This is a genomic window from Spirosoma sp. SC4-14 (assembly GCF_037201965.1).
Classification (GTDB): Bacteria; Bacteroidota; Bacteroidia; order Cytophagales; family Spirosomataceae; genus Spirosoma.
On the sequence record NZ_CP147519.1, the window covers coordinates 1 to 57671 of the forward strand.

Below are 57671 nucleotides of genomic sequence, written 5' to 3' on the forward strand. Positions count from 1 at the left end.
TCCTACCGACCTTACCCTTTACGCTGTCGATTATGTTATTAAATTTCACTTTATACGGCTGTTGCAACCTCCTGCCATAAGTAATGACTCGTCAAAAAGAAGGAACTTTAATCCGTATGGTCAATACCTACTTCGAGCGTCTGAACGGGTTTTATATACTCCTAAATGTATAACCCCTACTTTACCAGCACTTCCCTCGCCATTGATTTTACATTTACCATATTCGATACGAGCTTGGTGAAGCTTACAATTGTGCCAACAAGTTTTTGTATTTAGGAGAACCTTGCAATAAGTACGCTTCATCTGTAGAGGTATACTATTTTCGCAGAACTAACTATCTATACAATAAATTTTGTTGTAAGAAAACTACTTATACCAAATAGCGGCCTCAAGAATAGCACAAGTCACCGATTTTACTAATCAGAGGTACTTGTTTCACTTAAGAAGTAATAGGAGTAATATTGCCTTGGCGGCTTTAAGCGTTATGCGGAGTGCGGTGTATGATTTGGAGATGAGGTTGTTTACAGCCTGTTTGGTCAGCCCCATTACTTGGGCAATTTCATCAAGGCTCAGCCCTTGGTAAAAACGAAGATGAATCACTTCTCGTTGCCGGTTCGTTAAGGTGGCAATTGCGGCTTGCACAGAGTAGGTTTCAGCCAGAAGCGTTTCCTGCTCAATGGATTGTTGTTCAATGGATGGATGAACCAGTAGGTCTAAAAAATTGCCTATATCTTCAGAACTTTCGAAGACATCGTGACGGGCGTTACGGATCAGTTGATTACGTAAGGCCCGGAAAAAATAAAATTTGACTTGTTCGACATCACTTAAATGTTCCCTGCGTCGCCATAGATCGATGAAAACGTCCTGAATAGCATCTTCGACTACTGCTTTTTGAGGAGTCAACCGATATCCATAATGGCTCAGCGCTTTAAAGTGACGATTGTACAACAACTCATAAGCTGCCTTATCGCCCGCTTTAAACGCCTTCCATAATTGCGCGTCCGACTGACCTGTAGTCAATGTTTTCTTGAATTTTTTCTATTTTATGTAAAGAAACAGAAAAACCTCGAATAAGACAATGGTCGACACTTACCTGGAGGATACATTAATACAACAGCAGGTCGGTGTTTATGGACAGCCTGGTTAACCACTTTATAAAAGCAATTGATAACCTGATATACTGACGAAGATAAGTGCCCTTAATTTGAGCGATCTTTTTAGCGTGAAGGGGGACTATTGACCAGTGATGATCAATATATAATGCCACTTTGCCAAATCCAGGAGCCGCTAGTCGGCTCTATTGCATTGATTGTTAGACGTTTGTTAGCCCTTGACCTTCAACTTGGGACGAAAGGAGTCAGCTCATCCAGACTTGGTTTACGATCGTTTTCGGGGTAGACTGGGTTTATGGCGTAAACCTAAAGCCTATGCTAATGAGGTCTGGCCCGCTTTCCCTCCATCAGGGATTACAAACGGGGCAATCCTCTGGGTCTGCTTGTGAGAGTGCATCGGATCGTCCTCGTACCTCTTTATACGTACATAATACACACCCATCGATTTCGCGATTAATTAGTTCTGTTTGCTGGCCACACTGGCGACAGGGTAGCCCTTTTTCGGCCCCCACTTTGCCCCAGCCAGGGGTGTGACAGGCCGGGCATAAACGCAATAACCGATCCGCCAGCCGGGTGGCCAGTTCACCAATTACTTCCATACGAGTGGGGTTAAACTGGGCCCGCATATCGGTTTCAACCCAAATAGCTCCTTGGCTGCAGTAGCTCCTGGACGCTTCGTAAGCAGTTTGAAGAGCCTGCGTTGATTGGATGCCTTTAAAAATGGGGCCATTGGTAGCCCTATCCGTCGGACGTAGAATGAGCCCATGGGAAGGAAACCAGGCTGCCTCGGCAAAAGCCAATAAGGCTTCCCAGCTGTCTACCTGCCCCATACGGTAGTTTGTCATTTCACTGACGAGCGAAAGATGCAGATGGAACCCCCGCTTTCGGTCAATAAAATAAAGGATCTCCTCATCACAGGCCAGGAAAGGCAGATACGGGTGCGGGCCAAAGCTACCCTCACTGGCCAGGACGTAGTCCACCTGGTGGCCAAACCCCTCCAGTGCCCACTCGCATTTGCGCCGGGCGCAATCCAGGGCGCTACCGGCCCGCTCGACCTCCCCGGTAAAGGTGCCCAATCGATCCGTGTCCAGTTCATATTCCTCAATACGGGCGGCCAGCCGGTCCCCAAACGGTGGGGCGATGGCCCGGGACTTGGCATGTTTCGTGGGCAGGATGATACGCCTGCCCGCATAAACGGACAGGCGTTGGGAGTCTGAGGCTGTCATCAGCATGTACAGGCTAAGCAATGGATTGGGCTAGGAGTGGAGTGGCATAACGGTAGGTGAAGTAGCTATTCAGCCGATATTTTGCCGCCCGGCGCCAGGCGGCTAACGAGTCATCGTCTACGTCCTATAGGCGTAAACGATGACTGCCGATAGTTTACGGCTCCTCCACGCATAGGTGAATAACCGACTCAAGACGAATTGTTTTTCCCGCTTCAATGCCTCGTAGCCAGGATGAAAGAAGGGCTTTGTCGGCTTTTAAAGCCCCGGCTCGTTGGAGCGAAGCCGCATGTTCTCGGCCCTGCCGCTCCTGGTGCGAAAAGTTTTTCAACTCATGGAAGTTAATTTTGTAGGTCAATAAGCCTGACAAGACTTCCCGGGCTTCCTCCTGGCTAAAGCTGCCCTCAATCAATTGCACACGAAAGGTATTTTCCATCGGTTGTTGATTCAATTAAAGGTTAATAATCGCGTGTATATCGATCGGTTCAGGTGTCGACTCAATCTGCCAACGAGCCTGGGCTAACTCGTTTTGAAGCTGCTTGATGCGGCTCTCCCGCTGTTTAATATCTTCCTCACTGTGCGAGCCCGCGATTTTTTGCTGGTGAAAGTTTAGTTTGACGGCTATCAGTTGGGCGAGCAGCTCGAGCGCTTCCGTTTTAGTAAAGCAGCCGTTCATCAGTTGTAGGTGCATGGGTGTAAGTTCGTTTAGATTATTGCCCCTGACCCATGGAAAAGGCCGGTTTTCCATGGAAAGCGTACAGGTTTTCGGTCTTGATCGTATCCAGATCGGCTTCAATGGCCTTGGCCAATAGGTCGACGATCTGCTGTTTGGTGACGGAATGGCCTTGGGTCGGTAGGAATCGACACCGCCAGTGGTCGGTACAAAATGTTTCCCGAAAGCCATCGGGCCACACTTTAATGCCCCGGTTGGTAATCAGGCTCAAGGGGAGATCGGCGGACTGAATTCCACTCACTCGGGCGGCCAGCTCCTGGGGGTTACTGCCTGACCAGTGGACAAACACATCGACACCGATTAATTCTTTTGGGGCGCTGGCTTTACGCCGGTAAGCTGGAAGTTGAAGGGGTGTTTCGTTCGAGTGGGATACGCCTTTAAGGGTAGCCGGTTTCTCACCAAGCCGGTCAATAACGGCCTGGGCAAACTCGCGGGTGCCGACTTGTTGGCTACTAACCCCTTCTTTATAGATATCGTAGGTATGGACGCCATCTTCAATGGTTTTGAGCCAGGCGTTGTGTACCCGCTCGGCGACGGCGAACTGGCCAATGTGGTTGAGCATCATGATGGCCCCCTGCAACAAACCCGAGGGGTTAGCCAGATTTTGGCCCGCCCGGCGGGGCGCTGACCCATGAATAGCCTCAAACATGGCAACCTCTTCGCCAATGTTGGCCGATCCAGCTAGACCCACCGATCCGGCAATCTGAGCCGCTACGTCCGACAAGATGTCCCCGTAGAGATTGGGCATCACGATCACATCGAAGGCTTGGGGTGTATCGGCCAGCTTGGCTGCGCCAATGTCGACAATCCAGTGTTCGTTCTGCAAGTCGGGATACTCGCTGGCGATCTCGTCGAATACCTGGTGAAACAAACCGTCGGTCTGCTTCATAATGTTATCCTTGGTAAAGCAACTCACTTTGTGGCGGCCGTAGTGGCGGGCATATTCAAAGGCATACCGCACAATTTTCTCGCAGCCCGGTCGACTGATCAGTTTGAGGCACTGCACCACTTCATCGGTCTGCTGGTGCTCGATACCCGCGTACAAATCTTCTTCATTTTCCCGGATGATGACCACATCCATAGCCGGATGTTTGGTTTTGACAAAGGGGAATAAACTGGTGCAGGGACGTACGTTGGCGTAGAGCCCCAACATTTTACGGGTGGTCACGTTGAGGCTCTTGTAGCCGCCCCCCTGGGGGGTGGTAATGGGTGCCTTAAGAAACACCTTGTTTCGGCGGATGCTGTCCCAGGCTTCGCTGGCGATGCCGGATGTGTTTCCGGCCAGGTATACCTGCTCACCAACCTGGATCTCTTCGATGGCCAGCTGAGCGCCCGCAGCCAGGATAATTTGTAACGTGGCGTCCATAATCTCAGGACCGATGCCATCTCCTTTGGCAACTGTTATGGGGGTCATAGGTAAACGACTTGTTGATTGATGCCGCAAAGGTGTAGGGTTTGTTCTATAAATAATAATTTATACTTTTGATACAATACATAAATCATTTTTATGAATCACACGCTGCATCAGTTACAGGTATTCCTCAAAATCGCCCAAACGCAAAGTATCACCAAAGCGGCCGACGCCTTGTATCTGACCCAGCCAGCGGTGTCGATTCAGCTCAAAAACTTTCAGGATCAGTTTGATATTCCACTCACGGCGATCATCGGCCGCAAGCTCTATTTGACCGATTTTGGGCGGGAGATTGCCCAGGCTGCGGAAAAAATAGTGAACCAGGTCGATGCCATTAATCATAAAACACTGGCTTACAAAGGGCTGCTGTATGGTAAACTCAGCCTCTCGGTGGTCTCGACGGGGAAATATGTGATGCCGTATTTTTTGTCGGGCTTTCTGGCGGCCCATGCCGGCATCGAGCTAAAAATGGACGTCACCAACAAGCAGCGGGTGTTGGAAAGTCTGGCTCAGAATGAGGTGGATTTTGCCTTAGTGTCGATCTTGCCGCAGCATTTGGCTGTTGACCGCATCGAATTAATGCCCAATAAATTGTATTTGGTAGGCGGGGCTGATTCAGGACAGCCGGTGACGGAGCAGGCCCCTTCCGTGTTGAAAACGTTACCTTTGATTTACCGGGAGGCCGGTTCGGGTACCCGGTACGTGATGGAAACATTTATTGCTGACCATCAGGTAATGGTTCGTAAAAAGCTGGAACTAACCTCGAATGAAGCGGTGAAGCAAGCCATCATGGCTGGCCTGGGCTATTCGATTATGCCCTTGATTGGGATACGGAATGAAGTACAGCACGGGGATCTGACGATTATCCCGGTCACGGGGCTTCCGCTACAAACCTCCTGGAACCTGATTTGGCTGAAAGACCGGCCTTTCTCGCCCGTTGCTCAGGCCTTTATGGACTACCTGACGACCCATAAAGAGCAGATTATTCGCGACCGATTTGCCGGTTACGAGCGGTATTAAGTGGATGTGTTGACCTGATTGGAATCGGACGTTTTCGTGTACAATTTTTCGCAATCTTTAATAATAATGTAGAGGGCTAAATTTCAGGACAATAGGTACGGAATTGTCAAATAAATGACCATTTGGCTGGACGGTTTTTGAGTAAGAGAGGAGTATCGTCTAGCTAGATCCGCAATTTTAATAACTGCTAACTAGGAGCCGTAGCAAACGTAGCCTTCATCTCGATGCCCTTTAACAAATCTCTTCATTTTAACCTGCCCATAGCGGGATATAACAATAGGAGAAGAGTCGTGTTGCTGCGCTGCTCCAAGGTACCCGGAATTTTCTCCAAACGGGTTTGAAATATCCAGAATTCTTGGATCACTAACTCGTTTAAAAAAATAGGAAAGCGGCCAACAGTCTTCTCTGAAAGGGCCTCAAAAGTCTTTCATCCTGCATTTTAACTATTACTCTTCCAGACATCATCTTCGGCACAAGTTTGGCGCATCTCTATCGAAGAAGAGAAACTACCAGGGTGGGTTCAAGACTATCTCGTTGTTAAGCTTTTGAAACTAATCATCACAATCATTATCTGTCTAGGATACATGGAAACTATAACATTGATTCCTGCGAATAGCCTCATCACGGCTACCCCGGAAGAAGGTCGCCAGTTAGCTATCAAAATAGCCCGGTTAATCATTAAAACGACTCAACCCGATGCCCAGATTCGGGAAAACCTGCGGGCTGTTTATGCCAATGATGCGATGATGTTACTAGCGGTTGGGCAAACTGTAGCTATCGAGTTTTCGACCATTGCGGCCGCTAACGACTACTGGCGTGTATCTCTCTAAAGAGAGGCCTATAAATGACGATCTCCCAAGCGAAATACAATTTTATTTTTAACTGGAAAAAACAATGGAAAAGCGTTTAAAAATTGGCCACATCGACCCTGAGTTCTATAAATTGCTTTCGGCCATAGATACGCACATCGCGAGTTCTGGCCCAACGGTATCCCAACTTGATTTGCTCAAAATCCGGGCATCTCAAGTTAATGGGTGCGCCTATTGTATTCAATCGCACACCAAAGATGCCCGGGCTCATGGCGAAACTGAAAAGCGCATCTACGCTCTGGATGCCTGGGAGGAAAGCCCTTATTTTTCGGATGAAGAACGGGCGTTACTGGCGCTAACTGAAGAAGTGACGATGATCCGCGAAAAACGGGTATCAGATAGGACTTATCAGCAGGCCATTGCTCTGTTTGGTGAAACACTAACGGCTCAACTCATCATGGCGATCATTAGTATAAACGCCTGGAATCGGATTGGTATAGCTACCCGTATGACGCCTGCCTGATAAAAAAATAGCTCAACCAAATTAAGAGATATGTCTTATGCCATAAACCTGGCTAACACTGATACGTGAAGCTGGTCATACTGAAGGGCTACGGAGCCGCTTGCATCACTGAAGAGCATCGTGGCTCTTCAGTGATGCAAGCGTTTTTTTTGATTATCAGCATATCACGGTTGCGGTCAAAAAGGTCAACTTCGACGATAGCTAAGAGCTTGTTATTTAGATTTTTATAGATGGGTGAAGCTTTGGTGAACCCCTTTCTGAGTAGATAAGCAGTATCCAGCCAGTACTAATAGGGAATTGGTTACAACGCTATGACATTGTAACTGTTCTACCTTCAAACAAAGTCTATCCGTTTATTTTGACTTTCATTCGTTCTGGCATTAATTGCCGGATTAGTCTAGAAAATACGAGTCTTCTGGGAACTTGTAGTAGGGGAAAATTGCCTTTAGGGGCATTTAGTCTATGTACTCCTTATACACGGGTTTAAGGCCAGCTAAATAAGCAATTGGCGTGAGGAAAAAGAAGACAACCTTTTGGAATATAAAGGGGAAATTGCTCAGCCTGAATACATTCGAAAACGAATTGGCCGTTAAGGCGATTTGGAGCATTCGAGAAATACCTTTCCGGTTATCCGCTTCGGCACTCGCTATTCCAATTACTGTTTCCAGAAGATACTCAGTGTTAAGAGCAGGGCGTACCCGACAATTGATGGTCGTTTGCTGAGTTGATCCGTTCCATAGTGCATGAGGCTGATTAGCCGCAATAGTTATTGCTTGGCCCGATATCAAGTGCTTATATTTTCCCTTCAGAAGAATAGTAAGCTCGCCCGATAATACATCAAAATCCACCGTTTGTTGTGGTAAACAATAAAGTACTGTGGGTTTGGGCTGTGGCTGAAATGTAGCATACATGCCCAGAAATTGACCGTCTGTGTTTTGGGCGGTATGCAGGAACATGATTTCCTGACCTGTTTTGGCATTGCGAATTATTTTATTCCGGTAGGCCATATTGCGATAGAGTATAGGGTAGATACGTACCAATTAACAAGGCTTATGCCAAGCCGGTCGCCAAACGAAAATGAAACAAGATAATCCGTTTGCTTCTGCCGAAACCCAGTCGTAAATCATAAGTGTAACCTCAATATTAGCTAGGAGGGCCTATTTAAGGTTTCGTTAAAGTGACATTGGAGCAATTGCCATCGCTTAGCTGTTAGATTTTTAGGATTGTAAACTTTCAGCACATCTAACATCCTCCAGTTGAGTCGTACTTCATTACGGATTTGTCTAACTACTCCAGATATACTGGATTAAGCAAGCTAACCTGAGGTTATAATCACATTCATCTGGCGGTTAAAAAGGTCGTTTCTGACTTTAAATGAGGGGATAATGATAATAGTTAGTTTTTAGCGGCCTTCGGCACAGGGTTTGGTAAAGGGTGTTTGAACCATAACTAATCAACTATATGCACACTCTTTCGTGTACGCCAAACAAGTCAACCGGCGCAGGCAATAGCCTTAAACGCAACCGATTTAACGTGGCTTTGCAGCTGACTGCGCTCACACTAAGCACACTGCCCGGAGCTCATGCTCAGGACGGGAATGCCGGTATCAAATCTACTACCAGAGCTACACCTATTCAGGTCGTTGATATGTTTCATACGGCTTTTGGTAAACATGACGGGCGGGCCGTTCATGCCAAGGGCTTCATTCTGGAGGGTAGTTTTACACCCGCACCCGAAGCTCGTAAGCTGACAAAAGCGGCCCATTTACAAAGCGGTTCGCTGCCGGTTCTCGTTCGATTCTCTGACTTTACGGGGATTCCCGATATTCCTGACACGGTAGGGGCCTCCCACCCACGGGGTATGGCCATCAAGTTTCAAATGCCCGAGAATCAATCGACCGATATCATCTTCCATAGTTTCAACGGCTTCCCTGTGTCCACAACGGATCAGTTTAAAGTCATGCTGGAAGCCATTGGGGCCAATCGAGAAGGAAATCCAGCCACGCTGAACCAGTTTCTGGCGACGCATCCTGTCGCGAAAACTTTTTTGACGACGCAAAAACCCTTCACCCCAAGCTGGGGAACGCTGGCCTACTTTGGCGTAAATTCATTTAAGTTTACCAACAAGGCTGGCCAATCGCAGTATGTTCGTTATCAGATCATTCCTGAAGCTGGTGAGCAGTTCCTGACGGCCCAGCAGGTTGCCGCTTTAGGCCCCAATTACCTACAGGAAGAAATTAAGGAGCGAGTGGCTAAGAAACCGGTTGTGTTTAAGCTGTATGCTCAGATTGCCCAGAAAGGCGATAAGATCAAAGATCCTTCAATTGCCTGGCCCGATAGCCGGAAGCGTGTTCTGCTCGGAACGGTGACAATCACTAAAGTGGCCGCGAATACGGTTGCGGAGGATAAAACGCTGTTTTTCAATCCCAACAACGTACCCGAAGGGATTAATATCGCCGACCCAATGCTGCTGGACCGGGCACGCGCGTATCCTATTTCGGTAGGTGGACGTCAGGGGGCGTTTGAAGTGCATTAACTGTCACCCCGTCAATCATTCTGTTGCCAGACGACTTAGAAAAGTCCGAATTCACAGTAAACTCTTTATGGATATGCGAACCGTATTGATTACCGGAGCAACCTCAGGTATTGGGTTGAGTATTGCCAACAAACTTCATGAAAACGGCTTTACCGTGTTTGGCACCAGTCGTTTTCCGGAACGGCATCAACACAAGGTTGCCTTTATGCTATTACCCTTGGACATAACGTCCGAAGAGTCGATAAAAAACTGTTTAGCTGCCTTATCGGCTAAAACGGTAGTGATCGACGTGTTGATAAATAACGCGGGAAATGACCTGAATGGAAGTGCCGAGGAAACCAGCTCGACATTAGCCCGCAAGCAGTTTGAGATTAATTTTTGGGGAACGGTCAATATGACAAAAGCCGTCTTGCCTTTGATGAGAGCCCAAAAAAGTGGTCAGATTATCACTATTGGCTCCCTGGCCGGACTGGTTGGAATTCCGTTTCAAAGCTTTTATGTGGCCTCGAAACATGCGCTGGAAGGTTTTTTAAGTCGTTAAGATTCGAGGTGAAACCGTTCAATATCCGTATTTCCGTGGTAGAGCCTGCTTTTTTCAAGACCAACCTGGTGCAGGGGTTCGCCTACGCTGAACCAACAATTGCCGATCGGGAAAACGCTTTATCGGCCTATTCGAGTTCGATAAAGAACGGCCCCTCGCCAGAGCCGGTAGCTGATGTTGTATTAAAAATACTTCGGACTACCAGGCCACAGTTCAGCTATCGGGTGGGCAGCGATGCTAAAACACTCCCTGTCATACAATTTCTGTCGTATCCCTTATATGAGTGGGGGGCGGCAAAAAGATTCAACATTTAAAAACACACAAGACGTATGAAAACCTTACTTATCTCCCTCCTCTTGGCCAGTGCCATGCTGGTTACGCTTACCGCCTGTAAAAATGACGATGACCCATCACCGGCACACACATTTGTACTCGTACACGGTGCCTGGCAGGCTCCTTATGCCTGGCAGTATGTCAAGAGCCAACTGGAGCAAAAAGGCCAGAAGGTTGTCGTTGTCGAATTACCGGGCCACGGTACTGACAAAACACCCCCGGCTACGGTAACAATGGATGCCTATCGGGACAAAGTTATTGCAGCCATCAATAATCAATCCGGGAATATCATATTGGTCGGTCACAGTATGGGTGGGGTGGTGGTGACCGCAACGGCCGAGAAGATCCCGGCCCGAATTGATAAGCTGGTCTACATTGGTGCGTTTCTTCCAGCCAGCGGACAGTCGCTGCTGGCGTTGGCCCTGACAGACAGCACGTCGCTGCTTGGCCCTGCCTTGGTCCCGTCGGCCGACAACCTGACGCTGGGTATCAAGTCGGAGAACCTGGTTCCGATCTTTATTCAGGATGGATCGGACGCGGTAAAAAAACTGGTTGTCGATAACTACCAGCCCGAACCCGCTATTCCCTTCACCAATCCCGTGACACTGACTGCTGCCAATTTTGGAAAAGTAGATAAGTACTACGTGCATACGGCGCTGGATCATGCCGTGGGCCTGCCGCTGCAAAAGCGCATGGTGACAGCGGCAGGTATAAAAAATACATACACCCTCAATAGTAGTCACTGTCCGTTTCTTTCGATGCCTGATCAGGTGACAACTGTACTCATGGACATTGCCAAATAGGCGTCAAAAATGACTGCAAACAATAGCGTATATAGTATACCGTCAGCAGTCGATGGACTACTAAATCTTTCACTAAACACATTTCTACGAACATGGAAGCAAGCAAAAATCGACCAATTCTATTTATTACGGGTGCCTTTGTCGGCAATAACTGTTGGGACGAATGGATCTCGTTCTTCTGCGCAAAAGGATATGCTTGTAGTGCACCGCCCTGGCCTTATAAGGATGCTTCGCCGGCTGAGCTCCGAAGCCGTCAGCCCGACCCGGATATTGCCTCCATCCGGCTGGCTCAGTTGACCGATCACTACGCTGAAATTGCCAATCGCTATACCGAAAAGCCCATCCTGATTGGCCACTCGATTGGCGGCCTGATGGTCCAGCTTTTACTACAACGAGATTTGGGGACCGCAGGCGTAGCCATTCATCCTGTTGCTCCACAAGGTCTCTTAACCTTTGAGCTATCTTTCTATAAATCGACCTGGCACCCGTTGGGCTTGTTTACCGATTCGGACGAAAGCTATCTAATGTCGTTTGAGGATTGGCAGTACATATTTACCAACGGGATGCCTTATGAGGCTCAGCGCGAAGCGTATGACAAATTTGTGGTGCCGGAATCAAAGAAAGTATCGAGGGATGGCCTAACCGAAGCGGCTCATATTGATTTCTCCAAATACCACCCACCGCTATTGATTACCTCCGGGAGCACCGACCACATCATTCCTGCTTCACTGAACCATACCAATTACATGAAGTACAAAGACAGCCGCTCCATTACCGATTACAAAGAATTTGAGGGGCGCAATCACTTTGTATTGGGCCAGCCAACGTGGCGTGAAGATGCCGAATACATCCTGAATTGGCTAGAGAGCACAACTGTTTAGTTCGGCGGGTTTGGTAGTCAGGCTACCAACAAAAGGCCTTTAACAAATAAAATCATGATGTCCTATACAACGTTAAACAAACAATTCATCAACGGCCAGTGGACAGATGGCTGTGCTAAAGAAACGAATGGATAACCTCAATCCATTTACGGAGGAGGTTATCCATTCGTTGCCGTCAGCCGCCACCAGTGATGTAGACACCGCTTTTCAGGTTGCCAAAAACGCGTCGGCTGCCTGGGCGTCCAGTAACCCCCTGTATCGCCGGGATTTGCTGCTCAAAGCCGCCCGGCTTATTTCCGAACGGCAGGATGAGTTCATCGACTGGCTAACCAAAGAAGCGGGAAGTACCTACATCAAAGGTGTTATTGAGGTACAACAGGCGCATGATATTCTGGTAGAAGCGGCCTCGTTTCCCACTCGGATGCACGGCCGGACAATGGCGTCGACCATTGATGGTAAAGAATCGTATGTGTACCGAAAGCCATTGGGTGTGGTAAGCCTGATAAGTCCCTGGAATTTTCCATTATACCTCTCCATGCGCACCATTGCACCTGCGCTGGCGGTTGGCAACACGATGGTCGTAAAGCCCTCGGTGGAGTCGTTGGTGACGGGTGGAACGATCATTGCCAAATTATTAGAAGAAGCGGGGTTCCCGGCCGGGGTGTTCAATGTAGTGGTAGGGAAATCAAATTTGATCGGCGACTATTTCACAGGTCATCTGTTTTCTAAATTTGTCTCGTTTACGGGCTCAACGCCAGTTGGGAAAGGTATTGGTCGAATTGCCGGCGAATCGGTTAAGAAGTTGGCACTCGAACTGGGTGGTAACAATGCGTTCATTGTGCTTAACGATGCCGATGTTGGTCAGGCTGTTGCGGGTGCCATCTTTGGGAAGTTTCTGCATCAGGGGCAGGTGTGCATGGCCACGAACCGAATTCTGGTTCATGAATCTATCTACGAAGAGTTCAAGACCAAATTTGTAGCCCATACCCAAACGTTACCTTATGGCGATCCGGCCGACAAACAGACGGTTATCGGACCAGTGATCGACAGAAAAGCGGTTAAGCGCATTCTGGGAATGATTGACGAGTCGGTTAAAATGGGGGCTGTCGTCGAAACAGGAAATCAGGTGGCAGGCAATGTCATACAACCCACGGTACTGTCGAACGTAACGGTTGATATGCCCATATTCCGGGATGAAATCTTCGGTCCTGCGGTAAGTATCATGCCGTTCAAAACCGATGAAGAAGCCATTGCACTGGCGAATGCCACCGAATATGGCCTAAGTGGTGCTGTGCATACGCGGGACATATACCGGGGTATGAAGCTGGCCCGGCAAGTCGAAACGGGTATGATCCACATCAACGACCAGTCAGACAATGACGAAGTACATGCGCCTTTTGGTGGCGAAAAGTCATCGGGTACAGGGCGCTTTGGCGGAGACTTCATGCTGGAAGAAATGACCACCGTTCAGTGGGTCAGTGTAGTGCACGAACCCCGGCAGTATCCCTTTTAACATTCACTGGAATGGCTTTATAACTAAATAGCTCATTATACAGAATGAATCCTTCCTCGGTCTATTCTATCAGCTGTAAATTGTAAGCTTATCTGAACACCGTCGCTTTGGTCGATTTGAAGGGTGCCCCGTAACTGTTTACTAAGTCCCCTGATCAAGCTCATACCCAGCGTTCGACTTCGGTTCGGGTTGAGATCGGCAGGTAAGCCAATGCCATTATCCCTGATCGTAAGCCGGTAGGTTTTGCTATCAGGCTTTAGTAACGTAATGGCGATAAAACCGTTCTGTCCTGAGGGGAAAGCGTGTTTTAATGAGTTGGTGACCGCTTCGTTTATAATCAGACCCAGCGGAACGGCCAGCGTTATGTCTAACCCAATAGGGGCTACTTCAATCTGCTTTTGGATAGTATCTTGACGGTCAAAGCTTGTGATCAGGTAGTCTACAATTTCTTCTATATACTCTGAGAGTTCAACGTTGGCGAGGTGATCGGATTGATACAACTTCTGGTGAATCAGGGCCATGGCATGCACCCGGTTCTGGCTTTCCCGGATGGCCGACTGGGCCGAATGGTCGGTCAGATACACGCCCTGAGAGTGAAGCAAGCTGTTGATGATCTGTAGGTTATTCTTAACCCGGTGGTGGATCTCTTTTAACATCCACTCTTTCTCCGCCAAAAGGCGATCCTTTTCGATGAGTACTTGCTTGAGAGAATCGTTTTTCAGGTTGATTTCCTGCTTTTGAGACTCAAGTAGCTGATGACTATGTTGTTTGAGTCGGAACCGATTGAAGCTAACGCCGAGCAGACTCACTAAAAGAATAGCACCAGCGATAAAGCCGTAACGGGTTGTTTGTGCCCGCTTCAATTCGCTTTGCTGGCGCTGTTCTTTTTCGGTCAATAACTGAATTTGCTGCTCTTTTTTTTGGGTTTCATACTGAATCTCCATTTCGTTGATCTGCCGGCTTTTAACAGCATTGGAAATGGAGTCATTTAACGCTTTGTACTGCTGATACTGAGCAATAGCGGCAACATAACGACCGGCCGCAGAATCCACTTTAAACGCCATTAAATGCACTTCCATGAGGATATTGGCGGGTACCTGACCCTGGGGAGCCGACAATAGTTTCCGGAGAAAGGGACTGGCTTTGGAAAACTGCTTCGTTGCCACATAAAATCGCCCGATGCCCATATTGGCAACTAGGGCTACCCAGGACGCGGTTTTTTTGCTCCACTCAATGCTTTCTAAATAATAGGCTTCTGCCCGTTTGTATTCCTTGAGGGCGGCATAACACTCCCCAAAACTTTCGGCCATTGTCATTTTGTCATCAACGACAAGGGGCAGATTTTTTCGGTCAATAGCTGTCAAAAATTGCAGTGCTTCCTGTGCTTTCCCCTGTTTGAGCAAAGCTCTGGCTAACTTTTTCGCCATAGCTGCATCGACAATCACCTGGCCTTTTTGCCTGCTGATGGCCAGCGAATTTCTATACGTCTCGATACTTTTATCAATCTGCCCTAACTCAAAATAAACATTCCCCAACCTGAAATAAGCCTCATCGAGCTGGCTCTTATTCCCGTTTGCCTCCAGGTTGCTGACCATTTTCAAGGCGTAAAAGAGCGCGGAGTGTAAATCTCCCCGATAAAAACCAATATTCGATAGCGCAAAGAACGTTTTGTAAATGCTTTTGTCGCCGATCGCTTTTTGAATCGTCAGGGTGCGCAGGTACCCCTGTTCGGACTCCTTTAACTTACCCTGTATACCATGCAACTCTCCTATGGCCGACCTTATGATAACTTCCTGTTGCCGGTCGCCGACCTGGTTCGTCAGGGCCAGTGCATGCCCATAGGCCGTTAAAATCTCCGTGTAATTCTCTTCTGTCTTTACTAAACCAGCACCCAGTCTGAACCAGGCCTTGCCTTCCTGACCTTTATTGCCAGTCTGCTGATAGACCTTGATCACCTGAGTGAAATAAGCTTTTCCTTGTGCCAGCTCGTTCTTTCTGAAGTAGTAGGTACCTAACAGATATAGACTTTCCTCTTTCCATTTTTGATCGCCAAGCCGATTGCTGAGGGTTAACGCCTGCTCAAAAAGCAGAAGGGTGCTGTCCAGATTGGCTTTGGTCTGAGTGGGCAGACCAAGCGTGTACTTACCTAATTCCAATAACAGTTTTACCTGGGTTGTGTCGCTCCGGTTTCGGTTTAGCTGATGGCGCACACTATCGAGTTGTGGAGCAGACAACTGAGCCTGAGCCGGTAGCGTAAACAGGCACCAGATACTCGGAATAAGAAGCTGTTTCCTCGTTATCATCAACGAATCTAGGATTGAGTGTGAATTATTGGTTGAAAAGAAACGTATGCCCGAAAACGGCTAATCGCTGCCGACCATTTCTTTCACTATTTTTTCTTCCGTAAACGTCAGGCTTATCTGTACACCGTCGCTCTGATTGATTTGTAAACGACCACCCAGTTGCTTACTCAACCCCCGAATCAGACTCATGCCTAACGTCCTGCTGCGGTTTGGGTTGATATAGGCGGGCAGGCCAATACCATTATCGCTAACCGTAAGCTGGTACGTTTGGCTGTCCAGTCTTTTCAGGTCAACACCAACAATACCCGTCTGATTGAATGGAAAGGCATGTTTCAGAGAATTGGTAACCACCTCGTTAATAATCAACCCGAGGGGTACAGCCAGCGTCACATCCAGATCAACGGGAGTCAGAGAAATTTGCTTACGAACGGTATCTTCTCGGTTGAACGATTGGATCAAGTAATCGACAATCTCTGTCACATAACCTACCATGGGAATAGCGGTGAGCTGATCGGACTGGTACAGCTTTTGATGAATCAGGGCCATCGCATGCACCCGGTTCTGACTTTCCCGGATGGCCGACTGGGCGGCCTGGTCGGTCAGATACACACCCTGAGAATGGAGCAGGCTGGTAATGATCTGAAGATTATTTTTTACCCGGTGGTGAATCTCTTTGAGCATCCATTCTTTCTCGGTCAATAGTTGTTGCTGACTGGCGAGGAGCGTTTCCAGCGTCTGGTTCTTCTGGTTGATCTCACGTTGTTTCGCTTCGAGGAGCTGGTTGCTTTTCTGCTTGATCCGGTAGCGGTTATAACTCAAACCCAGCAAACAAAGCAACAGAATCGAACAAATCAGGATTGTATTTCGGATGGTTCGGGCCTGGTCTAATTCAGTGGCCTGCAAGTGGCTTTGTTTCCTGAGCAGGCTAATGTTCTGTTGATTTTCCTTCGTCTCATACTGGATTTCCAACTGAGCAATCTGCTTCGCCTTGGTTTCGCTGAAGAGCGAATCATTCAATGTTTTATGAAGCCGGAAATGATGAATGGCGGACAAATACTTTCCCTGAGCTGAATCGACTTTAAAGAGCATGTAGTGAATGTCTTTCACCGTCGACAAGGCGTGTTTCTGGGGAATAAAAGCCAATGCTTTTTCCAGGAAGAGCCCCGCCTTTTTAATGTCCTGCTGCTCCAGATAAAACTGACCGACTTCTGCCTGAACTTTCTGCGACATCTCTGTATTCTGATGGGATTTTTCGTACCAGTCGATGGCTTCCAGATAGTAGCTCTCGGCCAGTGCAGACTGATGCAGGGATTGGTAGCAATTGGCCAGACTTTGCGCGATGCACCCTTTTTGAACTTTGTTGATCGGTGGTATTTCTCCGACTAATTTTTTCAGCAGGTGAATGGCTTCCAATGCTTTATGATGGGCTGTCAAATCGCGGGCAATAATGCTTGCAACATTATACATGGGCAGGTCGGCCTGTTTTTCCTGCCGCCATTTCTGGAGCGCTTTCTTGTACCAACTGATGGCCTGTTCCTGCTTCCCCAACTCCCAGTAGATCTGGGCCACATCACCATAAAACGTGGCCGCAAGCAAGGTGTCCCGAGTTCGGTTCATGCTCTCCAGACACTGAAACGAATAGCCCAGGGCTTTGCCGTAATTGCCCTTTAATCGGTTGATGTACGATAGCCAGCTGTAGGTATAATGGAGCTTGGGATAGCCAATAGCTTTGTAGCGGTTCAACACATTGACGAATTCACTATTGCCCAAATCCAGCTTTCCCTGATTGGTATGAAACGCGGCAATTTCACGAAGGATCAAAATTTCGGACTCGTAGTTTCCGATTGCCCTGTAGATTGAAGCCGCCTGCGTATAGCAAGCCACGACAACCGGAAAATTCTTGGTGGTAAACACGGAACAGGCACCAAATCGTGTCAGCGCTTCGGCCTGCCCATTCCTGTCATTTGTTCGGATACAGTCGGTGATAAGTTCATTAAAAAGCAATTTGCCCACCGTTGTATCCCTTAATTCCATGTGGGCAACCACCAGCATTGTCTCGGCCGCGTGTCGTTTGGCAGGCAAATGAAGCCTGGCACTTAAAGCTTTAGCCTGATCCAGATACCCTTTTGCGCTGTCTAAATCCAGTTTAACTTCACCGTACTTTAGCACATGAAACTTTCCTAACGCAATCAGAGCGTTAATGCGGTTGGTATCGTTTGGGTTACTGGCTAGCTGCTTCAGATATTGATTGACCATTTGTCGATTTATGTTCTGTCCCTGGCCCGACAGACTGGTCAACAGTAAGCCAACCGCTAACACATAGCTCCGAAAGCGACTCCGGAAAAAAAACAGAAGTGTAGCTCTATCAGACGAGACAACTTCAGGGAGCCTCATTGACAATTGCGGGCGATTGAACGTAGCGACTGGTTTCATGAACAATGACTATATAGAATAGTCTTTTACGTCTTCCTTTGCAATTTCAATCAAATCAGCCAGATTGTTACACATATAATGTGCTGATTATAGTGCGGTTAGCTGCTCTCTATCAACAATTTCCTCCGAGAACTCAAGTCGTACGTCAACCCCTTTACCGTCATGCTGACGGATTTCCAGACGTCCTCCAATCTGCTTACTCAACCCACGCATCAGACTCATACCCAGCGTTCGGCTTTTCTGCGGGTTAAAGTCAGCCGGAAGGCCCGTACCATCGTCGCTTATCACCAGCAGGTAGTGACTTTCCTGTGCGGTCAGCTCTACGCAGATGATCCCCCGATTACCAGCCACAAAGGCGTATTTGAGGGAGTTCGTCACCGCTTCATTCAAAATCAGGCCCAGTGGAACCGCTAGTGTAACGTCCAGTTCGAGAGGCATTACGTTGATTCGTTTGCTAATGGTATTCTCACGATCGAAGGACCTAATTAGATAGTCGACGATCTCAGCTACGTAACCAGTCATCGGAATAGCCGCCAGCCGATCCGACTGGTACAGTTTCTGGTGAATCAGGGCCATGGCATGCACCCGGTTCTGGCTTTCCCGAATGGCCGACTGGGCCGCTTCGTCTTTAAGAAAGACTCCCTGAGAATGAAGCAGACTGGTAATGATCTGGAGGTTATTTTTAACTCTATGGTGGATTTCTTTGAGCATCCATTCTTTCTCGGTCAGTAATTGTTGTTGTTCGGATAGCAGGGTCTCCAATGTGTGATTTTTTTGGTTTATCTCATGCTGTTTGATTTCCAGAAGCTGATTGCTTCGCTGTTTGAGCCGATACCGATTATAGCTTAGCGCTAACAGGCAAAGTAAGAGGGCTGACCCGCCCAGAATACCATTTCGAACGATTCGGGCCTGTTTTAGCTCCCCATCCTGCACTATTTTCTGTTTCTTCAGGAGTACTATATTTTGTTTGTTCTTTTGCGTCTCATACTGGACTTCTAACTGATTGAATTGATTGTTTTTCGTTTCGTTGAATATGGAATCGTTCAGCGATTTGTGCAGCCGAAAATGAGAAATGGCCGATTTGTAATCGCCTGTTGCCGAGTCGATTTTAAATAGTATAAAGTGAATATCCTTCAGTAGGGAAAGCGAATTTTTCTTTGTCGAATCAACCAATAAAGGCCTCACATAAAAATTGGCCTTTTTAAACTGGTTACGTTCCAGGTAAAACCGGCCAACTTCCATCTGGGCCTTTCGCGACATTTCAAAATCATGATTGGCCTTTATGTACCACCTCATAGCTTCCACGTAGTATTTTTCGGCCAGTTTATCATCCTTCAACGCATCATAGCTATAGGCGAAACTCTGTGCTACCGACCCTTTCTGGATGAAATTTATCGTTGGAATCTGAGTGACCAGATCGTTGATCAGTTTAAGCGCTTCCTTTGGCCTATGCTGTTCAATTAAATCCCGGACAATAATGTTGGCCGCACTGTACATGCCGTAATTTGGTAACCCTTCCTGCCGCCATTTAACCAGCGTTTTCCGGTACCATTCGTTGCTTTGACGATACCTGCCCAACTCAAAATACATCTGAGCCAGATTGCCGTAAAAACTGGCTGCCGATACCGTATCGCCCGTGTGGTTCATGCTCTCAATACATTGCAGCGAGTAAAAAAGGCTTTTATTGAAATCACCTTTCAGACGGCTAATGGTCGATAACCAGTTGTAGGTGTAATGAAGTTTTGGATAGCCGATGGCTTTGTAGCGTCTTAGGATCGTCTGGAACTCCCGCTCAGCCAAATCCAACTGTCCCAGATTCGTATGCAAGCCCGCCATTTCGTGCATGATCAGCAGTTCCTGTTTCTGGTTATGAAGCGACCGGTAGATGGCGATGGCCTGGTTGTAATTATCAAAAATCTCGGGATACTTCTTGGTAGTAAAGGAAATACAGTAGCCCAGGCGAAAACGGGCGTTGGCTTCGGATGCCCGATCACCCGTTCGTCGGCAATCAGCGATCAACCGGTCAAATAGCGCATATGCTTGTTGGCTGTTGGCTGCCTCCAGATAATTAGCCACTCGTACCGCGTCTATTTCATGCTGCCACGTCAACTGGTGCAACGAATCGCTTAGGTGCTTGGCTCGGTTCAGGTAGGACAGACTGCTGTCCAGATCCTCAGGCACATTGCCCGGTTTAAAAAGCTGATACTTGCCCAGCTCGAACAGGATTCTTATTCGGTTGGTATCTGCCTTGCTTTGGGCTAACTGAACCAGCAGTTGATTCGCCATCTTCCGGTTTATGTTTTGTCCCTGGGTGGGTAGAGCACCCAAAAGCAAACCAAAAAACAGGCAAACGTTTACCCGTATAAACGGAGATACCCAATAAATAAACAGGAGTGATCGTGCTGAGCCAATCGACCTTACTAATGATTGACTAAACGAGAAAAAGATTACTGACTCTATCATGATCAATTGGCTTCAATGCACTTGGCGTGTGAGCAGTTACTTATGACCGCCGACGTCTATAAACGCTTACTATTCACTCTACAAAAATGGCTCCGAATTGGGATGCCTTTAGTCGGACCAAAAAGACCTGCTTACCTGTTTCCCCAGGATCGCGAACTCTAAAAAAATTGGAGTTATAGGGTAAATGCGCGTATTCTTTTGGAGTTTCCCCAGACTAATTTAAGTCTACAGGTCAGACTTTTATGAGATATATCACGCTCTAGGCCTTTCGTTGGCTGTTTTCTACCACGTAGAATCAATGGCGGTTTCGTGGCACAGGAGTTGACCCGCTTTATGCAGGAATCGTCCTGTATTTCAACCCAATCCAATCTCCATGAAACGGCTTGTTATCTTCTTTCGCTGGCTCATTGGGCCGTCTATGACTATCCTAATTGAGGTGCTTCACGTTCGTTTGCTCAACGTATGGATTCGAACATCGCCCCCTGCTTTTATTCACCCCAACTGCACCTGGAAATTGGCCGATGGGCATGTCTGCCCCGGTAATCATCAGGGGCGGGATTTTTCGGACACTACCAGCGGCAAATTAACAGCGCCTACCCGGAATGGCACGAAGTTGTCAGTGAAGTCATTGGTTCTCAAATTGGTGGCATCGTAATCGGCAACTACCAGTTTCAGCGAGAAAAGAATGGGTTTTGGTATAGCGCTCCATTTACCCATTTCTACCGGATTCAAAGTGGACAAATCGTTAGTGCGTATTACTATATGGGCGAGGTGAATACGCACCTGATTTGGTTCCGGTGTACGACCGGTTTCCCTACTTACGTTGCTTTACATTCGCTTAACTGACGCTTAGCCTTCTACATAGAAACTTCGTTTTTGATCAACCATTCTCTTTTTTGGCGTTTATGGATTCGATAACAAACAATTTCCTTGCCGACATGGGTCATCCGACACCTACGGTCGAGCTGACCGAGTATGGCGACTTTACCTGCGCCCACTGCCGCCGGAGTCGACCTTTACTCGCTTCTATACTAACTGCGTTCGATGGTCGGGTTCGGTATACCTATCGCCACTTCCCCAACGAGCGATGCGAGGCCTCCGTAATGGCTGCGGTTGCCGCTGAAGCTGCGCGTCGGCAGGGGCAATTCTGGTCCATGTATGAGGCCTTGTTTGCCCAACCGACTATTACTCGTTCCACAGTCTCTATTCTTGCTATTCATCTTGGATTGCACTACCATCAGTTTCTGGCCGATTTAGATGGTGAAGAACTGCATCATCGAATTGAAGCAGACCGATGCGAAGGACAGCAGCTCGGCGTCATGACAACGCCTACGTTTTTCGTTGGTGGACAACGGTTTTACGGAAAGCTAACACAGTCCCGTTTAGCGCCAATTGTTCACGCTCAGGTAAGTCAGTACGCTCAACCCGTGCTTTCTAAAGTGGATATTGCCAACGGCATGATCTACTGGGGACGGGGTGAATGAATCCGTAAAAAATTGACAATAGTTTACGGTGAATCCTTCAATCAGGATCAGTATGGGAAGCTTTAGGCTCAACGGAAAGTGTTTTGCGAATGCCCAGTTTATCCATCCGGTATTCAAGCGTTGTTGGTTTCAGGTTGAGTAGTTCAGCCGCCCCATTACTGCCCCGGATGCGACCATTGGTGCGCTTGAGCACCGCCAGAATATAGTCACGTTCCGTCTGCTGCTGAATCTGTTTTATGTCATTCAGGTCTTTTGGAGGAGAGCTAGTCGATTGACTGGAATCACGACTGTCATTCTCCGGGGGTAAGGTAGGTCTACTGAATAGAAATAGATTACTTACTAAAGGCCGACCTAATTCGAGGGGTGTCTGCCCATCATTAAGAATTACGGCCTGCTCCATGACGTTTTCCAGTTCCCGAATGTTGCCCGGCCAGGCGTAGTTGACCAGTTCAGCGAGTACCTGAGGATTGATCCCGCGAAAGGGTTTCCCCATTTTCCGGGCTGATTTCTGGGCGAAAAAGTGAGCCAGTAACGGAATATCCCCTGCTCGTTCGCGTAGAGCCGGTAAGGTGATGGGAAAGGTGGCGAGCCGAAAATAAAGATCCATCCGGAAGCGCCCTTCGGCTACTTCTTTTTCCAGATTACGGTTTGTTGCAGCAATGATCCGCACATCAGTTTTAATAGGCGTTTTGCCACCGATTCGTTCTATTTCCTTTTCCTGCAAAACCCGTAAAAGCTTGGCCTGTAGCTCCAGGGGCAACTCCCCAATCTCATCCAGGAAAATAGTACCCTCCTGGGCCAGTTCAAACTTGCCAATCCGTTTCTCGAAAGCTCCAGTAAAAGCCCCTTTCTCATGACCGAACAGTTCCGATTCGATGAGTGTGGCGGGGAGCGCGGCACAGTTGATTTTGACCAGGATCTTGCTCTTTCGGGGGGATAGATTGTGAATAGCTCTGGTAATTAGCTCTTTGCCGGTTCCACTCTCGCCCAGGATCAACACCGTTGTATCGGTATATGCAACCTGATTGACCTGCTCAAAAACCCGTAGTAACGACTGGCTACGACCAATGATTTCTTCAAAATTGGCCGACGTTTTAACCTCCTCCTGAAGGTAGTTCTTTTCGCGCTGGAGCTGTTCGCTGAGCCGGGCTACCTCCTCAAAAGCCAGCACACGCTCCAGCATGAGAACGATTGGCTGTTCTAACCGTTCCAGTAGTGTCAGGTGCGACGCACGATATACATCGGTTTTTCTGCTCAGAAATAGAATCACAAACGAGTCGTTGCCACTCATCCGCAGCGGCATGACTAGCCCTGACTGGAGTCGGAATGATTTAGCGAGCACCTGCCCATAGCGGTGGGTTTGACAAAAATCGTCGAAGACTTCTTTATTATAGCAGACAGGTTCCCGAAAGCGCATCCCGCTTTGCATCGCCAGCAGTTGGTCCGCGCTATAGCCCGTCATCGGTTGCAGATCGTTCAGGGTAAGGGTTTTATATTCGTCAAATCCGATCTGGTAGAAGTTATAACTCTGATTGACACCGTTCTTCTCATACTGAATCGTCAGAAAGTCGAATGGGACGTTAGGCTGCAGTAATCTGGCCGCGTTCAGTAGTTTCTGTTCCCAACTTTCCGATGCTGATAAAGCATCGGTGAGGCCAATTTGCAACGCTTTTTCCTCCCTTAGTCTCATCTCAACACTGTGCGCGTGACGGTACCGGCTGATTTCCAGCGTTGTCAATATATCTTTTTCCCGAAAAGGCTTCACAATGTAGCCACTGGGCTGCGTAGCTTTTACCTGTTCCAGTACGCTTTTGTTGTCATTAGCCGAGATGTATATAAAGGGAATGCCCATGTCTTCCAGCTGTTTGGCTAAGTCGATGCCCGTTTCTTTTCCTTTCAGATAAATGTCGAGCAAGACCATATCAGGCCTATGCTGCGCAATAAGTGTCAGGGCTTCGGCCACCGAATCGGCTACTCCCAAAACAGGATAACCGGCAACGTGCAGAATCAACTCCAGGTCATTGGCGATAATGTATTCATCTTCAACGATCAGAATTTGACAGGCTGAGGTGGAGGAAAGAGTAGGGTTGAGGTGTTGCTGCATAGTTTAGGAACATAGAGAAAGTGTACATTCAGACTACCTTTCTGTTGACCTTACAAGAATTGCGCCCTACCAGGACAGTAAGTAAAGATAATTAGTTTATCTACGGGTAGTTGCTTCCAGGAAGTAAACAATCCAAGGCCCAGTCCCTGTAGCAGCAAATACGGGTTTTTAAACGTTAAATTTAATTTGCCAATCTGTTTGACTAGGCGTAAAACTCAATCACCGGCTTAATGGAACTACAGATCAACTGTAGAAATCCCCAGATTTACTGGAGTTCTCCAGTTTCCTTTGATCCGATCAATAGCGATTGACTGAACAGCGAATAGAAACAGTCCTAGATGGAGCGAATCTTGTTGCTGACCGCCATGATCGTGTACTCCCTTTGAGCTATAGTAAACCCCAGAAATAATGGAGTAGTCTACTAAAAGTCCGACTAGTTTGGATGTTTGTGCTCCTATATAGTGTATTGCTTCCGGTGTAAATAGCCCTCAATCGCCTGAAAAGGCCTGTTTGTAAAATTCATGGCCAAAAAATAATACTGGCATAAAAACGGATCAGGAAGCTGTTGACGCTGGACTTTCAATTTTAAACAGTTTCTGTCCGAAAGCATCTGTGTACACATGGCTACTATATTCATAACCGGTGCTTCTGGTGGCTTAGGCCGCGTGGTCACCCAAACCCTGCTGAACGAAGGGCATCTCATTATTGCTACGCGACAGTATAGCGACAATCCTCAAAACCTTATTCATGGCATTTCAGACTTGCTGTTTACCTACGAAACAGACCTGGCGGATGAAGCCCAGGTGCAGAAGTTGATTCAACGGGTTATTAACAAACACGGTCCTATCGACGCAGCGATTCTGTTGGCGGGTGGGTATGCGGGGGGGGCACTGACGGAGACGGATGGGGCCTTACTCGATAGCATGATGACGGTAAATTTCAAAACAGCTTATCATGTCATTCAGCCACTTTTTGCCCACATGAGTAGCCAGTCCAACGGAGGACGGTTCGTACTCATTGGTGCCAGACAACCGTTAAATGCCCAATTCGGTCGGCAAGCGGTGGCTTATACGTTATCCAAATCACTGTTGTTCGAATTATCGGATCTGATCAATGCGTCGGGTAAAGAGCATGCTATTGTCTCTACCGTCATTGCCCCCAGTGTTATTGATACCGCTGCAAACCGTGGTGCTATGCCGGATGCCGACTTTACGGCATGGGTCGATCCGCAAACCCTGGCCGACACGATTGCCTTTATGCTGTTTGGGGCGGGCCGTGCCTTACGAGAACCCATACTTAAGGTATACAATCGGGCCTAGCTGCTGGCGGGTACTTAATTCACGCATAAACTATTGTACTGATGGAGATTAACATTCCCGATTCCAGTTTACCCCGCGTTGTCATTGTGGGCAGTGGGTTTGGCGGTATACAACTGGCGAAGTCCCTGAAAGGAAAAGCGTTTGAGGTGGTATTGCTCGACAGGAATAATTACCACACGTTTTTGCCGCTGCTTTATCAGGTGGCGACGGCCGGGCTGGAACCCGACGCCATTGCCGAACCCGTTCGTGAAATCTTTACCGGACAACCCCATTTTCATTTTCGAATGGCGGAGGTTCTTCAGATCGATCCACAGCAACATAAACTGGACACCTCCATTGGTACGTTGCACTATGATTACCTGGTGCTGGCCTGCGGCTCACAAGCCAATTTTTACCGGAATGACGAGCTGACCCGTTACGCTCTGCCTATGAAGACGGTGAGAAATGCCCTGGCCTTACGGAGTCGACTGCTGGAAAATAGTGAACAGGCGCTGGAACTAGCCGATGAGCAGCAACAACTCGAACAGTTGAACATTGTCATTGCCGGTGGTGGCCCAACGGGCGTTGAACTGGCCGGTGCCATTGCCGAACTGCGCGACATTGTACTGGCCAAAGACTACCCCGAACTACCCCTTAAGCACATGAAAATTCACCTGATTGAGGGAAACAACCGCCTATTAAAAAGCATGGGAGAAAACTCTTCCCGCAAGGCTCATCAGTTTCTGAACCGGATGGGCGTAACGGTGCATTTAAAAGTCCTCGTTAAATCCTACGATGGCAGGGTCGTTACGCTTAGTAATGGAGACACGCATGCTGCCAAAACCCTGTTCTGGACGGCCGGGGTAGAAGGCGTACTCATTCCGGGCTTATCACCTGGCAGCGTTGGAAAAGGAAATAGGTATAGTGTCAACCTGTTTAATCAGGTGGAAGGCTATGAGAACGTATTCGCTATTGGCGATAATGCCCTGCAAGTGCTTCCAGATTATCCACAGGGGCTTCCGGGATTGGCTCCTCCAGCAATCCAGCAAGGGCAATGGCTGGCGAAAAATTTAGTTTCACTACGCCACAAACAAACACTTCAACCGTTTCGCTACGCAAACAAAGGTGTAATGGCTGTAATTGGCCGTAACCGGGCAGTCGTTGAACTACCCTTCTGGCACACGCAGGGGTTGTTGGCCTGGATACTCTGGATGGGCGTACATCTGCTGTTATTGGTTGGCTTTCGCAACAAAGCGTCCACAGTACTGAACTGGGCGGTCAATTATTTTAGCTACAGCCGGGCTTCTAGGCTAATTACCCGATTTCAGAATGCTCCCGTTGAAGCCGTGACCAGCGTTTCTGGAGCCTCTGTTCCCCTTTAACCATCAAAAGCATTATTCTAAGTGTTGCTTCTAGTATTTTATCTAATGAAATAATGAAGCTATTGATTCTGGTAGGCATAGAAATTCTTTTTAGTTTACCAGTTCTGTCTCAGTCATTTAGCACAATGCTTGACAGCCTACAAAAGGTGCGGAAAACTAGCCCGCGCGATACCAATCGAGTGAAAATACTGCTTGACCTGGGTCAATTTCTGGTTTTTTAGGCCAGATAAAGCGACTACTGATTCGGCTGTGTTGCTCAGTCAGCAGGCTTACGGGCTTAGTTGCTCACTTGGTTACTTATGAGGAAAGGGATTAAGCTTGCCCCGCGAAAATTCAAACCGCACTAACAGGGTTTTGAATCTATCCAGCCAAGCATTAGCAGGCTCAATAACCGAACGATCAGCATAAAGTTGATCATCGAAGACATGCCTACCGCCTTCATAAATGGGAAGCCATGAGTTAGCTGAGTTCTGGGATTTTCTTTCAGGTTAGCAATGATTTCTTCCTGCTTACAAGCGGCTATAAAATCAATAGAGTAAATTACAAAGCAACATTTACATGTAAATCAGTTTGTCCTTAGGGTTCAAACCGCTTTTTTAATTTTGGCAATCCAATCTGAAAAACGGGTTAGTTTGTAATCTATTCAACTTTTTATATCCAGACAGTTAGTAAACACCTGACTAGTTCGATCAAATCGGCAAACTGATGAGGCTTAGTTACGAAAGCATTAGCACCTGCTAAGTAGCACTTCTGTCGATCATCGTCAGAAACAGAGGTAGAGCAAATGATGACGGGGATAGTTCGGTAAAAGGGATGAATCCGTAACTGTTCCACCAGCTCTGCCCCATTCAGTCTAGGTATATTCAAATCAGTTAGAATAAATACCGGAAGGGCAATACCTGCAAACTGTCCACAGCCTCTTCACCATCTTTGGCAAACATGGGCGTGAGTTGAGGACAGGCTACCTTAAACGCCTGTCCCATTAACCAGCGATCATCTTCATCGTCATCAACAATTAATACGGGGGTAGTAGTCGACAGGGTTTTCATAAAGCAAGTTGAGAGATCGTGCAAAAAGCTATTCTTCCTTTAATAGCGCATCCTTTCTGGCCAGATCTGCCTCTTCATCCACTTGCAACCGGAGCGTCAGAAATAATAAAGCAATACTTAAGGTAATAAAAAACCAGCCTGCGAATTGCATGGAATCCTCACCTAGGGGCTGAAGCAAGAGAATAAAGGCGATACCCCCATAAATGAGTACGTTAAGTAAGTGAATAAGCGTACTTGAATTATCCCTGTTTTTCCCAGATGTCTGGAGACCAATAAATACGTAGATGGCTTCTACAGATTGGATAAGTCCTACCAAAATACCCCAGGCACTCAACGTTAACTCAATGCCTTGATTCGGTTGGTATAGAAAAAACAGTAAGGTAAGACCAGCCAGAATGTCCAGCAGACCTGCGGTCAAAAACCAGTTTGTGGCCCTTTTTTGATTAATCTGCCGATAACGAATTGCCAGCCACCCGGCTACTATCATCTGCGCACTTAATGAAATCAGCACGAAGGGGTGTTGATTCCCGGAAAAAAAAAGTTGTACGCCAATCCCTGCGAAAAGAGCTGAGCGTAGGTAAAGCAGCCACCAGGATTGATGAGCCGAGCGAAGTGTTGAAAAGGCCATATAGAGTCAGTTTTTGTATAGGTATACACTGTCGCAAATTGTTACGCCATAGCAGCTTTGTAGAGTTTTTGTTTCAAACTGCTCGGGTAATTTTGACAGTGTCTATAGATAACCTACAGGCGATATGCATGCCAGTCAACCAATCCGGGAACCATTTCAATAAAAAGCCTTAAACGTGGCTTACAAGGCTTTTCTCTAATTCATACCTATCGGCAAGCGAATGAGAAAGTCTCCAGTCAATTTGGATTTCTGCAGGTAAACTCCAAAAATTTTCGGCGGATCGGCCCGTATATAGCCGCTATTTATCGTGATGATCCGCTCATTATTTTGTAGATAAGTATTGTACACAGATGGATTTGTCTTGTCCTGATTTTATTCGGAGGTTTTTCTGAACGGTTTTGTCCACTGTTTACAGAAAGTTCAATTAACGTTGATAGTCGACCTTTATTTGGACGATAATCGATGAACTGATTTGTACAAATGGCCTACCATACGTTACATGGTAAAATTCGCTCCTGGCTGAGAATGTACAGGGTTGCTTACTGATTGAATTAGGACTCTTCCTGCTGCCAGAGTCGACGTTCGATGGGAAAAGGTTCCTGATGAAGAACCCGAATTTGGCCAAATGCTGCATGAGATGGATGAAGCAAATAGTTGTAGGACATCGGTACCACTACCGAGGGTACAGCCGCCACTAGCGTGGTGGGCTCGTTTAGCCAATCCCCTAAAATCCATTGGGTACGTTCATAACTCTCTTCATTCCAGTAAGCGGGCAAGTCCTCCAGCGACCAAGTGGTTAACGAGTCATCAGGCACCTGTAGGGTAAACAAAACTAGCTTGGGCAACTTGTCGTACTTGACCCGAGGTTGGTGTACTAACGATTCGACCAAGGCCAGCGCGGGTGAGGAGGTAGTATACAGTAAAGGATAGCCCTTTGGATTCCACCGGCCCCCAAACAGCCGGGCTCCTTCAGTGGCCAAAGGTTCATGGACGTATTTTGCTTTAACGGTTCGGTAAACGGTTAACATCAACAGAGCAGCGATAACTAGCCAACAATACCGTGTTCGATACGTCCCAGCACATCATCCACCAGGCCAAACCCGGTCGTTGTGTCGAGCAGCGACAAGGGAGATTGAGTATTGAGTTCACGAATGGGGGAGCGAAGCCATTCGGCCAGCGTCTGGGCATCCTCATCGAAGACATCCAGCCCATGTTTTAACAGATTGGTTAGTAACAGCAACCGCTCGGACGCATCCCGGGCCAGTTTATCGTCAGCTTTGAGCCGATGGAGGTTGCGAACCGACATGTTTAGAATGCGGGCTAGTTCCACATCGGTCAACCCGGTTAACTGGGCTACCTGATCGGCTTCTGAACGAAGCATGCCCTGGCGGGATTTATCTATGACTGTGTAAGGAGTGTAGACCGCCGTTTGTGGAGGAAGTGTTGCGAACGCCATAGGAAGCAGTGCCTTTTTTCATTACTACAACTGCAATATGCCAAGAGTCGTTCAATTTTACAACTTATAGGTACTGGCGTAATGGGCAAAAGATTTTACTTCAGTCATAATCTGAGGTATTCATGGACGATCTCAAAAGATATTATATTTTGATGTAATCCATTGATTTACAATAATTTATATCATTCACTCAATAGTAGCGAATTACCTTTTATTGAACGATTGCGATCCTGACCCGTCCGCAAATCATCCGATTGTGCAGTTGAAAAAGGAGTGAGCTCATTAAACAGTAACAACTTTCTCGCTACTAGTGAGTAGGGTAGTTGTCAACATTCCAGTAACCTGAAACATTTTCCCGGAATATTAACAACCACCCGGCTTCGCGTATTGGCGCGCTGAAGTGAACATACGATTATAACAGTTCACCCCACTATAACCAGGTGAATAAGCGGTTCATCAAATAACAGCTTCTTACCGGGTAATGTGTACATGGATAAATGGCACTATCCGTTGGCCTCCATTGATTTGGTAGGTGGAGAGTACTCCTTATTATAAATGAAGACAAGTTGGAAATTCTATTGGTTCTGTCGCACTATTGTCGAGGTTTATAATTCTGCGAATTGTTGGGATTCGAGAAATGGTCGACGTTGACTCTACACGGTATTCTTTTCGTGCTTTATACGTTCATACGGGAGAAAAGTGATTAAGTATTGGTGCATGGCACGTTGGTCGGTATGTTTCAGATAAAGACTGCATTCTCTATAGGTTGCTAATCGAGAAAGCAGTGTGAGGTGGTCCGGTTTAGCGGCACACTGAATTTGTCAGATTTGTATAATATTCCTGTTCAAATTGTTCAGGGCTTCGGTAACCCAGCGACGAATGCTTTCTCACCCTATTATAATAGGCTTCAATGTAGTCGAAGATCTCTGTATGTGCATCCTCAATGCTAAGAAATGCTCCGCCTTCCAGTAATTCCGCCTTCAGGCGGCTCCACAGCGACTCCGCAAAGGCATTGTCGTAGGGATCGTCGGCCCGGCTCATGCTAGGCCTAATATGCCACAATCGAATTAACTCTTTTAGCTCCGTTGATACATATTGACCACCTCGATCCGAATGGATAATCAGCCCCACAGCAGGTTGACGCAATTAAGGCACGACGTAGCGGCAATATAACCAGTTCATCTTCCATCGTTTCCCCCATTTGCCAACCTACTATTCTACACGAAAAAAGGTCCATCCAAGTTGCTAAGTAGGCCCAATCACCATTGATTAAAGGCAGATAGGTAATGTCGCTGACCCAAACCAAATTGGGAGCCTTGGGCAATGGCTGACCTAGTAATAAGTTCGGCCAATAACCTCTACCATGGGTGCTATCCGTCGTTCGGGGTATAAATGACTTAGGCTGAATAGCCTGTAAACCAGCATCTTTCATCAGCGTTCTTACTTGATGACGGCCCAGTATATGCCCCTTTTCTTGTAACTCTGCTGTAATGCGTCGACTGCCATAGCGTCGTTTGTGCTTACCAAAGACCTGCTCGACTAAGTTTTGATGCTCAGCTTGTTGGGGTGTTCGTTGGTAGCTATCGCCCCGCACGTACCGATAATAAGCCGTACGACTAATTTCCAACACCAAGCACAGAGTCTCTACTTTAAATTGCTCAGCTAGGCTTTTAACCAATTCATAGCGTTGCTTTAAGTCTGTTGGCTGACAATGCTTAAAGCTTTTTTTAGGATCTCGCGCGGCTTCGGCCGTCCGATCCACTTCTAGTTGACTGACCCGTTGTAGCAAGCGCTGATTCTCAATCAGCACATCCGAAGTTTGGCTCGAAAAGTGGTGTTTTTCTTCCCCTTTGTTTCGCTGTTTCCATTTGTAGATGAGCACTTCACTGATGCCTAGTGCCTGTCCCACATAGGCCACGCTCTGGCCATGAGCAATCATTTTCATCACGTCGGCTTTAAAAGTTGCGTCGTATTTACGGCGTTTTAGAGGTTTGTTTTTAGGCTGCATGTTCTCGCAAGTTAAGCAAGTTCACTGTGCCGATTTATTGGACCATCTCAGTGCTCGTTTTTAGTGTCAGGAATAGGAACTTTAAATTGTCGTTTGTTTAAGGGACGGAGCTAGTAGGTGAATACTCGCCAGAGCAATTAGATAGGCAATGCCACAAACTACAAATAGTAAATTATAACCTGTGCTAATACTACCCAATGTCTTGTACATATCCAGCAGGTAACCAACAAGTATGGGAAATAATAAGCCACCTATCGAGCCCGCCATACCGCCAATACCTACTACTGAACTCACTGCTTTCTTGGGAAATAGATCCGATACCAGGGTAAACAGATTGGCACTCCAGGCCTGGTGAGCTGCCACGGCCAGACTTAGCAAACCAATTACGACCCAAAGGGAAGTAGCAAATTGAATGGCCATGATGGGGAAAACGCATATTGCAAAAATTAACATGGTTGTTTTCCTTGATGCGTTTACCGACCATCCTTTTTGCAAAAAAAAACCCGAGATATAGCCACCTCCTACACTGCCAATGGTAGCCGATGAATAGATGACAATTAATGGCACACTGGGCCTGGTGAGGTTTATCTGAAAAGTGGATGCTAGAAATGAAGGCAGCCAGAACAGGAAAAACCACCATACCGGATCGGTGAAGAGCTTTCCCAGAATAAATGCCCAGGTCTGACGGTGTTTCAATAAATCAGTCCAATTAACCGTTTCGTCAGGTTCAGATAAAGATTGTTCGCTCACATAAGCTAATTCCTGAGCGGATATTTTCTTGTCACGTTTGGGACTTTCGTAATAGATCCACCAGAAAATAAGCCAGATAAAGCCAATGACACCCGTGAGAAGAAACGCAGCCTGCCAGCCAAATACGTCCAAAATCCAGGGCACCAGTATGGGAGCAACAACGGCTCCGATGTTGGTGCCTGAATTAAAAATACCCGTTGCAAGCGCCCGCTCTTTTTGGGGGAACCACTCGGTAACCGTTTTTATAGAGGCTGGGAAATTTCCCCCTTCGCCCAAGCCTAATAACGCCCGGATAATACCGAAACTAAATGTACTGCTTGCAACAGCATGAAGCATAGCCGCAATACTCCAAATGGTGACCGACAGCGAATAGCCAATTTTTGACCCAATTCGGTCGATTCCCCATCCAAAAGCAACGAAACTGAGGGCGTAAGCACCCTGAAAGGCCATAACAATGTGGCTATAATCGGTTTCTGTCCAAGCAAAAACTCGCTCCAGCGTAGGCTTAAGCAGGCTGATAACTTGTCGATCCAGGTAATTAATGGTTGTTGCGACAAAGAGTAAAGCGATAACCTGCCACCGGTAATTCGTTGGGAGTCTAGGCATTGTAAAGGAAATTCATTAGGGTTGAACAGCTATTGGCAGAGCAATTGGTCAATCAGTAGGTTAGGCTTCGGCCTTCGCTGGCGCTTTGGTTGACTAGGGAAATAATATGGGCTATTTGCTGGATTTCGTGAGGTTTCACGATGGGGTCGGCTCCGTTGACAATAGCCTCATAAAGTCCTGAATAGAAGGGTGAGTAATTACCGGGCTCACTTTCAATCAATTCCGATTGACTTTCGCGAGTAAGCAAGCCCCAGTTCGCTGCTGGTTCATAGCCCCAGTGAGGGGTGTTAGGTAATTGGCTCTGTCGAAGCTGTTCTTCTTGAACGTCCAGTCCGCTTTTAGTAAAAGACCCCTTTGTTCCATGAAGGATAAAGCGAAGATGGTTGTGGCGCGCCATCAAACTGGATTTTAACGTGATCTGCTTACTGGTATACCCTAAAAGGATCGTAAACCAGTCTACAACCCGACTATGGGGCCGCATGATTCGAGTATCAGCAAAAACGGTTTGTGGCTGACCAAAAAGCTGTAAAGCCTGGTCGATCAAATGTGGTCCCAGATTATACAGACTACCATGTCCTTCATTCGGGGACTCTTTCCACGATAGACTATGGTTAATAACCGGGCTAAAGCGATCATACCTGGCCTCGTACTCAAGAATTTCCCCTAGTTTATTCGTCGCTATAAGTTGTTTGATCGTTAGAAAGTCGGCATCCCAGCGCCGATTCTGAAAAGCCGTGGCTACCAGACCCATTTTTTTCGCAAGCGATAAAAGTAAATCAGTTTCCTGCTCATTGAGGGCAAATGGCTTTTCGACAACAACATGTTTGTTGCTTTCCAATGCAGCCCGCGCATATTGAAAATGGGTTTCATTGGGGGAACAGATGAAAACAAGATCTATTGAATCGTCAACCAGCAGTTCCTCGACAGTGAAAACCGTTTCAATTGAGGGGTTGAAGGCCACCACATCATCTGAACGGCTTGTGACCACTTTTTTTAGTAAAAAACCAGGGTGAGCCAATAAAAAAGGGGTATGGAAATAACGGCCAGACAACCCAAAACCCACCAGCCCGACGCCAATTTTTTTATAAAACATGCTAAATACACCTTAATTGGCTAATAATACCAGATTATACATACCGCAACTGTTGGGTGGTGAGCTGCGGTATGTATAGTGGTGGTTTAAGTGAGGTTATTTAAATTCAGAATCCTGGGCCACTTTCAATTCGTGCAATAAGGCTGGCACTAACCCATAAGGATCGTAGGGCTTATTCTTTACGTAAAGTGTTTCGATGGGGATATAGCCCCGATAGCCACTTTTCTTCAGGATCTTCATCAGTCGGGGCACGTCGGTCGCCACGTCGCTGCCAATACCAAATACACTTTCTTTCACCTGCCAGTTTACCGTGTAAGGGATCACCGCTTCAATATCAACATACGGATCTTTAACCTTGAAATTGCCCGTATCGAGAATGAGGCCAGCCCATTTGGAATTAACCGCCTTGACTACTTTTATGCACTGATCCGCAGTTTGAAGCATGTCTCCATGATTCTGAATGCCAATGATTACGCCATGTTGGGCGCCAAAAGCCGCACACTCTTTGTAACAGTCGATCATCCAACCGGCCACTTCATCCCATTTATTTTCGTACCCTTTTGGGATTTCACCCGCAAATAGCCGCAGAACGGGTGCGCCTAATTTAGATGCTACAATGATCCATTCTTTTGCCCGTTTCACATCGGCTGCCCGGACTGCCGGATCGGGGGAGGCAAAATTATTTTTGATTCCTGTACCGCTGATATCAATACCCAGTTTAAAGGCTTTGCGTTTGAGTTCATAGATGTACTCATCGGTGGGTACGCCCGGATAACCGGGAAAATAATAGCCCGTAAGGTCAACGGCCTCAATATTTTGGGTGGCACACCAGTCAAGAAGCTCTGGTAAGGTCAAGGTGGGTTTGTTGTCTTTCTGGCGGTTGCCCGTTAACATGTCGTTGAACGAATAGGCATTCAGGGCTAGTTTGATGTGCGCCGGATAGTTTTCCTTCTCAGACCCTTGTGCCAAGGCAATTGTGAACGTAGTACTCATCAGCAGCAGAATGCTCAATGTCGTGAGCCAAAGCGTATTCGTTTTATGGTTATTGAAAATCTGAATCGTCATGATTGATCTGGTTAAAAATTGGTTATACTAAGTTAATTGAGTGATTATGCCAAGGATAGTTAAAGATGGATTGGGTAGTTGGCGTGTGCATTTAAATGCCGGAATAAATGCCCTCATTACCACCCCATCCCTCATTTTGCTTTAATACGCCGTTACTTAAGTTTATCTGACTTTGAGGAATAGGTAGCAGGCCTTTGGTTTCGGGCCGGTATCGAATGGTAATTTTCTCGGGGACGCCAAACTTGTAAACCAGTACATCGGTTTTGTATTTGGCAATTTGCTGGTCAACGATTCGCCAGCGAAGTAAGTCGTACCAACGAATACCCTCAAAGGCGAATTCATGCCTGCGCTCATCCTGAATATTCTCCAGCGTGGCTGCTTTATAAAAGGGCTTACCGGCAATAGGGGTATTGCCTGAGTTTTTCAGATAGGCCCGCGACCTGACCCGATCAAAATAAGTTTGTGCATTCGGGCTACCTAATTCGGCTGCCATCAGCAACACATCAGAGAAGCGAATAATGTACTGGCCTACGGTAGCGTCATTCGTATTGTTTTTTGTGGCCGTACCATTCAGTACCGTGTTGGCAGCCGTACGTTTACCACCTACCGTTACGTAGATATGGCAGTACTTTTTTTGTATGTACCCGGTCTCCTCAACGTTGCTCTGGGAGTTAAAATAGAACTTTCCACTATTTGGTGCGGGTGTACTGCTAAACTCAATCCCTTCTGTGCCCGCGTCTTTTACATTCCAGATTGAACCGGTTTTTCGAAGATCATCATTATCCCACTCCTCGTAAACTTTGGGGTTGACAGCGCTCATGCCACTTCCTGCCCCAAACGGCGTGATACCTGGCACAGAGGTGCTCACGCTATTTTGAAAACGATCCCATTGGTTGTTAGTCCCCAAGCCAGAGAACGAGATCATATAAAGGCATTCATTATTATTGCCTTTTTCACCAATCCAATTGAGTTTGTTATCTCGGGCGTACTTATAATCCGTATTGGCGAAGGCATATAACCACAAGTTCCGAAAGTCGTCGACTAACCCATAGCCGCTAGTATTGATTACGTCGTGCAGATAATCCAGTACGGTTGCTTTCGATATGGTGCCTCCTTCGGCCAGTGGCAGTTCCGCTTTTCCATACAAGCCGGTGTAAAAAAGAAATGCCCGTCCCATCATGGCCTCTGCCGCGTATTTATTGGCATTGAATAGCTCGTTATTTTTATTCACATTTTGAAACGACTTGGCAGGCATTAGCTCAATGGCGTTTTTTAAGTCACTGGCAATTCGGGCAAAGCAAGAGTCGACCGTAGCTCTTGCCGGAATATTCGATTCGGTCGCTGTTTTTAAGGGTACCCCACCAAATAAACGGCATAGATCTAAATAACAGGAAGCCCGCAAATAGAGGGCCTGCCCTTTATAACTTGCTTTTTGCGGGTCTGTCAGGCCTGTGCTATTCTTGGCAAGGCTCTCCAAAACGAAATTAGCCCGGTAGATAGCCTTGTAATAATTTTGCCAGGGGACTAGCAACTGATCGAAATTGCGAACCTGATACCGCTCATATCCCCGAATCATCGGATCATCGAACAATGCTCTTCCATTGGCAATATAGTCATCGTCCAGGTAGGACGAAATGCCAATGAAACTATTGATTTGATCAAAATAGGCATCACGCTGAGCGGAATACACGGCGGCTATGGCCTGATCATAATCCCCCGCCGTGAGAGGGAAGGTCGCATTTGTTTTTTCCGTTAAATCCTGTGTGTCCAGGAAGTCCGAACACCCGGTCCAGAGGATGGACGACGTGATCAGCAGCAGAAAGATTCTACTTTTCATACTCAGTAAAGTTAAAATTAAGGATTCAGGAAGGGTCAGAATTTGAGTGAAGCGCCCAGTAGAACCGTGCGGGCGAGGGGATAAGGCGAAGAGTCGACGCCACCAGCCCAGTTGCCTCCGTTTTTGCCTCCATTGCCAACTTCCGGGTTGAAGCCTTTATACGGTGTAATTGTGAATAGGTTCTGGCCCGACACATAAAAACGAATTTGTTTTAGGGGCGAATTCGTCCACAAGGTTTTAAAATTGTACCCCAGCGTCAGGTTGCTCATGCGCCAGAAACCGGCATCGGCCACAAACCGATCCGACAAAGTAATGTCCTGTGTACTACCAGTATTAATTCTGGGTGTCGTATTGGACGTTCCCTCGCCATGCCATCGGTCCAGCGCCAGCGTCGACCAATTGTAGGTACCGTGATTAGTATTGTTGAAATAGTTCCAGATGACCTGATTGCCGGAAACGCCATTCGTGATGGCACTTAGGTCGAAGCCTTTGTAGGAGCAGTTAAAGGAAAAACCGAATATGAATTTGGGATTTGGATTGCCGATCATCGTGTAATCCGACTGGTCAATGACTCCATCGCCATTTCGATCTACGTATCGCATATCGCCCGGCTGCGCGGATGGCTGAATAACTTTGCCGTCAGCGCTCTTATAACTTTGTACTTCATCCGTATTTTGAAATAAACCATTTGATTGAAGGCCCCAGAAATAGCCAATGGGTTTTCCAACCTCAGCCCGATAGGTTTCCTTCTGGTCGGCGTGTAGGGCTGCATTAGGGCCGTGAATAATACCCTCTGGGTTGGCAATTCTAGTCACTATGTTATTCTGGTGTGCAAAATTGGCAGAAACACTATACGCAAACAGACCGATCTGATCGTTCCAGGAAAGGGCGATTTCCAGGCCTTTATTCTGCACATCGCCCCCGTTGATGTAAGGGGCTCCCGTTCCATCGGAGGCAAGTATGGGAGCCTGAATCAGCCAGTTTTTAGTGAGCTTCTGGTACCAGTCCAGTGTAAGCCCTAACCGGCTACGCAGCAAACGGGCATCAAGTCCAATATCGGTTTGCACCGATGTCTCCCAGCTTACATTTGGATTCGATAGAATGTTGGGATAGCCGCCGTTATCGTACTTGGTTTTATCGCTATACCTGAAAAAAGGAGCCCCAGTGAATGAGATGGTCGATAAATACTGAAATGGGCTTATCGCCTGATTGCCGTTTTGGCCCCAACTGGCACGAAGTTTCAGGTAGTCAAGCCAGCCTTTTGTGGGGCTCATGAAGGCTTCATTGGTCATGGCCCAGCCCGCCGATAAGGACGGGAAAAAGCCCCACCGTTTTCCCTGGGCAAAATTAGAGGAGCCATCTTCCCTGAATACAGCTGTCAGTAAATACGTCTGTTTATAATCGTAAGTAGCACGTCCAAAGGCCGATAAGATACGGGTAGCTACTAGTGGAGAACCGGTAAGGTGGGTGAAAGAAGGATCTATTGTTTTGTTGTTGGTCAGGTAGGCATAATCAAAACTACTGAAAAGTGAATTGGCATTATCGCCACTGATTGACTCACCAATGCCAATTTTTTCGGCTGAGCCCCCCAGCATAAAATCAAAATTGTGCTGATTTTGATGGGAGAATTTGTAGGTCAGGGTATTGTCGAAAATCCATTTCGTTCCCATTTGAATGGACTGCGCCGTTCGATCCATCGGGTTATAAAAATAAGAGGTGGCCTGCGTTGCCGAAAGCAAGTAAGCGGGCACCCAACTCCGATCGGAGGTGGTGTAGGAGTTAACGCCAAACGACGATCGGAACACTAATCCCTTGATGGGCGAAAGGATTAGGTAGATATTTCCATTCAGGTTATTGCCGCGCCTGAAGCTGCCCGACTTTTCATAATCCAGCCAGGCCAATGGGTTTGGAGCTGTTGGCGCTACGCCTGTGGGACTACCGTATACATTAAAGGGGTAATAGGGATAAGGACCTTGATTTGTTGGATCGGGATTATAAATTTGGATGACCGGGCTTCCGGATGCCACCGAAGCAAAGCTGGTTTCATTTCCCGCCCCCTCGCCAATGGTTACTCGCCGGTTGGTGCTTGCATAATTGACATTTTCGCCTATTTTTAGAATATCCCGATTGTTCACTTTAATCAGGGTGTATTCTGAATTCATTCGGAATGTTAGCCGGTTGTAGGTTGGCGTTGCTGGTTTACCGACAATACCCTCTTCCGAATTCATGGATACCCCCATCGAGTAAATGGCCTGTTCCGTTCCGCCCGTAATATTGATTGTGTGATTTTGAATGGGGGCATTTTTGTTAGATGTCGCATCTAACCAGTTCGTTCCATCCCAGGTGCCGTTGGCAATAGCGGCATAGTTTGGAATTAACGTAGCGAAATTGGGAACAGCTATTTTGTTGTTAGTATAATACTCCGAGGTAAGCATTAGGTAATCTTTGGCCCCCAGATAATTCATTTTGTGGGCCACGTTCTGAATGCCATAATACCCGTCGTAGCTAATCGTGGCCTTGCCAACTTTCCCTTTTTTAGTGGTTAGCAGAATAACGCCATTCGAAGCCCTCGATCCGTAAATGGCAGCCGATGCCGCATCTTTCAGCACATCGAGGGATTCGATATCCGCTGGATTGAGGTTACTGATATCCGGAACAGGCACCCCATCTACGACGTACAGGGGACTTGAATTACCCGTGGTACCTAGCCCCCGAATGCTTACCTTAAACCCATCGCCGGGTTGAGCTGACGCTTTGGTAATATTCAGGCCAGAAACCTGTCCCTTCAACGCATCCAAAACACCCGTATTATTCCGTTTCTGAATATCCGCTCCTTTAACCTGGCTCGTGGCTCCGGTGATCAATTTCTTTTGCTGCTCGCCATAGCCCACCACAACTACTTCATCCAGTGACTTAGTATCGAGTTTTAGGGTTAAGTTGATGGCCGTTTGATTGCCAACCGTTATTTCCTGATGTAAATAACCTACGTAGCTAAACACAAGAATGGCCTTCCCATCGGGCACTGAAATCCGGTAATGGCCCCCGCCATCGGTGCTCGTACCGGTCGTGGTACCTTTGAGTACAACGCTAACCCCTGGTAGCCCTTGATTGGTTTCCGGATCGGTAACCGTACCTGTCATGTTAATATCGGCTGACGATTCAATACTAGCTTCTGGCTGTAGGCGGTTGGTTTTTGACGGGGGCGTACCTGCTTTTCCGGGACCAGTAGCTGGGAAGATAGCGTACAAGCTACCATCTACCCTTTGGTAGCGAAGGCCATTGGTAAGGATACGTTTAAGGGCTGTCTCTACATCGTCTTTTCGGCTGGCATCGTAGTGTACCAGTTGATTTTCCACAACAGTCCCTTCATACAGAAAGTGAACGCTGAATCGTTTTTCGAGATCATTTAATACGTCTTTCAGCAACTGCTGTGGCTGTTTAACTGAATTTTTGTGTAGCGTTGATAGACGTTTCGTTGTTGCTAAATCCTGCGCAGTTCCCATAGCCAGGCTGCCGGCAAACCAGCCGGTTAGAATGAGTAGTCGTATGTTCATCTAGGAATAAGGGGTTTGAGAAGATTCTCGGTTTGTTGTATTGGCAGAAATCAGGTGATTTAGTTACCAAACACGACGGTGCCTTTTTCAATATGGACTGGTACATTCAGGGTAACCGCAATGCCCTCCAGTAAGGCCCGTTCGTTATTCGTCGGGACAGAGCCACTCAGGACACGCTGGGCTAATGTGGGGGATCGGATGATTACCCGCCGGCCATATGTGTCCTCGATTACCTGTCCCAGTTCACTCAATGTCATGTCATCGAGCAGCAATACACGCCGTGTCCAGGAAGCCATTCGGTCCACTCGTACCGATCGTCGATTTAACTGACCGGTTTTTTCGTGGTAATGAACGCCATCGCCTGGCCGCATCAACAAGGATCGAAGCGTATCCGCTTTAACCAATTGCAACCGGACGGATCCCGTTTGTAAGAGTACGTCAGCCTGATTGTGTCGGCTCTGCACATTAAAGGCCGTACCCAGGACTTCCACGGCTAATTCGCTCGTATGGACAATGAACTGCGGCTGTGATAGTCCTTTACGCTTAACAACGTGGAAAAAACCTTCCCCCTTGAGCCAAACCTCTCGGGTTGCCCGGTCACTCCAGTTACCGGGTATACGAACTTCACTGTTGGCGTTTAGGGTAAGTTGGGAGCCGTCAGGAAGCTGAATCTGCTGCAGTTGCCCAAAGGCTGTACGGTAAAAGGTGTCTGGGATTGGTTTGTTTACCCACCAAAGTAATCCAATGAGTAGACCCGCCAGAGTGGCTGCTGCCCACCACAACGGTCGATAGGAGCGAAGCGGAATAATGGGTACCGTATCAGCTAATTCGCGTTGACTGGCAAGGTTCCTGTTGAAACGTTCCCATTCTGCCTTGATGGTTGTGTCCGATACGGGTTCTTCATCAAATTGTAACGCCATCAACACCGCTATCGCCTGTTGTACAACAGCCTGCTGATCGGGATAATCACGTAGAAAGGCAGCCCAAAACAAATCAGTGTGTGGCTCAGGATGTTTAACCCACCGTACAAATTCGAGATCAGCTAAAAAATCGTCTACCTGGTAATTGGCGTAGTTCATGCAGCAGGAAATCGGTTTCAAGAAGGAATAGACCGAATGGCATGAATTTGTCCTGAATAAATAAAAGAAATTTTAGATAAATAAGAAATAATTATATAAATAGACTATAATATACCCGTATTTCTTATAATAATACTAGGTAAAATTGAGTCTGTAATGTGGTGAAGACACCAATAGCGATTGAAATTAGCCGACTACGCAGAAGCTTAAGCGCTTCGTAAATCAGATTTCGGGCGGCATGATTCGTTACGGCCATTACGGATGCAATCTCATCATAATCCATATCGTGATAAAACCGAAGGTAGATAGCCTCCTGCTGGCGGGGTGTTAGAAACGAAAGCCAGTGCGACATCTGCTGGCGTTGTTGATCGGAATTTTCATCATCCATCAACAGTTGTTCGGGCGAAAGTGTGACAGTAAATTGATTAACCTCTTCGGTTAATTCAGTACTCACAGGCCGGTTACCTGAAAGCCGGAGCATTTTTCGACGCAACGACTTGTAAAGATAATTTCGTACGGAAGGAGTCTGACTCAGGAATGTTCGACGTTGCCATAATTCCGTAAACAACTCCTGGAGGGCATCTTTAACAAATTCGGTATCGGGAGAGAACTTTCGGCCGTACTGAAATAGAATTGAGTAATACTTAGTAAAGAGTTGCTCAAATGCCGTTTCGTCGCCTTTTATAAAGGTTTTCCAAAGAGCCTCGTCATCTGACAAAGAGGTGGATGCGTTGTCCAAGTGATGTATCTATTAATCTGGACTGGTAATGATTGCAAAGTAATATTATTTGGTGGAATAAGTCAAAATGTGTATTAATGACAGGATTAAGATAAGAATCCTGGAAAACATATAAGTTACTCTGAAATCATACCGAGGTTTTCGTGGACAATATTGATTGAAGAGGATACAAGCGTAAATTATTTATTTATAGGTTTTTATGCCGGCCTGAGGGAGGTCTCTATACCCTTTTATTGAACGAATGTCTCGATGATTCCCAAAGCGATAATTCACGGTCCACTTTTGGCTGACGAGATACTGTAACTCTTCGCATTTTTTCTTTTTATCCACTTTCAGTTGACACCCTACCCTACAGGCAAATCAGACGCCTGGCATTAAGTAACAGCCATCAAGTATACGGCTAACGAGTTCGTTTTAAGTAAATAGGGTATTTCTGCGGAAAAGTACATAATTCACGGTCGGCCGCTGCCGTCATTTGCCCAAGCAGTGTACAGCGTAGTCTCAAGTAGGAGCCTTTTAAGAGATGGCTAAAATATGGTAAATTTGTTACACATGGCTTCTTCGGCCAAGCAGGAAAAGACTGATCATAGCTCCCAGAACATAGACACTAACACTCCACCCTAAAATAGTGTAGCTCCAGTGGTTCACCTGTAGCGTGTTGGCCAGAAAAGCATAAGGCCAGAGATAGGGAGAATAATGACTTACCGGAAGGCTGCGGGCAATAGCGCTTGCCAGGGTGGCGAAAAGCCCCACCCCGGCAGGAATGATAAAGCTCGGATACCACAAACTAATCAGTAGTTGAATGACGATCACGCCTAAGCCGCCCACAAATAGATTCATACAAGCCAGGGGCATAAAGGCAGGTATGGTAAAATCCTGGAACCCATAGGCTGGCTTTAGCTGACCCATCAACCAGCCGGCGCCTAGCCCAAAAAAGACTAACAAGACGTGACTTAGCGCGATCAAGGCACTCAACACGAACAGCTTACTCAGATAAATACTGCTTTTCGGCACCGGTAAGCTATATAAATAGCCCCAACCTCGGTTTTGATGCTCAAGTGCTGCGTAGAGGGCGGATAGCAAGGAAACATAGAGCGGAAAAATAAACAGCGACCAGCCAGCCAACAGGTGCTCACAGAAATTGATCCAGGGATTAACCCCAGGTTGATAGAATTTATCGCCATTGGTATACCCAGCCATAAAGGCCATAACAACCACAAAAGCGGGGGCAAAAATGGCTAACCAGACGACTAACGTTCGGTTGATCTTCAGCCGCTCCATCTCTAGGCTGGTGATCAAATACGTTATTGCATTCATAGTTTTGACTTGGTCAGGATTAAAAAAATGTCTTCTAGCGTTTGTGCTGAGTTTTCGGCAGAAAAGTCACGTTGAAGCTGGGTAAGGGATCCCTGAAACAGCAGCTGTCCATGATTGAGGATGCCCACATGCGTCACAAACTTTTCCATTTCGCTCAGTAAATGACTGGAAACAAATACCGTTTTGCCATAGAGTTTACTTAAGTCAATCAGCAAACGACGGATGTCCCGAATCCCGGACGGATCGAGTCCATTGGTTGGTTCATCCAGCATCAGCAGGTCTGGATTTCCCAGCAGCGCCAAGGCGATCCCTAGCCGCTGCCGCATGCCCAGCGAATAGCGATCGACCCGCTTGTTAGCCTCCTGAGTAAGATCCACCATCTCTAGTACGCTGTCGATCTGGTTTCGCCCCACTTGGCGGGCAAGTCGGCCGATCTGGAGGTTTTCATAGCCGGTCAAATGAGGGTAGAGCACCGGGGCTTCAATTAAAGCGCCGACCTTTGCTAGGATCGCCAATCGGTCATTCCGAATGTCTTGACCAAATAGTTGAATGCTTGGTCCTGAGGTTTGAATCAGTCCCAGCAGCAGTCGTATTGTGGTGGTTTTACCCGAACCATTGGGGCCTAGGAAACCAAAAATACTCCCCGCAGGCACTTGTAGATTGAGCTTATCAACGATTGTTTGCTGACCTTGACAGTAGCTGAGTTGATGAGTTTGGATGGCGTAAGTCATTCGATTGGATTTTGGTCCAAAACAAATGAGTTCGATCCGCTCGAAAAAAGGGAGACCTTAGAAACCGCTCAGGGTCTGATCAACCCGTGAAATTGGCCAGCCAACCGGTTTGACGGTCTAAAAAAAGGCGTCTAATCCGACAGAAAGCTCGTTGGGGGCATGACTGCCCATCCGATCGCTTCCTTTCAGTAACTTTATCCCCTTATGCATCACCGATTCCAGCGACTCTTCACCAAACCCATACCTGATTACTTACCGACTCTTTTTCATAGTCTGGTCTGGTTAGCCTATATCGGATCAGTTATCTATATCAATACCTATCAAGGCGTTAACTTTCTAATTGGCCATCCTAGCGTTTACATCTTGGCCCAAATGATCGTCTTTTATACCAACTATCAGTACTTCATTCCCGCCTTACTGGCTCGCATGAAGGTGGCTCGTTTTATGGCTGTTAATGGGCTGCTCATTCTGGGTTTGGTGAGCCTGGGCATTCCAGCTTATCAGGGACTAAGAAACTGGTACTTGGGTGGTGAGGCTGGTCATTTCCCCTTGTCCTATCGGGAACAATTTATTCTACGATCTCTTGAATTAGTGCTGTTTGTCGCACTTGCCTGTATCGTGCGGTTTGCTGTTGATTGGTTTACGTTTCAGCAGAAGAGAAGGGAACTCGAGAATACCCAACTCAGAACCGAGCTCTCCTTTTTACGGTCCCAACTGAACCCCCATTTTTTATTCAACACCTTGAACGCGTTGTATGGACTGGCCATCAAACAATCGGCAGACACGTCGGCGGGAATCATGCAGCTTTCTCAGCTGATGCGGTATGTGCTGTATGAAACGGATGAAGAGCAGGTTCCATTGGAAAAAGAAGTGGAGATGATCGAGCATTTTCTAGCCTTGCAGCGACTACGGTTACCCCTGGACTTTCCGCTTCATTTTGTCGTTCAGGGAGATGTAGAAACCGTACGACTCGAACCGTTGCTGCTGCTGCCGATTGTTGAAAATGTCTTCAAGCATGGGGCGGAGTTTGCCTCTATTTCGCTTGTACTGGATGAGACCAGCTTGACCCTACGCACCACGAATGGAATCCGAACCACGGGCATCCAGCCGGTGGGTGGCATTGGGCTGACCAACTTAAAACGCAGGCTAACCCACTTGTATGAAAACCGCCATCAATTGCAGCTCAGTCAGACGGGTGAGCACTTTCAAACTACGCTTTTATTGACCTTCCAGCGATTATGATAAAAACTCGATGCCTAGTGGTAGATGATGAACGACTAGCCCTGGAGGTAATGGAATCCTATATCGAGCGAGTGCCTTTCCTGCACCTGGCTAAGTTATGCTCAACCCCGCTGCAAGCGCTTGAATTCTTAGCTCAAAATCCCATTGATGTACTTTTTCTGGATATCGACATGCCCGGTTTAAGTGGCTTGCAGTTGCTACAAACATTGAAGAGCCCCCCACTGGTGATTCTGACTACGGCCTATTCCCAATTTGGAGTCGAAGCCTTTGCGTTGAATGTAACGGATTATCTGCTCAAACCGATTCCGTTCAACCGGTTTCTGGCCGCGGTCCAAAAGGTACAAACCCAACTCGGTACCCATCGCTTGCCTACGACTGAATCCGCGCCTGAACCCAAACCGTTGACTGGCCACCTGTTCGTCAAATCCGGCGTAAAGACGATGCGTGTCGATTTAGACGATATTCTCTTCATTGAGGGCAAAAAAGACTACGTGTTGGTGCATACCCGCCATCAAAAGATTAGTACCCAGTTTTCGCTAACTGGCTTTATGGAGAAACTACCACCCGCCCACTTTGCCCGAATCCACCGTTCGTTTATTGTTGCCTTGACAAAAATTGATAGTATTGAGCGTAACCGCATTGTGATTGCCACCACTGAAGTCCCGATCGGAGAACTCTACCGGGAAGAATTTTTTAACCGGATTGGCTAACTTTTGTGCAGACATACTATGTATCCGTGGAAAGCGTACCATCTTAATAAACGCCCCAATTACAGACACGCAAATCTCTCTTCGTCTCAGATGGGAGCGTTTTAAGCGAATAGTTTACTGAAGGCTATGGGAAGGATTCAGTAAGCTTTTCAACCGTTGATAAGTTTACTCTTTCACATCAGGCGAAAAAGTGGTCGCCTTCTAGTTCATCAAAATAGATTACTTCAAAAGTGGGCTTTTAGTAGTTAGTGGGCTGGCCACCACTAGCCCTTGCAATCATTTAGAAGATAGTAGCGCACGAACGAGTCGACGTCTTTTCTTCAATACACATCAACCTCTCTCAACGTGTTGCCTTAACATCCACTTACTAGCGCCACGCCTGGACCGCTGTTCCGCCAAAAATCATCGTTTTAAGACCTGGCGTAAAAAACAGGTTAGGCATCGAAATGTCATTCAGAGCTTTATGCTGGTCAGGGGTAAACTGGATCGTTAAAGACGCCAGATTGTCCTCGAGTTGGTCCGTTTGGCGGGCACCCATGATGGGAGCTCTTACGCCGGGCTGCGCCAGAAGCCAGGCTAAAGCCACCGAGGGCAGAGGACGGTCGAGCTGACCAGCTACGCTACGGAGTACGTCGAGAATCTGCCAGTTGCGGTCGGTGAATTTGGAGTTACCAAACGGATTGGGGCCCTTGAGCCGTCCCTGCCCACTAGCCTCCCCGTTAATTCGCTCATACTTACCGGCCAGAAACCCAGCCGCCAGTGGGCTCCACGGCGATAGGCTAAGCCCACATTCCCGGCCGGCGGGCAGGTGTTCCTGTTCCACCATGCGTTCCACCAGCGAGTACTCCATCTGCATGGCGATGGGGCCGGGTACATGATGGACAGCGGACAGCGTAGCGGCTTTGGTCGTATACCAGGCGGGCATGTCCGAGAAACCGAAGTACCGAATCTTACCGGCCTCTACCAGCGCTCCCAGCGTCTGCAGAACCTCCTCCACCGGCGTCACCATATCCCAGACGTGCAGCCAGTAGAGGTCTACATAGTCGGTCTTCAACCGGCGCAGTGAACCCTCGAGCGCCTGATGAATATGCTTGCGCCCATTGCCCCCCGCGTGGGGATTGCCTCGTTGGGTATTAAAACCAAATTTAGTGGCTAGCACCACCTGGTCGCGCAACTGTCTCTCAGCGATGTACTGCCCAACGAGTTCTTCGCTGCGACCACTCGAATACACATCGGCGGTATCGATAAAGTTGCCCCCAGCGTCAAGGTACTGATTGAAGATCTGTTGGGAAGTATCATCCGGCGAACCCCAGGCCGTATTGCCAAAGGTCATAGTGCCAAGGGCTAAGGGGCTGACAATAAGGCCTGAACGCCCCAGCGTTTGATAATCAGTCAGGGTCATGGGTGTTATCGTTTATGAATTGATGAGCGAATTAAATCCCTTACTGCGCCGAGAAGCGGAACGCAACCGGACTCAGGCCCGTCTTTTGTTTGAAGAGACGGCTAAAATATTGGGGGTACTCGAAGCCAAGCTGGAAGGCCAGCTCATTGATCGTCAGGGACGTCGTGAGCAGCCGTTGTTTGGCCTTTTCGATCAGGGCCTGGTGAATATGCTGCTGGGTGTTCTGACCCGTCAATATCCGTAGCATATCGCTTAGGTAAGCCGGTGAGACATTCAGCGCATCGGCGAAAAACTGCACCGATGGTAAAGGAAGTTCGGCATCCTGGGCGAAGTAGCCGGTCAATGCCGTCTCGAACTGACTTAACAACGATCCCTCATTGCGGTCGTGCTCAACCGTACGCCGGGTGAAAAACTGCCGGTGGTAAAACCGGTCGGCGTAAGTGAGCAGCAGCTCAATCTGCCCCACCAATACGTCCTGGCTAAAGGCATCAATCGGCCGTTCACATTCGTCCCGCAGATTATCCAGCAACCGGTCGAGCAGGGTTTCTTCCCTCTCCGCCAGGTGAAGGGCTTCATGGACGGTATACGAGAAAAAGCCATAGTGGCCTATCTTCTTGCCTAAAGGGTATTTACGTAGCAAGTCTGGATGAAAGACCAGCATCCACCCGGTTACCCCGGAGGTATCCAACGATTCATCGACACGGAATACCTGGCCGGGGGTCGAAAAGCCCATGACCCCTTCACTAAAGTCATAGGGCCGATGGCCATAATAAAGCAACCCTTTCAAATTGCGCTTGATAAAAATGGTGTACAACTGTGGCACGATCGGCTGATTAATAGACTGACCGGCACTGGCCACTGCCAGGCGGTTGGCTGCGCCTAAGTCAATCAGGGTAAGCAACGGATGCGCTGGCGCGGGTAAGCCGTAAAATCGGGTGTACTCCGTGACGGTATGCAACGTCTGAATCTGGCTCGACATATTTTTTTGCATTACAGCAATCAGGCTCCTTACTCCTAACGCCGGATTGTTGACTAGCTCCTCCGGATTAACTAACAACCGGATGTATGGATTAATTATTCAGCTAAAAACTGGATAAGCGTCCCCCGCTACGCTGCCCATGGGTAGAATCGAATCGAGCGCGGTAAGCTCCGAAGGAGTTAGGGTGATGTCGGCGGCTGCCACGTTCGCTTCTAAATAGGTCCGGCGCTTGGTGCCAGGTATGGCTACCACGTCCTGGGCCAGTACCCAGGCCAACGCCAGTTGCGAAGCCGAAACCCCTTTGGTTTGGGCCATCGTTTTGAGTTTGTGGACTAGTTCCAGGTTCTTGTAAAAGTTGTCACCCTGGTAGCGGGGAAACATCCGGCGCGAATCGGAAGGCTCAAAGTCGTCCGGCGATTGGATGGCTCCTGACAGAAAGCCTCGGCCTAAGGGCGAATAGCCCACAAAACCGATGCCCAGCTCCCGCGTTGTTTTCAGTACCCCCGTTGCCTCCACACCCCGGTCGAAGAGCGAGTATTCACTTTCGATGGCCGTGATGGGGTGCACCGCGTGCGCCCGGCGAATGATGTCGGAGGACACTTCCGACAAGCCCAGGTAGCGTACCTTGCCTTCTTTAACCAAATCAGCCATAGCTCCTACCGTGTCCTCAATAGGCGTATTGGGGTCTAGCCGGTGCAGATAATAGAGGTCGATGTAGTCGGTTTTGAGGTTCTTCAAGGATCGCTCAATGGCTTTGCGTACGTAAACGGGCTGTCCGTTGTAGGCGAAGGTAATGGTGTCCGTATCGTCAATCTCAAACCCAAACTTGGAGGCAATCGTGACCTGATGGCGCTTATCCGCAATGGCTTTGCCAATCAGTTGTTCGTTGGTAAAGGGGCCGTAGAGATCGGCCGTATCCAGCATCGTTACCCCGAGTTCGAGCGCCCGGTGAATGGTGGCTATGCTTTCGGCTTGGTCGGGCGTTCCGTAAACAGTGCCACCGGGAAAATCGGTCATGCCCATGCATCCTAATCCCTCAACCGACACGTGTAATCCCTGGCTACCGAGTGCTACTTTTTTTAACCTGTCCATATCGTATTATGATTACTCTTGTTTTTTTAGGACAAAGGTCAGGCTAAAGTGAGGCCTAGCTGCTAAACGAATTGGGATTTGTGCAACACAAAACGAAGCGTTTGGCAACTAACCTAGGTGTCACAACAAACGCCCAAATTTATAAGCAAACACATGAAGACCCCGTCGTTGCAGCCGGAGAAAGTTCATGAACGACCTTACGTCTCAGGCGGGAGCCTTATTTGAGATTAGGATAAGGTCCGTCTACTTAGGAATAGGACCTTTTTAGAATACTGACCGCTTTGGACAACTAGCAAGAGTTGCCCAAGCCCACTACTTGGGCAGGTACACGCTAAAGGTGGCCCCCTGACCAGGTTGACTACGGGCGGTTATAGCGCCCCCGTGATTGCTGACCACCTTCTCACAAATCGCCAGCCCGATGCCCGTGCCGGCGTACGCTCCTTTGCCATGCAGCCGCTGAAAGACCTGAAAGATGCGATCCCGGTAGTGCTCCTCGAAGCCGATCCCGTTGTCAGTCACTTCGATCAGGTGGTAGGCAACCGCCGGCCGGACGGGCTTCACCCACCCCGGCAAGTCGGTGGAAAGAAGCTGGCTAGCGCCAATACGAATCCTTGGCTTGACTGGCTGGCCTGTCTGATCCCGCCCACTGAATTTGATGGCGTTGGTGAGCAGGTTTTGGAAGAGTTGCTCGAATTGCAAGGCATCCCCCGCTACAACGGGTAAGTGATCCACCTCAAGCTGAGCCCCGCTTTCCTCCAGCAGCACCGATAACGTGTCCAGTACGTCAGTAAGCACCCGGTTGAGATCCACAGCCAGCGGGCTGACCGGACTGGTAGCCAGGCGGGAAAAGGCCAGTAGGTCCTTTATCAACTGCGACATGCGACTGGCTGCCAGCTGCATGCGATCCAGATAAACCAGCTCCTCCCTGGAGGAGTGGACAAGCCGACTTTTCAGCAGATCACCGAACTGTTGAATTTTGCGCAGCGGTTCCTGTAAGTCATGACTAGCCACGTAAGCGAACTGCTCCAGATTCTGATTCGATCGGGCCAGGTCTTGGTTGGCTTTGGCCAGATCCCGGTTGGCGTACTCAACTTTCTCCCCCGAAGCGGTCAATGCTTCGTTGATGGCGGCATAGTCTGCATTCTTGCCTGTTAACTCCTGGTTGGTACTGGCCAACTCGTCCAGGGCTGCTACCAACTCGTTTGTCCGCTCTGCTACCTGCTGCTCAAGCACGCGGGACAGGCTTCGATAGCGCTCTTCACTCGCCAGTAGCTGCCCGTGGGTTTTCACCTGCTCGGTTACATCAATGGCCATGTTCAGAATGGCATAGACTTGTCCCTGATCATTGCGTAACGGTTTGTACGTATAGTCAAAGTAAAACGTTGTCAACTTACCGCCTACTACCAGATCGGCCCGGGCAGCTCGTTGCTGATGGACGGTGCCACTCCTGAAGATAGTGTCCAGCAAGTCCAGAAATGGCTGCCCCTGTAACTCCGGCAACGCCTGGGCGAGCGGTTTGCCAATGACCGAGTGGTCTTTTCCCCAGTAGGTGATCATCATCTCATTGGCTATTTCAATAACCAGCTCAGGTCCAGTGTACAGACTGGTGGCCACGGGCGCTTCTTCGATCAACGCCGTAATTCGTTGATGACTCTGTTCCAGGGCCAACTGGGCACTTTTTTGGGCAGCAATGTCTTCGGTGCTTCCGTACCACTTCAGCACCCTACCGGCGGAGTCTTTGCGGGCAAAGGCCCGCGAGCGCATCCACTTATAGGTACCCTCGGCCAGCCGGATGCGATGTTCTACATCATAGGGTTCACCGGTCTGAATCGAATGCAGCCACGCCTTCACCATAGACGGCCGATCATCGGGATGAGGCACTTGCATCCAGCCTTCGCCCAAGGCCTGGGCCGCTGTCAGCCCCGTCAGGGTGAGCCATCGTTGGCTAAATCCATCAATGTTGCCCTGGGCATCGGCCGTCCAGGGGACTTGCGGATTCAGCTCGACTGTGTAGTGAAGGTGTTCTTCCTGCTCATGTTGGTCTTGCCGGGTCTTGACGAGTTGGGTAACGTCAATGACCTGAATCATGATATAGCTCAACTGACCTTGTTGGTCCATCAGGGGTTGGGCAACAAACTGATAATAGCCCGTCACCAGTGAGGGTCCACACCAGAACTGGGCTTGATAGTCTTGGGCCTCATAAGGCTGTCCAGTTCGATAGACCGTCTCAAAAATTTCATAGATACCTTGCCCCTCAAGTTCGGGCCACACTTGACGAATCGATCGGCCCAGGAGTTGCTCCTGAGTACGGCCGAATATGGCCTGGTAGCGAGGATTGGCAAAGACAAAGACCTGTTCCGGGCCCTCAACGACGGCAATGGCCGAAGGGGCCTGCATAAACAAGTGAGCTACCTGCTGGTTCCAGATGGCTGTAAAGGGGGGACTATCTGGCCGGGAAGAGGCAGTATGCATAGCGGGTAGAAACGTACGTTGAGACCTCTAAGATACCCACCCTACTAAGACGACGCAAGAAGAGGAATCGATTGGCTGGAATTCAGCGGGTAGGGTTAACAGAATGGAGCGATTTGTGAGAATCTATAAATCTGTCGCCGATCAGTTATCCTGTACACAATCAAACGCTCCTATGCTTGTGAACAAAAGTACATTCATGCGGCCAGGTTGGTTTTCAGAATCGTTGTGATTTTGCAATGGTCGGGACAGTCGGCAACCGCTTGCAACAGTTGTTGCTTGATAGCCTGCAACTGAGTGATTTGTTCCTCGATCAAACGGACTTTTTTCAGCACCTGTTTTTTGCCTGCCATGCAATCTAAGCCGCCCATTTCGTAAGAGGATATGACCTGCTGAATCTCCGCCAGTGTGTAGCCAATGGCCTTTAATTCCCTAATGGCTCGCAACCGGGCAAGGATGGCGGGTGAATACTCCTTGTAATTGTTTTCCCGCCTGGCCTTCCGGGGCAGGCGCAACAAGCCAATCTTTTCATAGTAGCGGATCGTGTCGCGGGAGAAGCCCGATTCCTGGGCAAGCATGCCAATGAGCATAATTTTCTGGGGTTGACCACTTGACAGTGGAGTATACTCCACCGTTTAAATTTACCAGAAAAAACATGAAACCACTTACGCTTACTGGGTTTGCCTTGTTATTTGCATTGTGCTGCCTGGCACAAACAAAAACAACAAAGACAATGGAAACCGAAGCTGTTTTAAAAAAGAAAATCGCCTTGGCCTGCAAGCTCACGGACAAAGACCAGATCAAGCGAATGAATGAATTGCACCAGACGCTTTTTAAAAAAGTGTCGCGCACGGTAGAACATCCGACCAGTTATGAGCTGGTGTTCAACGGAACAGATAATGCCATCATTGGCGAACTGGCTGAATTCATGAAATTCGAGCGCCTATGTTGCCCTTGGCTGGTATTTCATCTGACTTTTCAGCCCGAAGAAGGCCCGATCTCGATAGAAATGGGGGATTCCGCCCAAACAAAGGAAATGGTCTATCTGGTGATGGAACTTGAAAAACTCGAAAAGCGCGCTGTTCGATAGGTCTATTTTCGAATTCAGTCCCTGGGTGCATAGAAACTAATGCATACCCCAATGGGTCATAAAATTATTTCTTTGAGCATCGACAAACTGGCCCTCACCTTTTTAGGTTGAGTGCCTTATACGCTTCGGTTCATCATGAACAAATCAGTTTTTAAAGTTACCAAAATGGACTGTCCTTCTGAGGAACAGCTCATTCGTATGAAGTTAGGCGGTGATGACACTATCGAGCGGTTGCAATTCGACATCCCCAACCGCCAACTCACCATACTTCATACGGGCGATGTGGCACCCATCAGGCAGGCCATTGATAGCTTGCGACTGGATAGTTCCCTGGTGGAAACCGAGGATGCCGATTTAGCCGAATTGACCGAAGAAACACCCCGCGACCGGCAGTTGCTGCTTACCGTGCTTGGCATCAATGCATTTTTCTTCTGTTTGGAAGTGTTAGCGGGATTCTTAGCTGAATCGATGGGCCTGATAGCTGATTCCCTCGATATGCTGGCCGATGCGCTGGTATATGGCTTGGCCCTCTATGCGGTCGGCAAAGCGGTAAGCGCCCAAAAGATCGTGGCCCGCATTAGTGGATATTTGCAATTAATCCTGGCGATTGGCGGACTGGTGGAAGTAGTACGCCGGTTCCTCATCGGTGAGGAGTTACCTAATTTCGGCTTGATGGTTGGGGCTTCCATGCTGGCTCTCATCGGTAATTCTATCTGCCTGTATTTGTTGCGCCGTGAAAAAAGCGACAAAGCACATATGCAAGCCAGCGAGATTTTCACCTCAAACGATATTGTGGTGAATTTGGGCGTAATGCTGGCTGGTGGTCTGGTCTATCTGCTTCACTCGCCTTGGCCAGATTTGATTATTGGTCTGCTAATATTTGGCGTCGTTGCACGCGGTGCGTTCCGTATTTTTCAACTTGCCCGATAGGCGATTGCGCCTTCTCACTTAACGCCCGTTTTCGCGGGACTTCGGAATATCTTTATTAATGATTATGTCCTGCTTACTGAGTGGTCTCAAATTGCCGTCTCACTAATCAACTGCTTATTCTCACCGGGGAGATGAGTTCGTGCGACATGTACGAACAATTGTAGCTGTCTTGTCCTGAGTGGAAACCGATGAGTTTAAGACATACTTTTTGCAACTCTCTCTGTTTCTTCTGACTAATCCGCAAACTGAAAAAGCTGGTTTAGTAGCGCTGTTTTCTTCATTAACAGTGGGTCGGGATAATAGCCACGTTGGGGCTCTTTCTGAAGGGAAAGCAAGCCAAACCAACTACTAAACTGCTGTACAAAGCGCCAGCGGTATACCCGCTCAAATTCTAACCAGTAACCTGACAGCCGACCAGAGGGTATCGACTCCCGTAAATGAGGAAAAGCTTGTTGAACTTTATGGGCATAAAAATCCGTGTTGCGCCATTCGCTTCCGTACCGATCGACCAGGTAGAGGGAAAAAGCCCAACCGAACTGACCCGCCTGGGTCTGGGTATCATCCAGGTAAGCCCAGTTAAAACGAAGGGTATAATCCTGGAGTACTTGCCGGAAGCGTAAAGCTCGATGCTGGCCCATCGCCTGTTTACCCAGTTTAGTCAGCTGGAGGGTATTATGCTGTTTCCTGGCATAAGGACTCAGCAAAAGGCAGACTTTAAGCGCCTGAAGAAAGGGAACATTATCCTCCGAAATCTTTTTGGTAATGCCCCGTTCGATATCATCCTGCACCAATAGCTTTCGGTCATACAGCTCTCGGCACAGGGCCAGGGGGAGATTACCCTTCGGGGTTAGCTTGATCGATTGATGGTTGAGTAACTGCTGATAGAGCACCTCCATCAATACAAAGAAGGGAATTTGATCCAATAATGAATCGGTCAGTCCCTGGTGTAAAGCGAGACATGACCCGCTGCCCAACGGCTCGTTCAGCAGTACATGCATCTGCTGAGGGGAGAGACCCTCGAAATCGGGCTGCGGCTGCTGATTGCGCGCTTGGGTGAAAGTAGCCATCTTCTGGTTTATTTCTTCCAGGGAGAGATGTCCTTTGGTCACTTCGGGGTGAGCAGCGATGAAAGCTTGCCAGATTTCTTGAGCGACTCCCATAGGACAAGGTGTTAGACCAGTTGGTGAATAAGTCAAAGATATCCAAATTCGGGGAGCGTTCTCATCAATACCGAAAGCGAAATTTGCTTCTTTAGGTTTGTAACCTTTTCACAACGCTCCTTCGAAAAGGCTACAAACTCTCATCTAACCCAATCTCACATTTTCTAAACGGTGGTGGCTGTTGCACAACTCTTCTTCCCACATCGATTTTTCGACATCTGACTTTGGGAATAAGAATATCTACCATTGCCTGCACTTCTTAGTTGAGAAAAAGCACACTGAAGTCCAGAAAATCCTCTTGAGAAGACAATGACCAATCTACCTTTAGGGCTATGGCCTGGCTGAGAATGGACTTAGTGGTGAACTTCATGTATTTCTTCAGGTTGAAAGCAATAGCCGCCATCAGCATCACTTTGTGAGCCCCAGCTTTACCCCGTACATTGATCTTTCGCAACCCAGTGTACTCCACCAGACTCCCTAAGACGGGTTCCACCGTCCGTTGACGAAGTCGTTTCATGCGTTTGCCCCGTCGACTTTGCTGGCGCTCCAGGGCTCGACGATAGAAGGGATCATAGGCCGTTCGGAGAATTTGTCTGTATTGACTCTTGGGTATACAGGTGGATTTGAGCGGACACTGTTGGCAGGCCTGATAATCTGCCCGATAGATTTTCAACAAACCAGATTCGACATAGGAGGCAAAAGTCTTCAAAGGCAATCGCTTGCCAGCTGAACACGTAAAGTAATCCCCCTCAGAATCATAGGAAAACCCTTCGATTTGAGGCTTATAGTGGCTAAAGACGGGTATCCAGCCCGTGATATTCCACCCTTCTAGCAAGGCGTAGTTACTACCGTTTGAGTAACCCGTGTCAGCCAATAGCTCTTCTAAACGTAGCTCATTGGCAGCAAACCGCTGCTGAAGCTTGAGAGTGATATCAGGTAAGTAATGGCTGTCCCGACGATCGGCAAAATCGGCCTGCACATGACTAATGACGCCTTCAGCAGTATCAACTGCCAAGCTACAATGGTAGTTAAGTTTGCGTGCTTTACCGGGCTTAATCGAGATGCGGGCATCGGGGTCGGTGGGACTGTAATGAGTTTTGTTGCTGAGTAACTTTGCTTTTTCGTTACTGGCTCCTGAAGGAGTCGGGGCACTCGTTAGGTTTTGCTGATGCTTTTTCAAGCGTCTCAATTGGTGATCAGCTGCGGTAATCACTGAGGCAGCTTGACGGGGGCTGACTTTAGCTTTGGACATCACTGGCTCATGCTGATCCGTAGCCGATTGGACCAGATTGGGCCCCGGTAGATTGGGTTGTTTTTCAAGCAGTGTTTCCATCGAAGCATTGGCTTTAACGGGGGCCGAGTCGATGGCTACTCTACGGCCAGCCACCATGTTGTTGGCTACACACAAACTGAACACTTTATCAAACAGAGCCTCAAAGAGTGCCTCCGGATACAGTTGTCGAGTACGGCTCAACGTGGAGTGCCAGGGTAATGGCTCATCAATGTTATAGCCGGCCTTCTTCTTCCAACGGGGCAGAATTACACGTTAGTGAACTAATAGATTAGTTAATACCTGTTTATCAGGCAGTTAAAAAGAGACTATCAAAAAGGAAATCCTTTTTGATAGTCTAAATTACCCCTTCAGATTGAACAGATTGGCCGTTTTTGTGACTGCTTTTTGGACACCCTTTTTGATAACAGACTGATTGTCAACGATTGGCTCTTTATTAACTATAAAACACGTTGCTTAGCGTGTAAATCTGCCCCGTTGGAAGAAGAAG

Annotated in this window: 50 protein-coding genes and 1 pseudogene; 18 read left to right on the forward strand and 33 right to left on the reverse strand. The window is 47.9% G+C overall.

Features of this window, described 5'->3' with window-relative positions:
* Positions 1–435: 435 nt before the first annotated feature.
* Positions 436–1020 carry a sigma-70 family RNA polymerase sigma factor gene (locus WBJ53_RS32085; RefSeq protein ID WP_020597184.1) on the reverse strand — a complete coding sequence of 195 codons (585 nt, stop codon included), beginning with the start codon at positions 1018–1020 and terminating at the stop codon, positions 436–438.
* A 439-nt stretch (positions 1021–1459) separates the two neighbouring features.
* The gene (locus WBJ53_RS32090; RefSeq protein WP_338877386.1) at positions 1460–2092 is read right to left on the reverse strand and encodes a DUF6671 family protein; all 633 of its coding nucleotides are present in this window, start codon (positions 2090–2092) and stop codon (positions 1460–1462) included.
* Here WBJ53_RS32090 and WBJ53_RS32095 point away from each other — a divergent pair.
* The gene (locus tag WBJ53_RS32095) at positions 1982–2329 is read left to right on the forward strand and encodes a hypothetical protein (protein ID WP_338877534.1); all 348 of its coding nucleotides are present in this window, start codon (positions 1982–1984) and stop codon (positions 2327–2329) included. The genes WBJ53_RS32090 and WBJ53_RS32095 overlap by 111 nt on opposite strands.
* A 163-nt stretch (positions 2330–2492) precedes the next feature.
* Here the strand turns inward: WBJ53_RS32095 and WBJ53_RS32100 are convergent, their stop codons facing one another.
* Genes WBJ53_RS32100 through WBJ53_RS32110 form a run of 3 tightly spaced genes read right to left on the reverse strand, consistent with a single transcriptional unit; the run spans position 2493 to position 4482 of the window.
* Positions 2493–2771, reverse strand: a complete 279-nt coding sequence (locus tag WBJ53_RS32100; RefSeq protein ID WP_338877387.1) for a hypothetical protein — start codon at positions 2769–2771, stop codon at positions 2493–2495.
* A 15-nt stretch (positions 2772–2786) separates the two neighbouring features.
* Complete coding sequence (locus WBJ53_RS32105; RefSeq protein WP_338877388.1) at positions 2787–3026, reverse strand: hypothetical protein; 240 nt, start codon at positions 3024–3026, stop codon at positions 2787–2789.
* Positions 3027–3045: 19 nt separating this feature from the next.
* Complete coding sequence (locus WBJ53_RS32110) at positions 3046–4482, reverse strand: NADP-dependent isocitrate dehydrogenase (RefSeq protein WP_338877389.1); 1437 nt, start codon at positions 4480–4482, stop codon at positions 3046–3048.
* Between the two features lie 93 nt (positions 4483–4575).
* Here WBJ53_RS32110 and WBJ53_RS32115 point away from each other — a divergent pair, with 93 nt between their 5' ends.
* The 3 genes from WBJ53_RS32115 to WBJ53_RS32125 all read left to right on the forward strand — a co-directional run bounded on the left by WBJ53_RS32115 (position 4576) and on the right by WBJ53_RS32125 (position 6831).
* Positions 4576–5499 carry a LysR family transcriptional regulator gene (locus tag WBJ53_RS32115; RefSeq protein ID WP_338877390.1) on the forward strand — a complete coding sequence of 308 codons (924 nt, stop codon included), beginning with the start codon at positions 4576–4578 and terminating at the stop codon, positions 5497–5499.
* Positions 5500–6083: 584 nt separating this feature from the next.
* Positions 6084–6329 carry a hexameric tyrosine-coordinated heme protein gene (locus WBJ53_RS32120; protein WP_338877391.1) on the forward strand — a complete coding sequence of 82 codons (246 nt, stop codon included), beginning with the start codon at positions 6084–6086 and terminating at the stop codon, positions 6327–6329.
* Between the two features lie 64 nt (positions 6330–6393).
* The gene (locus tag WBJ53_RS32125) at positions 6394–6831 is read left to right on the forward strand and encodes a carboxymuconolactone decarboxylase family protein (protein WP_111350881.1); all 438 of its coding nucleotides are present in this window, start codon (positions 6394–6396) and stop codon (positions 6829–6831) included.
* Positions 6832–7286: 455 nt separating this feature from the next.
* On the opposite strand, the gene WBJ53_RS32130 is transcribed toward WBJ53_RS32125, so the two are convergent.
* Complete coding sequence (locus tag WBJ53_RS32130; protein WP_338877392.1) at positions 7287–7838, reverse strand: cupin domain-containing protein; 552 nt, start codon at positions 7836–7838, stop codon at positions 7287–7289.
* A gap of 454 nt (positions 7839–8292) precedes the next feature.
* Here WBJ53_RS32130 and WBJ53_RS32135 point away from each other — a divergent pair, with 454 nt between their 5' ends.
* The 6 genes from WBJ53_RS32135 (at position 8293) to WBJ53_RS32160 (ending at position 13437) form a co-directional block, all read left to right on the forward strand.
* Positions 8293–9366, forward strand: coding sequence for a catalase family peroxidase (locus WBJ53_RS32135; protein WP_338877393.1), 1074 nt, complete (start codon positions 8293–8295; stop codon positions 9364–9366).
* 73 nt (positions 9367–9439) lie between these two features.
* Positions 9440–9907 (forward strand): SDR family NAD(P)-dependent oxidoreductase, encoded by a 468-nt coding sequence (locus tag WBJ53_RS32140; protein ID WP_338877394.1) that lies wholly within the window; start codon positions 9440–9442, stop codon positions 9905–9907.
* 8 nt (positions 9908–9915) lie between these two features.
* Complete coding sequence (locus tag WBJ53_RS32145; RefSeq protein WP_338877395.1) at positions 9916–10221, forward strand: hypothetical protein; 306 nt, start codon at positions 9916–9918, stop codon at positions 10219–10221.
* Positions 10222–10236: 15 nt separating this feature from the next.
* Positions 10237–11043, forward strand: coding sequence for an alpha/beta fold hydrolase (locus WBJ53_RS32150; RefSeq protein WP_338877396.1), 807 nt, complete (start codon positions 10237–10239; stop codon positions 11041–11043).
* Between the two features lie 92 nt (positions 11044–11135).
* Complete coding sequence (locus WBJ53_RS32155; RefSeq protein ID WP_338877397.1) at positions 11136–11924, forward strand: alpha/beta hydrolase; 789 nt, start codon at positions 11136–11138, stop codon at positions 11922–11924.
* A gap of 127 nt (positions 11925–12051) precedes the next feature.
* Complete coding sequence (locus tag WBJ53_RS32160; RefSeq protein ID WP_338877398.1) at positions 12052–13437, forward strand: aldehyde dehydrogenase family protein; 1386 nt, start codon at positions 12052–12054, stop codon at positions 13435–13437.
* 35 nt (positions 13438–13472) lie between these two features.
* Here the strand turns inward: WBJ53_RS32160 and WBJ53_RS32165 are convergent, their stop codons facing one another.
* The 3 genes from WBJ53_RS32165 to WBJ53_RS32175 form a co-directional block, all read right to left on the reverse strand.
* On the reverse strand, positions 13473–15740 hold the full coding sequence (locus WBJ53_RS32165) for a histidine kinase dimerization/phosphoacceptor domain -containing protein (RefSeq protein WP_338877399.1): 2268 nt from the start codon (positions 15738–15740) through the stop codon (positions 13473–13475).
* A 60-nt stretch (positions 15741–15800) separates the two neighbouring features.
* The gene (locus tag WBJ53_RS32170) at positions 15801–18134 is read right to left on the reverse strand and encodes a histidine kinase dimerization/phosphoacceptor domain -containing protein (protein WP_338877400.1); all 2334 of its coding nucleotides are present in this window, start codon (positions 18132–18134) and stop codon (positions 15801–15803) included.
* A gap of 126 nt (positions 18135–18260) precedes the next feature.
* Complete coding sequence (locus tag WBJ53_RS32175; protein WP_338877401.1) at positions 18261–20459, reverse strand: sensor histidine kinase; 2199 nt, start codon at positions 20457–20459, stop codon at positions 18261–18263.
* Between the two features lie 550 nt (positions 20460–21009).
* Between WBJ53_RS32175 and WBJ53_RS32180 the strand changes: the two genes are divergently transcribed.
* Together WBJ53_RS32180 and WBJ53_RS32185 are read left to right on the forward strand one after the other, a co-directional pair.
* Positions 21010–21291, forward strand: a complete 282-nt coding sequence (locus WBJ53_RS32180; protein WP_338877402.1) for a hypothetical protein — start codon at positions 21010–21012, stop codon at positions 21289–21291.
* Between the two features lie 250 nt (positions 21292–21541).
* Positions 21542–22120: a thioredoxin domain-containing protein gene (locus WBJ53_RS32185; RefSeq protein ID WP_338877403.1), complete on the forward strand. Its 579-nt coding sequence runs from the start codon at positions 21542–21544 to the stop codon at positions 22118–22120.
* Positions 22121–22157: 37 nt separating this feature from the next.
* Here WBJ53_RS32185 and WBJ53_RS32190 read toward each other — a convergent pair whose 3' ends face one another.
* Complete coding sequence (locus WBJ53_RS32190; RefSeq protein WP_338877404.1) at positions 22158–24224, reverse strand: sigma 54-interacting transcriptional regulator; 2067 nt, start codon at positions 24222–24224, stop codon at positions 22158–22160.
* 620 nt (positions 24225–24844) lie between these two features.
* Between WBJ53_RS32190 and WBJ53_RS32195 the strand changes: the two genes are divergently transcribed.
* Positions 24845–25543 carry an SDR family NAD(P)-dependent oxidoreductase gene (locus tag WBJ53_RS32195; protein ID WP_338877405.1) on the forward strand — a complete coding sequence of 233 codons (699 nt, stop codon included), beginning with the start codon at positions 24845–24847 and terminating at the stop codon, positions 25541–25543.
* A 41-nt stretch (positions 25544–25584) separates the two neighbouring features.
* The gene (locus WBJ53_RS32200) at positions 25585–26904 is read left to right on the forward strand and encodes an NAD(P)/FAD-dependent oxidoreductase (protein ID WP_338877407.1); all 1320 of its coding nucleotides are present in this window, start codon (positions 25585–25587) and stop codon (positions 26902–26904) included.
* Positions 26905–27236: 332 nt separating this feature from the next.
* Here WBJ53_RS32200 and WBJ53_RS32205 read toward each other — a convergent pair.
* The 16 genes and pseudogenes from WBJ53_RS32205 to WBJ53_RS32280 form a co-directional block, all read right to left on the reverse strand.
* A pseudogene (locus tag WBJ53_RS32205) lies at positions 27237–27329 on the reverse strand (IS5/IS1182 family transposase); the annotation flags it as partial.
* Positions 27330–27776: 447 nt separating this feature from the next.
* Positions 27777–27953 (reverse strand): hypothetical protein, encoded by a 177-nt coding sequence (locus tag WBJ53_RS32210; protein ID WP_338877408.1) that lies wholly within the window; start codon positions 27951–27953, stop codon positions 27777–27779.
* Positions 27954–27981: 28 nt separating this feature from the next.
* Entirely contained in the window at positions 27982–28581 is a 600-nt protein-coding gene (locus WBJ53_RS32215) for a hypothetical protein (RefSeq protein WP_338877409.1), read from the reverse strand.
* A 551-nt stretch (positions 28582–29132) separates the two neighbouring features.
* Positions 29133–29609, reverse strand: a complete 477-nt coding sequence (locus WBJ53_RS32220; RefSeq protein ID WP_338877410.1) for an RES family NAD+ phosphorylase — start codon at positions 29607–29609, stop codon at positions 29133–29135.
* Positions 29610–29626: 17 nt separating this feature from the next.
* Positions 29627–30037 (reverse strand): antitoxin Xre/MbcA/ParS toxin-binding domain-containing protein, encoded by a 411-nt coding sequence (locus WBJ53_RS32225; RefSeq protein ID WP_338877411.1) that lies wholly within the window; start codon positions 30035–30037, stop codon positions 29627–29629.
* A gap of 801 nt (positions 30038–30838) precedes the next feature.
* Positions 30839–31078 (reverse strand): integrase core domain-containing protein, encoded by a 240-nt coding sequence (locus WBJ53_RS32230; protein ID WP_338877412.1) that lies wholly within the window; start codon positions 31076–31078, stop codon positions 30839–30841.
* Positions 31079–31085: 7 nt separating this feature from the next.
* A complete protein-coding gene (locus tag WBJ53_RS32235; RefSeq protein ID WP_338877413.1) occupies positions 31086–32045 on the reverse strand; it encodes an IS3 family transposase in 960 nt (319 codons plus the stop codon).
* A gap of 81 nt (positions 32046–32126) precedes the next feature.
* Complete coding sequence (locus WBJ53_RS32240; RefSeq protein WP_338877414.1) at positions 32127–33401, reverse strand: MFS transporter; 1275 nt, start codon at positions 33399–33401, stop codon at positions 32127–32129.
* 52 nt (positions 33402–33453) lie between these two features.
* Entirely contained in the window at positions 33454–34494 is a 1041-nt protein-coding gene (locus WBJ53_RS32245; protein WP_338877415.1) for a Gfo/Idh/MocA family oxidoreductase, read from the reverse strand.
* 96 nt (positions 34495–34590) lie between these two features.
* Positions 34591–35559, reverse strand: a complete 969-nt coding sequence (locus WBJ53_RS32250; RefSeq protein ID WP_338877416.1) for a sugar phosphate isomerase/epimerase family protein — start codon at positions 35557–35559, stop codon at positions 34591–34593.
* 91 nt (positions 35560–35650) lie between these two features.
* Complete coding sequence (locus tag WBJ53_RS32255; RefSeq protein ID WP_338877417.1) at positions 35651–37396, reverse strand: RagB/SusD family nutrient uptake outer membrane protein; 1746 nt, start codon at positions 37394–37396, stop codon at positions 35651–35653.
* Between the two features lie 35 nt (positions 37397–37431).
* On the reverse strand, positions 37432–40950 hold the full coding sequence (locus tag WBJ53_RS32260) for a TonB-dependent receptor (RefSeq protein ID WP_338877418.1): 3519 nt from the start codon (positions 40948–40950) through the stop codon (positions 37432–37434).
* Positions 40951–41009: 59 nt separating this feature from the next.
* Positions 41010–42029: a FecR domain-containing protein gene (locus WBJ53_RS32265; RefSeq protein ID WP_338877419.1), complete on the reverse strand. Its 1020-nt coding sequence runs from the start codon at positions 42027–42029 to the stop codon at positions 41010–41012.
* A 124-nt stretch (positions 42030–42153) separates the two neighbouring features.
* Complete coding sequence (locus WBJ53_RS32270; RefSeq protein ID WP_338877420.1) at positions 42154–42747, reverse strand: sigma-70 family RNA polymerase sigma factor; 594 nt, start codon at positions 42745–42747, stop codon at positions 42154–42156.
* 567 nt (positions 42748–43314) lie between these two features.
* On the reverse strand, positions 43315–44085 hold the full coding sequence (locus WBJ53_RS32275; protein WP_338877421.1) for an ABC transporter permease: 771 nt from the start codon (positions 44083–44085) through the stop codon (positions 43315–43317).
* Entirely contained in the window at positions 44082–44816 is a 735-nt protein-coding gene (locus WBJ53_RS32280) for an ATP-binding cassette domain-containing protein (protein ID WP_338877422.1), read from the reverse strand. Before WBJ53_RS32280 ends, WBJ53_RS32275 begins: the two co-directional genes overlap by 4 nt.
* Positions 44817–45020: 204 nt before the next feature.
* Between WBJ53_RS32280 and WBJ53_RS32285 the strand changes: the two genes are divergently transcribed.
* Positions 45021–46058 carry a sensor histidine kinase gene (locus WBJ53_RS32285; RefSeq protein WP_338877423.1) on the forward strand — a complete coding sequence of 346 codons (1038 nt, stop codon included), beginning with the start codon at positions 45021–45023 and terminating at the stop codon, positions 46056–46058.
* Positions 46055–46768, forward strand: coding sequence for a LytTR family DNA-binding domain-containing protein (locus tag WBJ53_RS32290; RefSeq protein ID WP_338877424.1), 714 nt, complete (start codon positions 46055–46057; stop codon positions 46766–46768). The genes WBJ53_RS32285 and WBJ53_RS32290 overlap by 4 nt, the downstream gene beginning before the upstream one ends.
* Before the next feature lie 367 nt (positions 46769–47135).
* Here the strand turns inward: WBJ53_RS32290 and WBJ53_RS32295 are convergent, their stop codons facing one another.
* The 5 genes from WBJ53_RS32295 to WBJ53_RS32315 form a co-directional block, all read right to left on the reverse strand.
* Positions 47136–48170, reverse strand: a complete 1035-nt coding sequence (locus tag WBJ53_RS32295) for an aldo/keto reductase (protein WP_338877426.1) — start codon at positions 48168–48170, stop codon at positions 47136–47138.
* 40 nt (positions 48171–48210) lie between these two features.
* A complete protein-coding gene (locus tag WBJ53_RS32300) occupies positions 48211–49161 on the reverse strand; it encodes a helix-turn-helix transcriptional regulator (RefSeq protein ID WP_338877427.1) in 951 nt (316 codons plus the stop codon).
* An 87-nt stretch (positions 49162–49248) separates the two neighbouring features.
* Positions 49249–50241 carry an aldo/keto reductase gene (locus WBJ53_RS32305; RefSeq protein WP_338877428.1) on the reverse strand — a complete coding sequence of 331 codons (993 nt, stop codon included), beginning with the start codon at positions 50239–50241 and terminating at the stop codon, positions 49249–49251.
* A gap of 312 nt (positions 50242–50553) precedes the next feature.
* On the reverse strand, positions 50554–52713 hold the full coding sequence (locus WBJ53_RS32310; RefSeq protein ID WP_338877429.1) for a PAS domain-containing protein: 2160 nt from the start codon (positions 52711–52713) through the stop codon (positions 50554–50556).
* 194 nt (positions 52714–52907) lie between these two features.
* Positions 52908–53300, reverse strand: coding sequence for a MerR family transcriptional regulator (locus tag WBJ53_RS32315; RefSeq protein WP_338877430.1), 393 nt, complete (start codon positions 53298–53300; stop codon positions 52908–52910).
* Between the two features lie 143 nt (positions 53301–53443).
* Between WBJ53_RS32315 and WBJ53_RS32320 the strand changes: the two genes are divergently transcribed.
* Positions 53444–53800, forward strand: coding sequence for a hypothetical protein (locus WBJ53_RS32320; RefSeq protein WP_338877431.1), 357 nt, complete (start codon positions 53444–53446; stop codon positions 53798–53800).
* A gap of 135 nt (positions 53801–53935) precedes the next feature.
* Entirely contained in the window at positions 53936–54730 is a 795-nt protein-coding gene (locus WBJ53_RS32325) for a cation transporter (protein WP_338877432.1), read from the forward strand.
* A 233-nt stretch (positions 54731–54963) separates the two neighbouring features.
* Here WBJ53_RS32325 and WBJ53_RS32330 read toward each other — a convergent pair whose 3' ends face one another.
* Positions 54964–55890, reverse strand: a complete 927-nt coding sequence (locus tag WBJ53_RS32330) for a hypothetical protein (RefSeq protein ID WP_338877433.1) — start codon at positions 55888–55890, stop codon at positions 54964–54966.
* A gap of 259 nt (positions 55891–56149) precedes the next feature.
* Positions 56150–57364 carry a transposase gene (locus WBJ53_RS32335; RefSeq protein ID WP_338877434.1) on the reverse strand — a complete coding sequence of 405 codons (1215 nt, stop codon included), beginning with the start codon at positions 57362–57364 and terminating at the stop codon, positions 56150–56152.
* Positions 57365–57671 lie beyond the last annotated feature (307 nt).

What these genes read in the sequence shown, in the direction of transcription:
- WBJ53_RS32215 (WP_338877409.1), bottom strand. Translation starts at nt 28,581, where the DNA reads ATGGCCTTTTCAACACTTCGCTCGGCTCATCAATCCTGGTGGCTGCTT.
- WBJ53_RS32195 (WP_338877405.1), top strand. Translation starts at nt 24,845, where the DNA reads ATGGCTACTATATTCATAACCGGTGCTTCTGGTGGCTTAGGCCGCGTG.
- WBJ53_RS32250 (WP_338877416.1), bottom strand. Translation starts at nt 35,559, where the DNA reads ATGACGATTCAGATTTTCAATAACCATAAAACGAATACGCTTTGGCTC.
- WBJ53_RS32260 (WP_338877418.1), bottom strand. Translation starts at nt 40,950, where the DNA reads ATGAACATACGACTACTCATTCTAACCGGCTGGTTTGCCGGCAGCCTG.
- WBJ53_RS32225 (WP_338877411.1), bottom strand. Translation starts at nt 30,037, where the DNA reads ATGGCGTTCGCAACACTTCCTCCACAAACGGCGGTCTACACTCCTTAC.
- WBJ53_RS32305 (WP_338877428.1), bottom strand. Translation starts at nt 50,241, where the DNA reads ATGGACAGGTTAAAAAAAGTAGCACTCGGTAGCCAGGGATTACACGTG.
- WBJ53_RS32230 (WP_338877412.1), bottom strand. Translation starts at nt 31,078, where the DNA reads ATGAGCCGGGCCGACGATCCCTACGACAATGCCTTTGCGGAGTCGCTG.
- WBJ53_RS32105 (WP_338877388.1), bottom strand. Translation starts at nt 3,026, where the DNA reads ATGCACCTACAACTGATGAACGGCTGCTTTACTAAAACGGAAGCGCTC.
- WBJ53_RS32265 (WP_338877419.1), bottom strand. Translation starts at nt 42,029, where the DNA reads ATGAACTACGCCAATTACCAGGTAGACGATTTTTTAGCTGATCTCGAA.
- WBJ53_RS32275 (WP_338877421.1), bottom strand. Translation starts at nt 44,085, where the DNA reads ATGAATGCAATAACGTATTTGATCACCAGCCTAGAGATGGAGCGGCTG.
- WBJ53_RS32300 (WP_338877427.1), bottom strand. Translation starts at nt 49,161, where the DNA reads ATGCAAAAAAATATGTCGAGCCAGATTCAGACGTTGCATACCGTCACG.
- WBJ53_RS32220 (WP_338877410.1), bottom strand. Translation starts at nt 29,609, where the DNA reads ATGTTAACCGTTTACCGAACCGTTAAAGCAAAATACGTCCATGAACCT.
- WBJ53_RS32155 (WP_338877397.1), top strand. Translation starts at nt 11,136, where the DNA reads ATGGAAGCAAGCAAAAATCGACCAATTCTATTTATTACGGGTGCCTTT.
- WBJ53_RS32255 (WP_338877417.1), bottom strand. Translation starts at nt 37,396, where the DNA reads ATGAAAAGTAGAATCTTTCTGCTGCTGATCACGTCGTCCATCCTCTGG.
- WBJ53_RS32320 (WP_338877431.1), top strand. Translation starts at nt 53,444, where the DNA reads ATGGAAACCGAAGCTGTTTTAAAAAAGAAAATCGCCTTGGCCTGCAAG.
- WBJ53_RS32285 (WP_338877423.1), top strand. Translation starts at nt 45,021, where the DNA reads ATGCATCACCGATTCCAGCGACTCTTCACCAAACCCATACCTGATTAC.
- WBJ53_RS32160 (WP_338877398.1), top strand. Translation starts at nt 12,052, where the DNA reads ATGGATAACCTCAATCCATTTACGGAGGAGGTTATCCATTCGTTGCCG.
- WBJ53_RS32185 (WP_338877403.1), top strand. Translation starts at nt 21,542, where the DNA reads ATGGATTCGATAACAAACAATTTCCTTGCCGACATGGGTCATCCGACA.
- WBJ53_RS32290 (WP_338877424.1), top strand. Translation starts at nt 46,055, where the DNA reads ATGATAAAAACTCGATGCCTAGTGGTAGATGATGAACGACTAGCCCTG.
- WBJ53_RS32115 (WP_338877390.1), top strand. Translation starts at nt 4,576, where the DNA reads ATGAATCACACGCTGCATCAGTTACAGGTATTCCTCAAAATCGCCCAA.
- WBJ53_RS32110 (WP_338877389.1), bottom strand. Translation starts at nt 4,482, where the DNA reads ATGACCCCCATAACAGTTGCCAAAGGAGATGGCATCGGTCCTGAGATT.
- WBJ53_RS32240 (WP_338877414.1), bottom strand. Translation starts at nt 33,401, where the DNA reads ATGCCTAGACTCCCAACGAATTACCGGTGGCAGGTTATCGCTTTACTC.
- WBJ53_RS32150 (WP_338877396.1), top strand. Translation starts at nt 10,237, where the DNA reads ATGAAAACCTTACTTATCTCCCTCCTCTTGGCCAGTGCCATGCTGGTT.
- WBJ53_RS32175 (WP_338877401.1), bottom strand. Translation starts at nt 20,459, where the DNA reads ATGGCGAATCAACTGCTGGTTCAGTTAGCCCAAAGCAAGGCAGATACC.
- WBJ53_RS32210 (WP_338877408.1), bottom strand. Translation starts at nt 27,953, where the DNA reads ATGAAAACCCTGTCGACTACTACCCCCGTATTAATTGTTGATGACGAT.
- WBJ53_RS32135 (WP_338877393.1), top strand. Translation starts at nt 8,293, where the DNA reads ATGCACACTCTTTCGTGTACGCCAAACAAGTCAACCGGCGCAGGCAAT.
- WBJ53_RS32130 (WP_338877392.1), bottom strand. Translation starts at nt 7,838, where the DNA reads ATGGCCTACCGGAATAAAATAATTCGCAATGCCAAAACAGGTCAGGAA.
- WBJ53_RS32325 (WP_338877432.1), top strand. Translation starts at nt 53,936, where the DNA reads ATGAACAAATCAGTTTTTAAAGTTACCAAAATGGACTGTCCTTCTGAG.
- WBJ53_RS32330 (WP_338877433.1), bottom strand. Translation starts at nt 55,890, where the DNA reads ATGGGAGTCGCTCAAGAAATCTGGCAAGCTTTCATCGCTGCTCACCCC.
- WBJ53_RS32200 (WP_338877407.1), top strand. Translation starts at nt 25,585, where the DNA reads ATGGAGATTAACATTCCCGATTCCAGTTTACCCCGCGTTGTCATTGTG.
- WBJ53_RS32120 (WP_338877391.1), top strand. Translation starts at nt 6,084, where the DNA reads ATGGAAACTATAACATTGATTCCTGCGAATAGCCTCATCACGGCTACC.
- WBJ53_RS32100 (WP_338877387.1), bottom strand. Translation starts at nt 2,771, where the DNA reads ATGGAAAATACCTTTCGTGTGCAATTGATTGAGGGCAGCTTTAGCCAG.
- WBJ53_RS32170 (WP_338877400.1), bottom strand. Translation starts at nt 18,134, where the DNA reads ATGAGGCTCCCTGAAGTTGTCTCGTCTGATAGAGCTACACTTCTGTTT.
- WBJ53_RS32295 (WP_338877426.1), bottom strand. Translation starts at nt 48,170, where the DNA reads ATGACCCTGACTGATTATCAAACGCTGGGGCGTTCAGGCCTTATTGTC.
- WBJ53_RS32245 (WP_338877415.1), bottom strand. Translation starts at nt 34,494, where the DNA reads ATGTTTTATAAAAAAATTGGCGTCGGGCTGGTGGGTTTTGGGTTGTCT.
- WBJ53_RS32165 (WP_338877399.1), bottom strand. Translation starts at nt 15,740, where the DNA reads ATGATAACGAGGAAACAGCTTCTTATTCCGAGTATCTGGTGCCTGTTT.
- WBJ53_RS32315 (WP_338877430.1), bottom strand. Translation starts at nt 53,300, where the DNA reads ATGCTCATTGGCATGCTTGCCCAGGAATCGGGCTTCTCCCGCGACACG.
- WBJ53_RS32180 (WP_338877402.1), top strand. Translation starts at nt 21,010, where the DNA reads ATGAAACGGCTTGTTATCTTCTTTCGCTGGCTCATTGGGCCGTCTATG.
- WBJ53_RS32310 (WP_338877429.1), bottom strand. Translation starts at nt 52,713, where the DNA reads ATGCATACTGCCTCTTCCCGGCCAGATAGTCCCCCCTTTACAGCCATC.
- WBJ53_RS32190 (WP_338877404.1), bottom strand. Translation starts at nt 24,224, where the DNA reads ATGCAGCAACACCTCAACCCTACTCTTTCCTCCACCTCAGCCTGTCAA.
- WBJ53_RS32095 (WP_338877534.1), top strand. Translation starts at nt 1,982, where the DNA reads ATGGAACCCCCGCTTTCGGTCAATAAAATAAAGGATCTCCTCATCACA.
- WBJ53_RS32280 (WP_338877422.1), bottom strand. Translation starts at nt 44,816, where the DNA reads ATGACTTACGCCATCCAAACTCATCAACTCAGCTACTGTCAAGGTCAG.
- WBJ53_RS32140 (WP_338877394.1), top strand. Translation starts at nt 9,440, where the DNA reads ATGCGAACCGTATTGATTACCGGAGCAACCTCAGGTATTGGGTTGAGT.
- WBJ53_RS32125 (WP_111350881.1), top strand. Translation starts at nt 6,394, where the DNA reads ATGGAAAAGCGTTTAAAAATTGGCCACATCGACCCTGAGTTCTATAAA.
- WBJ53_RS32235 (WP_338877413.1), bottom strand. Translation starts at nt 32,045, where the DNA reads ATGCAGCCTAAAAACAAACCTCTAAAACGCCGTAAATACGACGCAACT.